Here is a 57,671-nt window from a genome sequence, read left to right as displayed (position 1 = left end):
AGGTCCGCGACCCGTCCCGGGTCGTCTGGCTCTCCCAGACCACGCTCTCGGTCGACGAGACGATGGAGACGGTCGACGCGCTGAAGGAGAAGTTCCCGCAGCTGATCTCCCCGCCGTCCGACGACATCTGCTACGCCACGCAGAACCGCCAGATCGCGATCAAGGAGCTGGCCGGCCAGGCCGAGCTCGTGATCGTCGTCGGCTCGAAGAACTCCTCGAACTCGATCCGCATGGTCGAGGTCGCCAAGCAGGCCGGCGTCCCCGCCGCGTACCTGGTCGACTTCGCGAGCGAGATCGACGAGGCCTGGCTGGAGGGCGTCTCCAGCGTCGGCCTCTCCTCCGGCGCCTCCGTCCCGGACGTCCTCGTGCAGGAGGTCCTGGAGTGGCTCTCCGAGCGCGGCTACGCGGACGTGGAGATCGTCAAGACGGCCGACGAGTCCCTCACCTTCTCGCTGCCCAAGGAGCTCCGCAACAAGGACCTGCGGGCCGTGGCGGAGAAGCTGGGCGCGGGCGCGCCCGCCCCGTCCGCCCCGTCCGTCAAGGAGTAACTCGGCGCCACAGCCCTTACCGTGGGTTCCATGAACGTCTTCGGAGTGGACATCGGCGGCTCGGGCATCAAGGGCGCCCCTGTGGACCTGGAGCGCGGAGCGCTCACCGAGGAGCGCCACAAGGTACTGACCCCGCAGCCCGCCACACCCGACGGTGTGGCAGGCTGCGTCGTGGAGGTCGTGGAGCACTTCGGCTGGACGGGACCGGTGGGGGTGACCTTCCCGGGGGTGGTGACCGGCTCGACCATCCGTACGGCGGCGAACGTCGACACGTCATGGATCGGCGTGGACGCGGGCACCCTGCTGAGCGAGCGCCTGGGCGGCCTCCCGGTGACCGTCCTGAACGACGCGGACGCGGCCGGAGTCGCGGAGATGACCTTCGGCGCGGGCCGGGGCCGCAAGGGCACCGTGATCATGCTGACCTTCGGCACGGGCATCGGCTCGGCCCTCTTCGTCGACGGCCGCCTCGTCCCGAACACGGAGCTGGGCCACCTGGAGCTCAAGGGCCACGACGCGGAGACCAGGGCGTCGACGAAGGCCAAGGAGGACGAGGGCCTCTCCTGGGAACACTGGGCGACGCGCCGCGTGCGGAAGTACCTCGCGCATGTGGAGATGCTGTTCTCGCCGGAGCTGTTCATCATCGGCGGCGGCGTGAGCCGCAAGGCGGACAAGTTCCTGCCGCTCATCGAGGGCATCAGGGCGGAGATCGTCCCGGCGGAACTCCAGAACAACGCGGGGATCGTGGGGGCGGGGATGGCGGCGGGGGCGTCGTAGAAGGCTCTACGGCCGGGGCGGCACCGGTGATCTACGCGATCTCCGAGATCCGGTGGATCCGGTGGATCCGGGGGATCCGGGAGATCCGGTGGATCGGGGAGATCGGGGAGATCTAGGCGACGGGGCGACGGCGGGCGGTACGACCCGACGAGGCCCCCCTCCCACCGGCCGCGGGCGCCTCCCCGGCCCCGGCTCCGGCGGACGGGGCTCCGGCGGACGCGGCAGCCGCAGCGGCGGCGGACCGCACGAGGTGCTGGCGCCGCCCCATCTCCCGCACCTTCCGTACGCTCGCGATGAGCCCGGCGACGAGGGTGCCGCCGTACAGCCAGCCGGCGTGCACGGCGAGGGCGGTCACGACGGCCATGGCCTGGCCCCCGAAGCCGCCCGTGCCGCCCGCGATGGGAACGACGCCGACGGCGAAGGCGATGGGGACGCCGATGGGGGCGGTGACGAGGTCGGCGGTACGGACCCAGAGCGCGGTCAGGGCGCTGACCGGCAGGAAGAGCAGTCCGTAGACGACGGGGGAGCCGTCGAGGAGCAGCAGGTCGAGGAAGCCGAGCGTCAGCATGACGGCGGAGGCGAAGAGCCCGGCGCCGAGCCCGGTGAGGCGGGGCTGGGGGAGGCGCCGCAGCGCGAGGACGACGGGCGGCACGGGCCGTCCCGTCGGCTTCCCGGCCACCGCTCCGGGTGCTCCGGCGCGCTGGACGCGGGGGCCGCCGGGGCCCCGCCGGGTCCGGCCGGTCACGCGGTACACGGCCGCGCCCTCCACGAGCGCGGCGGGCGGGGTGACAGGCGGCGTGACGGGGGTTTGCGGCCGTCGGCGGCCTTGCGGCTGACTTGTCCTGTGCTGCTCCACTCCACCAACGTAGGTCGGGAAGGGGCGGGAACCGGGTCCGGGACACGCCCTTTGGGTGACCTTGCCCCCGAGAACGACCGAAGGTCGGCGTCACTGGCCGGTTCGGCCCGCCCGTAAACTGGGGGATCGGCCCACCATCCACACTTCAGGAAGTCGCCACCGTGTCGCTCACGATCGGAATCGTCGGTCTGCCGAATGTCGGCAAGTCGACCCTGTTCAACGCCCTGACCAAGAACGACGTGCTGGCGGCCAACTACCCGTTCGCCACGATCGAGCCCAACGTCGGAGTCGTCGGTGTCCCCGACGCCCGCCTGACCAAGCTCGCGGAGATCTTCTCCTCGCAGCGGATCCTCCCGGCGACGGTCGACTTCGTCGACATCGCGGGCATCGTGCGCGGCGCGAGCGAGGGCGAGGGCCTCGGCAACAAGTTCCTGGCGAACATCCGCGAGTCGGATGCGATCTGCCAGGTCATCCGCGCCTTCAAGGACGAGAACGTCGTGCACGTCGACGGCAAGGTCTCGCCGAAGGACGACATCGAGACGATCAACACGGAGCTGATCCTCGCGGACCTCCAGACGATCGAGAAGGTCCTGCCGCGCCTCCAGAAGGAGATGCGGATCAAGAAGGACACGGCGCCGAAGGTCGCGGCCGTCGAGGCCGCCCAGGCGATCCTGGAGAAGGGCGACACCCTCTTCTCGCAGGGCATCGTGCAGGGCTCGGAGAAGGCGGAGCTCCTCCACGACCTGCACCTCCTCACCACCAAGCCGTTCCTCTACGTCTTCAACGTGGACGAGGACGAGCTGACGGACGACGCGTTCAAGGCCGAGCAGAGCGCGCTGGTCGCCCCGGCGGAGGCGATCTTCCTGAACGCGAAGCTGGAGCAGGACCTGGCGGAGCTGGACGAGGAGGACGCCATGGAGCTCCTCCAGTCGGTCGGCGCCGAGGAGCCGGGCCTGGCGACCCTCGCCCGCGTGGGCTTCGCGACCCTGGGCCTCCAGACCTACCTGACGGCCGGCCCGAAGGAATCCCGCGCCTGGACGATCAAGCAGGGCGCGACGGCCCCCGAGGCGGCCGGTGTCATCCACACCGACTTCCAGAAGGGCTTCATCAAGGCCGAGGTCATCTCCTTCGCCGACCTCGTGGAAACCGGCTCGGTCGCCGACGCCCGCTCGGCGGGCAAGGCCCGCATGGAGGGCAAGGAGTACGTCATGCAGGACGGCGACGTGGTGGAGTTCCGCTTCAACGTCTGATTACGTCCGGCGAAAGGCCGTCTGACCTGCGACGGAGCGGGTTGGGCGGCCTTTGCGGTCCGCACGGAGTCCGCGGCGTGCTGACTTCGGTCAGCGCATGGGGGAGCGGCTACGCCGCTTCTTCGACCTGCGGCCGGGTATCGGCGGACTGGTCCGCGTACGCCTCGTCGACTGCGGCCCGGGTCCGCTCCTCGGAGTCGGGCCACAGGTGGGTGTAGATGTTCAGCGTCATGGCCGCGCTGGTGTGGCCGAGGCGCTCGGAGACCGTCTTCACGGACTCGCCGTGCTTGATCAGCAGGCTGGCGTAGTGGTGCCGGAGGGCGTGGGGTCCGGTGCCCTTCGGTATGCCGGCCTTCGCGCGGGCGGGCCGCCAGGATGCGTCCATGAAGTGCGTGTAGACCACGGGCCCGCCTTGCGGCGCTGTGAAGATCCAGCCCTCGGGCCCATCGGCGGCCCTCCGAGTCGGCGTACAGGACGGGCCTCTCCTCGGCCCCGGCTTCCCCGCACAGGAAGTAGGTGCCGCCAGCGCCGCAGCCGGCTATCGGGTGCAGGGGAGGGAAGCCCGGCGGGAAGGGCAAGGTCCTCAATGGGGTCCCGGCGCTCGATGTCGAAGTCGCCAGGCCAGGCGAGCGCGGCAGCAAGGGAAGGCTCCTGCTCGATCCGAAGGAGTAGATCGTCTGGTGCGGTCATGGGCGGAACGGAACAGCTCCCTCGGACGTCTGGTGCGGCTGGCCTGCTGATCGACGCCAAGCGGTACTGTCAGTAGGGCGTGGCACAGTTCGCCCATGAGCTACGACCTGGCGGTGTGGGAAGGCAGCAAGCCCGCTGACGATGTGATCGCGGGCGAGGTCCTCACCCAGCTGTACGACCGCTACATCGACACGGAGGAAGAGTTTCCACCGTCACCGCGTATCGCGGAGTACGTTGCTGGGCTCTTGGCGCGATGGGTGGATCTCACGGAGGACGAGGAGGGCACCTCCCCTTGGTCGACGGGGCCGTTGATCGGCGAGGCGGCCGGGCCTCTACTTCCCAATGCGGTACAGCATGGCCGAGGAAGCGTCGGCCTACGCTGCGGACCTCGCGGCATCGATGGGGCTTGTCTGCTTCGATCCGCAGCTTCGGCTGCTGAGGCCGTGACTGCTTCCGCCCGTAAGCGTGTGTAGCGCCCCGGGAAGGCAGCCAGTAACCCGCTCACTCGTGCTGGCGGGCGGGACAGTACGGAATGGAATTCTGCCGTCCTCAATACCGTGCTAGAGGTTGCGAAGCACAGTGCGCAAAGCGGCAGGAAGGCTGTCTCGTTGGAGTCCGCTCTTCTCGTGCTGGCGTGCTCGCCGGCCTGTCTCGTGGCGCACCTCGACGCCGTAGCGCCCACGTGCGTCCTGTACCGCGCAGACCGAGACTGCCTTCGCCGTGTTGGTGGCGCCCCCTTCAAAGCATTGGTCGTGACCGTCGTGGGGTGTGACGCGGCGCCAAGGTCTGTGAGGGCGTACACATTGAGCGAGTTGGTTTGCGAGAGCTTGCGCGCTGCTGGGACGAGCAACTGGATCGAGAGAGAGTCCTCGCTCGACGACGCTGCCGAGGCCCTGGGAGACATGCGGGGCGACATCGCGCAGTTTGTCGAACTGGCCGTGGAGAATTCGCTCCCTGCGGGCGCTTCGTCCCAGGGTTATCGGCCCGTTCGGGTACTGCCCGGACAGGAGGTAGAACATGGTGGCAGCCAGCGAGTAGACGTCTGAGGCCACCGAGCATTTGCCTGTACTCAGTACCTCCGGAGCTACGGTGGCGTATGTTCCGTTCGCGGCGGTATAGCCGTCGGCATCCATCCGCGCGGCAAAACCAAGATCTCCCAGCAGGACGTTGTTGCCGGTGTCGACGAACGCGTTGCCTGGTTTGACGTCGCGATGCAGTAGGCCGGCGGCGTGGACGCGCTCAAGTCCGTGCCCGAGCTGCTGGCCCCAGCGCACCGCCTTGGCGATGTCGATGCCGAACGGTACTGAAGCTGTTTCAAGATCGCCGTCCATGACGGGCATCGTGATGTAGCGGATGTCGGTCCCGCTGGCGATGTCGGCGTTGTAGACGGGGAGGAGGTACTGGCTCTGCAGCTCCTTGAGCGCCTGGGCTTCGTCCCACGTGGCTGGCTGACCTGACTGCGGTTCGAAGAGCTTGAGCGCCACCTCTGCGCGCAGATGCTCGTCCTCGACCCGATAGACCTGGCCACCAGCCCCGCCCCCGAGGTGTTCCAGCACCTTGTAGCGATCACTGATGCGGTTCCCGACCTGGTGGTTGCCGACCTGGGCGATGACCGTTCCCGACATGCCTGTCACTCTATAGTGCTGTGCATGGAGGTACTTGGGATCAGTGTGGGCTTTCCAGCGGCAGGGCGAGGCCCTGTAGTTACCTGCGTTGTCCTGGGAGGATCGCAGGACGAGCCCCAGATTCAGGAGGCTTGTGAGCTTCGAACGGCGGCGTTGGAGGTCATCGACCAGGTTGAAGACCTGGGGCGCATGCTCAGTAGCAAGCTCTCGGCCTTGAATCCCAACGCCGTGGTGATCTGCGTTGCGGACGTTAGTCCCGCCGGGAACCGCAAGGCGGCACCCCGACATCGCCTCATGATCGAAGGTGCTCTCGGATACGTGTGTCGCGATCACAAGATCCAGCAGGTTGTGTACCGCAACGGCAAGGAAGTCGGCGAGGCGCTTGGCCTGAGCAAGGCGGAGGCACTGGCACGCGGTAAGACGCTGGACTCTAGGCGATCGGTGGCCGCTGCTGCGGCCCTTACGGGTTTGCCCGCTGCATCTACTACAGACCCGAATCTGTCGTAGACAAAGAGCGGGTCGGCGGTCGTTCTCCGAGGACGTCCAATGCATCTACGCCGCAGTCTGCGGCCTGTGCTGCAACCGCGGTCAGTTGATGGAGGACGACTGCGTGGATACGCCGTGCTCCGCGGCTGCGGGCGTGGCGGGCGGCCTGCGCCACCGTAGTGCCGCTGGCAAGGTTGACGTCCACGATCAGTACGTTCTGTGAGGCTGCGGCTGCCTGCGAGGACAAGCTGACCAAGTCGCTGCATGACGACAGGAGCGCGCCGACCAAGCGTTCGGCAACGGGGCTGGCGGCAAGGACCGCTTGGGCGCCGCACTGGCGAGCGACAGCGATCACTTGCTCGGTGGCGTCGCGTAGTGCACCCGGATCGGTGAGGCGCTCGATGTTGCTGTGAGCCGTGTCCACGGCGTCCAACAGATCGCTCATCGGTACACCCCCATAGGATCGCTGGCTTTCGGTATGTGCAGTCTTGATGGGCAACGGCGGCGTGCCAATACCGACGCTGATTCCGTTACCAACGACACTGCCTTCGGCTGCTGCGCGCGGCAAGCCGAACGGCTACCCATCACCCGTCCTGAGGTGTAACACGTCTCCGGGGAGAGAGTGGTACCGATTGCCGATCAAGCACGTGAGCGCAGCAGCATCCAGAAGACATCCAAGGGCAGCTACTCCAGGGAGTGGCACTCGTAGAAGGGCTCGGGCGCCATGAAGCTCAGGCCGTTCTCGTCGAGCGCGTTGAAGACGGTGACCCGGCCGTGTGGGAAGACGAACCCGATGGCCACCATCCCTTGCGCCGCATCGTGGCTCCAACGCAGGTCGAACCCAGGCCAACGGACGGGCCCGGTGATGGTCTCGCAGGACAGGAGAGGCTCCCCTGCCGCGGTGTGCGGTGAAGGGGAGCCTCGGCGAGCTGACCGTCTACCGGATCAGACCCCGTTCTCGTCGTCCTCGTTCCATGGGCGGGGTTCGGCGGGCCGGTGCGGGCTGTGCGACGGGTCCCAGAAGTGGGGAGGCGGAGTGTCGTCCTCGCTCGTCTCCCACCGATCCTGGTCCCGGTCACCGGCGTTCGCGCTGCCCTCCGCCGTCCTCGGTGTGAACGTGCTCGCACCGGGGGCCACGTCCGGGTCGGTGAACGGCGGGCCTTCGGGGGCCGGGGAGCGGGGCGGCCAGGGGCCGGTAGTGTTCCCCTCGCTCGAAGGCTCGTCCTCCGGGCCATCGCCGGGAGCCAGGCCAAAGGCCTGCCTGATCTCGGCGGCGGCCTCGTCCAGCCCCTCCGTTTTCAAGAACCTCATTACGCGGTGCGCGAGCACCGTGTACCCGTCCATGTCCGGCTTCAGGCCCGCCTCCGTCAGCAACAGGCGCAGTCGATCCGAGACCCCTACTTCCTCCTCGCGGTCGAAGACCCCTCCTCCGTGGTCGTCCCCGTCCCACAGCGGGCCCCCGACGGTCGCTTCGCTCCGTGCGCTCACGGGTGGGACGAGCAGGTGGCGGAAGAGCTCGGGCACTTCCTCGTCGTTGGCCGCCGCCGCGACCTGTGCGAGCGGGCCGATCATGTCGACCGCCTTCTCGATTTCGTTCTCGTGGCGGGCGAGCCACCACACCACCGCGCTGCCCGCGCTCTTGAGCACGTCGTCACCGAGGTAGCGCCGCTTGTTGCGCTCGTGCTGACGCTCGTACTCCCAGATCTCCTCGTCCTTGCGAAGGTCGTTCAGCTTCTGCAGGCGTTCGCGGTCGGCGGGGGCGAGGGTCAGCGTCACATCGGCCGCCATGGCCTTCACCCGTCCGCTCAGGTCGGGGAGCGGGATGCCCAGCTGCCCCTCCAAGAGATACCGTGCGAAGCTGGCCCGGCCGGGTTCCTCGTGACGGACGACCTCCAGGGCCCGGCTGACGACCGAGGACACGGCGAGGGCTGAGGAGGCACTGTCTGCCTGGCCGGCGTGGTCGGGGACCGGCCTCCACCACACGGTGGCGGAGAAGAGGAAGTCGTAGCCGTTCGTCGCGCTCGACAGCGCCGCGTCGACCACCCGTGCCTCCTGGTACGGCTGCTCCGTCGGCACCGCGGGCGGCTCGGGCTCCCCGGGCTCGTACGGGTCGGCGGACGTGTGGCCACTGCTGAGGACCGTCATCACGAGCAGCAGGGAACCGGAGGCCGTGACCATGGACATAAAGCCCCACAACCATGCCGACCAGTCCAGAAAGTGTCCGAGCACAGCCGGTGCGAGGCCGCAGAGAGCGACGAACAGCAGGCTGGGAAAACGGTGTTTCATCGTTCCTCTTCCGTGATCCGTGGTTCGGCGCCCGCACGCTCCTTACTCTCCGGGCGGGCGTACTGCGCTTGGTCGATGTGCCGCCAGAAGAGGGCGGCGACGGCTGCCCGGGACGGGTGGCGCGCAGACCGTGCCCAGCCGCAGGCGATGACGTAGAGGCGGTGGAGGGCGGCCGTGCGGCCGTGCGTCGCCCTGACCATCACGTCCAGCGCCATCTCTTGCGTGCGGTCGTCCGCCACGGCGTCCAGCCAGCTGCTCACCAGCGGGTTCCAGAGTTCCGTCGGCGGTTGCGAGAACACCGTCTTCCAGCCCAGGAACAGGTCCGGCCAGCGGGGTGGGTCCGGCGCTCGGTCGCTCCTCAACAGCTCTGCGAGCAGGTGGAGATGGGAATGTGCCCCGGGTTGTTCCGGACGTGCCCGGTCCCGCAGGCGGTCGATCAGCAGTCGGTAGAGCCGACGGTCACGGCCGGCGAGGTCGAGAAGCGCTTCCCGGGCCCCGTGCGCTGCCCCCTCCCTCCGTACGGCGAGGTGGTGGAGGCGCACCACTGCTTGATCTGGGTGCGTCGCGCCGAGGCTCTGGTGACAGGCGGTTGTCAGGACACGGGCCAGGCCGTCAGACAAGGAGCCGGACCTCGTGACGCACTCGTACATCCGCCTGCGGAACCGCCCCCCGAACTCCTCGTGCCGAAGACCGAGTTCGAGAGCTGTCGCGGCTCGCGGATCGCTGGACGCCCTGGCCGCGTCGTTCGCCCAGCGCACCACGAGGCCGAAGAGGTCGTCGGGCCGCCGGACGGCCAGAGACCGCTCGCCGAAGCGGACGACGACGTCCACCTGGTCGTCGGTGGTCAGGCCGTCCAGCTCGGCGGCAGAGCCGATCCAGTCCCTGAGGCCGTTGCGTACCCCGGGGAAGTTCGCCCAGAAGTACGTCCGCACCGCGTCGGCGTAGGCCAGCCGCTCGAAGCGGAGTCGTCCGTCCGGGGCCCGTTCGATCCCGAGCGCTTTCAACCGCTCCCCGAAGTCCGTCTGCGCGAACTCGGAGGTCACCTCCTCCTTGTGCCCCACTTCCTTCAATAGGCGTTGCCATGCCTCGTAAACGGTGTCTGCGCGAGATCCTTCGAACACTGCCGCCGCGAGTAGCAAGGCCCGCTCGGGCGCGGTGCGGACCGCGACCATCTGCTGACCCACCTCACCGGCACGGTCGGTCACCGCGTGCATCGCCTGGTCGAGCCATCCCGCGAAGTCGGATCCGAACCGGCCACTGTCGCGAGCGGCCTTCACCAGCCTCGCGAGCCGCGCCAGTTCCCGCATGGGGGAGCGGTCACACAGGTGCTGGAGGCCGGCGCTCCTCAGATCCGCAGGGTGGAAGGCCATCCGGTCCATGCGGAGGTACCGGGTGACGACAGCGACGCCCCGGGGGCGCTCCAGCTTCACCCTGTGCGGTTCGAAGTCCGGCGCATGGGCGTACTCCATGACCGACGGCAGGACGACGACCATGTGGGCCCCCGCCTCCTGGACCTTCGACCGGTGCACGGCCAGACGGCGCTGGGCCCTGGTGTACTCCTCTTCGTCGGTGATCCCGGAGAGGTCGAGAAGGAAACGGTCCCCCTCGCCGGGGGTGAGTGGCTTGTCGTTCCTGTTCTCGTCCTTGGCTGTGGCGGGAAGCTCCTCGACCCGAACCCTCTCCTCGTCGGTGTTCCTGTCATCCCCGACCCCGTGCAGCAGCATGATTGCCGCGGCACGGCGGCCGCTGCCGGGCGGTCCCTCCAGCAGCACCACCGATCCTGGTTTCTCCAAGTGGTCGGCGGCGATGCGGTAGCCCCTAGGGGGAACGAACCGGTCGGCCAGGCGCACCCGGTCCTCGAGGGCGATCCGGAGGGACTCGACCCCTTTGCGGGTCATCCAGTCCGTGGCAGCGCCGTAGAAGACGTACTGATGCCCCTCGCCGTTGTTCACCGGGCCGTGCGGATCGCTGACGGTGACGCGGTCCTGCTCGGTCATCGCCCGTCGTCCCAGCGTCGGCGCTCGCGCTCGAAGCGCTGGTGGACCGTACCGCTGTTGTCGCCGGCGGTGAACTGGACCCCGGTGTTGTCGCCCTCGAAGTGAGGCGCGTTGTACTGGTGGCCCCGGCCGGTGTTCACGGGCCCCTGCGGCTCGTTGACGAAGGTGCCGGACAGGTCTCCGTTGAGGTTTCCGATGCCGCCGCGCACGCGCTGTTCGACGTCACGCGTCCGCATCCTGATGTGCCCGGTGTCCCGGGCCGACTTCTCGTGTGACTTCGCCTCCGTCCGCTCCCTTGCCGCACGGCCGTCGCGGTCCACCCTGCTCAGCTCGGGCAGCAGCCGGGCGAGGGTGTCTCCGAGCGTCGTCAGGTCCGATTCGGCGTTGCGGTGGTCGAACCGCCTGTACTGGAAGTCCGCCAGCTCCAGCAGATCGTCCGGAAGGACGGTGCGGTCGATCCGCGTGGCCTTTCCGACGAGCACGGGGATCACCAGGATCCCGCGGTCGAGCGCGGTCTGGATCTCGCGACGGGTCCAGTCCTGTTCGGCTTCGAGCGCGGGGCGGCCGTCGGTCCCCCGTACCTCCGCCCAGCGCGGGCCGATCACGGCGAGGAGCGCCTCGCACTCCTCCACCGCCCTGACCAGTTCCGCCGGGAAACGGCGTCCGGGATCAATTGAGTTGCTGGCGAAGAAGATCCGCTCGTCGCCGAACCTCCGGGTGAGCTCCCGGGCGATCATGGTCGCGGCGGATTCCTCGTCGCCTGTGCGGTAGTTGACGAAGACGTCGGGCATGAAGGTTCCCTTCGTGAGAGAAAGACGAGTGAACGGGCACAGGGCTGTGGACCGGGGTTTCGGTTCACCCGAGCCATGGGGTCCCGACCGTGTGACGGCATGGCGCGTCCACGGGAGGGCATGCGAATGGAGGGGCACCGCCTGTGCGTCACTGGCTGCGGGCAGCCCGGAGAAGCCGGGGGGCGCGATGCGACGCGTCGGGCGGGAATCAGAGAGGCCGCGGGGGATCATGGGATCCGGAGGGCCCGAGGGGGCGGTAGTGGGGCGAGCCGGGCGGCTCGAGTCCGTGTCGGTCGTGGAGAGGCTGTCAGTCGTGCGCGGGAGCGAGTACGCGCGCCAGCGCGGGTTGTAGATCACGTACGGCGCGGCTGCTCCGAAACCGGGACAGTTCCCGTGAGAGGCGTCGGACGTCGCTGTTCACCGTCGCCGAGGGCACGGCCGGCATCACTCCCAGGAGCTCCCCGGCGATCGCGCACGCGTGCTCGACCTCCCCGGAGGCGGCATGTGCCAGGGACCTGCGGAAGCCGTACCGGGCGCGGGTACGCAGCGCGTGCGGCGGGAGGCGGCGGTACTCTCGGTCGAGTACCTCGGCAGCAGTCTTGGGGCGCCCGAGGTCGTGCAGACACCAGCCGGTCGACATCGCCGCCGGATCGCTCACGTGTGAGGTGCCGATCACGGGCTCGGCGCCGTTGAGGGCGTCATCGTCGGCGAGCAGTTCCCGCGCCCTATCGAGGCTGCGGAGGCAGTCCACTTCGTTGCCGACGAGCGCGTGCCCTTGGGCCTCTCGTTGGGCCGCGAGTCCCCTGATGCGCGGTGGGAGTTCGCTGCTCTGGGCGCGGCGGGCCAGGGCGACGGTGCCAGCGGCGTCCCCGCCGTACATTGTGACCAGGGCGCGCCGCACCAGTGCGTAGGAACCGAGGTACGGGTCACCCCCGGCGCGCGCCAATTCGACGGCCTCGCCCGTCCAGCCGAGTGCTGCGTCGCTGTCCCCGGCCTCCTGGGCCATCCAGCCGGTGAACTCCGCGAACCGTGAGGCGAGCAGGAACGCAGGGGCCCGGGAGGTGGACCGGGCGTCGGAGGCGAGCCCGGCGACCATGCGGGTCTGCGCCTCCAACAGGGGGAGCAAGATCTTGGGAGCGGTGGACTGGCCGAGCTTCCGCAGCTGGTCGAATTGCATGCGGTAGGAGCCCAGGAGGGGGTCGTCGGCGTAGGACAACGCCTGACCGCCGAGTTTCAGGCCGAGGTCGATCAGCACTCCCGTGCCCGCCGAGAGGACTGCCCGACGCCCGACTAGCCAGCGGCAGGGACCGGCGGGGGAGGCGGCGGAGCCCGAGTCCGAGTCCGCTTCGGGGCGGACGACCAGGCGCTGCAGTTCGCCGTCCGCGCCGAGAAAGGCGTCACACCGCCGGGCCAGTTCGGGGGACGCGGAACGCTCTCCGCGCTCGACCTTGCTGAGGTGCCCCTTGTCGTAGTTGAGCGCCACGGAGAACTCGGTAAGAGTTAGCCCCGCTTCCACTCGTAAACGGCGAAGTTCCGGGCCAAAACGTAAAGTCGTGCTCATCATCAACCTCCCCTTGAACAGTGACCGCGAGAGCCGTCCGCCCTCACGGGAGCCGTCATCAGACGACCACCGGTCGACGCGAAACCCGATGGTGAACACTTGCTGTAACGGTGTCGTTTCGCTTCGCGTCCGAAACTGAGTCTGGCACGACCCTCGTTTGGAGAATCGGGGTTCGACGGTGTTGCCCGTTGCCTCTTTCGTTCTTCGTTGTTCCCTGCCCGTTCCTCGGGGCGACCGGGATTGACCATGATCGGAACAAAGTGTTCGAGAGCGACAGGCCCATGGGCGGGGTCCCGTCCTTCGCGAAGACACAGCGCTCGACTACGTAGCCGCAGCTGGTCTCCGCGGGTGCCGGAACGGCATCGGTCACTTATCCGGGTACAGGTCGGTACAGTCGATCCAGGTGGGGACGACGAAGGTGTTGTCGCCGACGGGGGCTTCGGAGGCTTCCCGCAGGGACCAGGTGCGGGACTTTTCGACCAGGTGCTCCCAGGGCGCACTCCAGTCGAGTTCCCAGTCCAGGCCGGGGTCGGAGACGCCGTACGTGCGGCCGGCGTCCACCTGCCAGAACTTCACCGGTCGGCGGGGCAGGCGACAGCGGCTGGAGGTCTTCTTCGCCCTGCGTCAGCGTGGCAAGGGTGTGATGCCCACCGCCTCCACCTACGGCTACCACTTCAGGAAGGCGTGCGTGTCGGCCGGCCTGGTCGATGTGGACGGCAAGGCCAAGTACACGCCCGGCAGTCTCCGGCACTTCTTCGCCTCAACTGCGCTGGCCGCCGGCATCCCGATCCACGAGGTCTCGCGCTGGCTCGGCCACAAGTCGATCAAGACCACGGTGGACATCTACGGACACCTGGTCCCCGAGTCGTGGGATCGTTGTCGGGACATCATGCAGACGGCCTTCGCGCCTGCGGCGTGAGGCCCTTGTGCTGGGATGAACCCCCCGTGCTGGGATGGTGCTGGGATGGATGACCCAGATGAAACGTTTCCGCAGGTGGGAGGGCCTTGCTCGACGTTCCGCTTCAACGTCTGATACGTCCGGCGAAAGGCCGTCTGACCTGCGACGGAGCGGGTTGGGCGGCCTTTGCGGTCCGCACGGAGTCCGCGGCGTGCTGACTTCGGTCAGCGCATGGGGGAGCGGCTACGCCGCTTCTTCGACCTGCGGCCGGGTATCGGCGGACTGGTCCGCGTACGCCTTGTCGACTGCGGCCCGGGTCCGCTCCTCGGAGTCGGGCCACAGGTGGGTGTAGATGTTCAGCGTCATGGCCGCGTTGGTGTGGCCGAGGCGCTCGGAGACGGTCTTCACGGACTCGCCGTGCTTGATCAGCAGGCTGGCGTAGTGGTGCCGGAGGGCGTGGGGTCCGGTGCCCTTCGGTATGCCGGCCTTCGCGCGGGCGGGCCGCCAGGATGCGTCCATGAAGTGCGTGTAGACCACGGGTCCGCCTTGCGGCGCTGTGAAGATCCAGCCCTCGGGCCCATCGGCGGGGAAGTCCCGCAGGTGGGCCTTCATCGCATCCACCGCCACGCGGGGGAGCGGGACTGTGCGGTGCGAGCGAGCGGTCTTGTTTTTCCGCCAGATCCTCAACTGGCGCATCACTGCTCAACCGAACAGGCGGGCTCAAGCGGCTCGCACGCGAAGCACCGTCAGCGGTGCCTCGTCCGTGTCCGCCACACTGCACCCTCCGGCCACACCAGTGGCCAAGAGGCTCGAAGTACGCGGTCGGCACCGCTGACACAGTCAGATGCCCTCGCCACGCATCGTGGCGAGGGCATCGACTCCTCTGCTGCTGGTGAGGCGGGCCCGGGCCCGTCCTGCTGTCGTTCGGCCGTCACCCGATCCGCCGTGCGTCTGCCGATGCCAGCAGGCGGCGCAAGGCAGTCGGGGTGTGGCCGAGGTGGTGGCGGAAGGTGCGGGTGAGGTGGGCCTGGTCGGCGTAGCCGAGGTCGGCGGCGAGGGTGCTGAGGCTGGTCTCGCCGCCCTCCATACGGTCCAGGGCGCGGCCGATGCGGACACGGTGGCGGTAATGGGTCACGGAGACTCCGAGTTCGCGGGGAAAGGCGCGGCTCAGACGGTAGGGGGAGGTACCAAGGAGTTCGGCGAGGGAGAAGAGGGTGGCGGCGGCCGGGTGATCGTCGTTGATCGCTTCGCGGGCCGACGTGACGAGGGCGCGGTCGCGGGCGGCGGGCCCGCCGCCCGCGGAGGGCGTCGGTCCGGGGACCGCACGGGTGACCGCGGTCGCCAGCAGGGTCAGCAGCCCCTCGGTGGTGGCATAGTCGATGTCCCCAGAGCGGGCGGCCGCGAGCAGGCGCCGGTGGGCCAGGTCGAGGGCGGGATCGACGTAGATCGCCTCCGTCTCGACCCGGGGCCCGTCACCGGCCAGGGAGCGCCAGAGCGCGGGAGTGACGCTGATCGAGGTGCAGTGGTCGCCGCCGGAGGGGTGGGCGAAGCTTTCCTCCTCGCCGGGGGCTCCGAGGTAGGCGAGGCTCGTGTCCAGGTCGAGGGCCGATCCGGCGGCACGGCGGCGGAAGCGGCCGCGCCGCACCAGCACCACGCGGTAGGAGCCGCAGACCTCGGGGGCCGACCAGCGGGTGTGATCGCTGCGGCAGGCGACCGCGCTGATGTCGAAGTCGGGCCGTCTGGCGACGGGTTCGGCGGAGAGCATGGTCCGCACCGTACGCGGCGGGTCTGACAGCCCCGCCGCCGCAAGGATGTTCAAGACCTGGTCGGGGAGACGAGGGCAGGCTCTTCTCCGAAGCCCGTGAGGCTTTCGATCATTCACGATTCTGGGGAGTCCGCTCATGCCCGTTCTCGAACAGCTCACCACCGTGGTCGTCGACTGCGCCGACCCGGTCGCGCTCGCCGCCTTCTACCAGAAGGCAACCGGTCGGGAGCTCACATACAGCGCCGAGGACTTCGCCTCCCTCGGCGGGGACAGCACAGGGCCGGGACTGGCCTTCGTCCGTGTCGAGGGATACCAGGCGCCGCAGTGGCCTGAAGGGGACAAGCACCTGCACCTCGACTTCACCGTCCCCGATCTGGACCACGCGGTTGAGGAACTGCTCGCCCTCGGAGCGTTCCGCCCCGCCTTCCAGCCGGGCGAGGGCCAGTGGGTCGTCCTCACCGACCCCCAAGGCCACCCCTTCTGTCTGATCCCGGCCACGACCGCAACCAACTGACCCTCCAAGAGAAACGGAGAGCCACCCATGGCAACCGTTCACCGAGACGTCCTGATCGATGCCGATCCCGAAGAGGTCTGGGCGGCGATCCACGATTGGGGCCAAGTCCACCGCAGACTCGTCCCGGGCTTCGTCGTCGACACGCGTGTCGAAGGCGACGTCCGGGTGGTGACCTTCGCAGACGGCACGGTGGTGCACGAACTCATCGTGTCGCTGGACGCCGACGCCCGGCGCATCGCCTACTCGGTGGTGGGCGGATCCCTGGACGTCGTCCACCACCACGCCTCCATGCAGGTGTTCGCCGAAGCCAGCGGTCGCAGCCGCTTCGTCTGGATCACCGACGTACAGCCGCACAGCCTGGCGGAGCCCATCGCCACGATGGTCGGTCAGGGGGTACAGGTGATCCGGCGGACCCTGAGCACCGCATCCGCCCCCGCTTCCTGACTCCTTCGAGGGCCTGCGCCGGGCCGGGCGTGCCACATGGTCTGCCTCTGGTGCCGGGCCCCCGGTTCATCGACAGAGCCCCCATCGCTCGGCGCTGCCCCCCCAGCGCCCCCCAATCCACCGGTGGAAAGGAGACGGCCATGGCTGCTGCCGTTGAGCTCATCACGGCCCCCTGGAATCTCGGCCTGCGGCCGCCCAGACCGAGCTCCCCGAGGACCTGAGGAGCGTGCCCGCCCTGGAAAGCCCGGAACACGCAGACTGGCAGCAGCGGTGGGCGCAGTTCGTCACCCGCAGGATCTGAGCACGGCTGGTCGCAGGCGCTCCCGGATGTCCGGCGATCGCCGGTCGTGGTCCATCCCGGTCATTCACTGAGCCCGAGCACCGAATGCTGCCGCGGCGCCGACTTGATCGAGGTCGGCGCCGCGGTGGTTTCAGCGCAGCTTGCGGAAGAACTCCCGGACGTCGCCGACGAGCAGGTCGGGAGCCTCCATGGCGGCGAAGTGGCCGCCGCGGTCGAACTCGGACCAGTGCACGACGGTGTGTTCGAGCTCGACAGTGCGCCGGATCGACACGTCCATGGGGAACACCGCGACCCCGGTCGGCACCGTGGAACGCTCACTGGCGCCCCAGGCTCCGGCATGCGCGGTCTCGTAGTAGCTGTTGGCCGAGGACCCGGCGGTGCCGGTCAGCCAGTACAGCATCACGTTGGTGAGCAACAGATCCCGGTCCACCGCGTCCTCGGGCAGTTCGGCGGTGGGATCGGTCCACTCCTTGAACTTCTCCACGATCCAGGCCAACTGCCCGACCGGGGAGTCGTGCAGGCCGTGCGCCAGGGTCTGCGGCCGGGAGATCTGGATCATCGCGTAGCCGGACTGCTCGGTCTCCAGGTACTGCAGGTTCTCCAGCCGCGCCCGCTCGGCCTCGGTCAGCTCTCCCACCTCGTCCGGGTTGACCTCGGTGAACGCGGTGAGCCCGTTCGCGTGCACGCCGACGACCTTGTCGGGGTTGAGCCGGCCGAGTCCCGGGGAGATGACCGCGCCGGTGTCGCCGCCCTGCGCGCCGTAGCGGTCGTAGCCGAGCCGGTTCATCAGCTCGGCAAACGCCCTGGTCACCCGGTTGGTGTCCCAACCGGCCTCGCGGGTCGGCCCGGAGAACCCGCTGCCGGGGATCGACGGGATCACCAGGTGGAACGCGTCCGCCGGGTCGCCGCCATGTGCCCTCGGGTCGGTCAGCGGGCCGATGACGTTCAGGAACTCCACGATCGAGCCGGGCCAGCCGTGGATCAGGATCAGCGGCAGCGCGTCCGGTTCGGGCGAGCGCACGTGCAGGAAGTGGATGTTCTGCCCGTCGATCTCGGTGGTGAACTGCGGGTAGGAGTTCAGCTCCCGCTCGTAGACGCGCCAGTCATAGCCATCGCGCCAGTACTCGGCCAGCCCCTTGAGGTAGTTCACCGGCACCCCGCGGCTCCAGCCGGCATCGGGCAGGTCCGCGGCCCACCGGGTCCTGGCGAGCCGGTCCCTCAGGTCGTCCAGGTCGGCCTGGGGAATGTCGATGGTGAAAGGCCGGATCTCGTCGTTGTTGTCCATGCCGGCAACCCTAGGAGCCGGTTAGGACAGATCCGGTCCTAGGTTGATGGCAGGCTTCACACCATGTGGGAAACCTCGACACGACTACTGCGACTGCTCTCGCTCCTTCAGACCCGACGCGACTGGTCCGGCGGCGAACTGGCCGAGCGACTGGAGATCACTCCGCGCACCGTACGCCGCGATATCGACCGGCTGCGCGACCTCGGCTACCCCGTGCTCGCCACCGCGGGCACCGCCGGCTACCGGCTGGGTGCCGGCGCGGACCTGCCACCGCTGCTGCTCGACGACGACGAAGCCGTCGCGGTCGCGATGGGCCTGCGCACGGCCGCCGGCGGTTCGATCACCGGCATCGAGGAGACCTCGGTGCGGGCCCTGGCCAAGCTCGAACAGGTACTGCCGTCCCGGCTGCGCCACCGGATCAACGCCCTGCAGTCGGTGACGGTGCCGATGGCCAACACCGGCCCCACCGTCGACCCGAGCACCCTCACCGCCATCGCCGCCGCCTGCCGCGACTCGCTGCGCCTGCGCTTCGACTACCGCACCCACGACGGAACCACCAGCATCCGCACGACCGAGCCCCACCGCCTGGTGCACACCGGCCGGCGCTGGTACCTCATCGGGTGGGACACCGACCGCGAGGACTGGCGCACCTACCGCGTGGACCGCCTCGCCCCGCGCACACCCACCGGCCCCCGGTTCACCCCGCGCACCCCGCCAGACCCCGATCTCAGCGGCTACACCTCACGGGCGATCTCCACGTCGGCCTACCGCTACCAGGCCCGGTTCACCCTGTACGTCAGCGCCGAGACCGCGGCCGAGCGGATCTCCCCCACCACCGCAGCGCTGGAAGCGATCGACGAGCACAGCTGCACCCTGCGGGCCGGATCCAACTCGCTGGACGAGCTGGCCATCTACGTGACAACCAAAGGCTTCGACTTCCACGTGCACGAACCCCCAGAACTTGTCGAGCACATCAAGACGCTGGCGGCCCGGCTCACCAGCGCGACGGATCAGCACCACGGTCGGGTCGAGACAGCAGAGAGGGGTGGCCACGAGCAGGCCGGCGCACAGTAGGCGGCGCGCTCGATGACCGGCTTCGGCCCGAATTTCGGCCAGCTGAACAGGAAACACACTCAACGGGTAGCTTTGTCACATCGGCCCCGCAATGGCGTGGCCGGGCCGGGGTGGGGTGGTCGGTGGGGTGTCGGAATACGCCGGTCGGCTCGTGGTTGGTCAAGGAGGGTGCTGCCACGTCCGGCAGGGCCGTCGATCAAGGGGGATCCGATGTCGTACCCGGAGTATCCGGAGCAGGTCTACCACCGCGAGGAGGGCGAGGTCAGTGCGGTCTTCCGGGCGGTGGACACCCCGCCCGAGTTCGGGGTCGCGGGCAAGGACGCGATTCACTACCTGGCCACCAAGGCTTCCACGCAAGGGGAGTTCGGGCTCTACCGGGTGGAGATGAGCGCCAGGGCCGGTGGGCCCAAGACGCACTTCCACAAGACGATCTCGGAGTCGTTCTTCGTCCTCGACGGCACGGTGCGGCTGTTCGACGGCGAGGACTGGGTCGACGCCAGGAAGGGCGACTTCCTGTACGTGCCGCAGGGCGGGCTGCATGCCTTCCGCAACGACTCGGACGTACCCGCCGAGATGCTGATGATCTTCGCCCCGGGCGCCCCGCGTGAGGAGTACTTCGAGGGCCTGGCGGCGATGGCGGACGCGACGGACGAGGAGCGGGCGGAGTTCTTCGTCCGCCACGACTCCTACTTCGTGGAGTAGAGAAGGAGCGCCCGCGGCACCACCGCGTCACCGCTGCCGTAACCGGTCCGCGGTGGTGGTCGGCGGCGGGCATACTTTCAGCCGGAATCGTCGTGGTGGAGGTGCGGGGTCTTGAAGCTTGCCGAGGCGTTGGTGTTGAGGGCGGATGCCGCTCGGCGGGTCGAGCAGTTGCGGGCGCGGGTGGTCGGCAGCGCCCGGTATCAGGAGGGCGAGGAGCCTGCCGAGGACGCGGCCGCCCTGCTGGCCGAGACCGGCGAGGTCCTGACGGAGCTGGAGGAGCTGATCCGGCGGATCAACCGGACCAACGCCCAGGCCGTCGTCGAGGGCGGGGGCACGCTCACCGATGCGCTGGCGCGGCGCGATGTGCTGCGGCTGCGGCATTCCGTCGTCACGTCGGCCGCCGACGCCGCCGCCGGGCGGGACCAGCAGGGACGGGTGCGGCAGCTGCGGTCCGAGCTGAAGATGCTGTCGGCGTTTCCCGTGGCCCCGCTGCGGGCGCAGGCCGATGTGCTGGCGCGGGAGATCCGTGAGGTCGACGTGCTGATCCAGCGGTCGAACTGGGAGGTCGATCTGCTGGACTGAGCGAGTCGCTCGACGTGGAGCAGGTAGTCGTCCCGAAGGCGTGCACAAGCCGTGACCGGCGGTCGATCCGGTCATCTTGGTGCGTGGGGAGCAGCGCAGGGGTTCGATTCCCCGTTTTACACAGCCGCTCAGCACAGCGCACAGGTAACGGTGCACAGCGCACAGTTCATGACCATGTGCAGATTCGGACGATGAGGGCGGGATCGGGGATCTCCACGTCACTTTCGACCCGTCCACCCCACGTATCCTCGACTGCTGGGGAAATGGGGGAGACGGATCGCGGAGGTGTACTGGTGGAGTTCCGGCTGCTCGGCTCCGTTGCGCTGGTGACGGAGGACGGGGACGTAGCCCTGGGGCCCGCCAAACGGTCCAGCCTTCTCGCCGTCCTGCTGCTGCGGCCCAACAGCGCGGTGAACGTCGGTCAGCTGATCGACGCGCTCTGGGAGGAGGAGCCGCCCACCCACGCCAAGACCGTGCTGCAGGGGCACGTCTCGCGGCTGCGGGCGCTGCTCGCCGAGCACGGGGCGGAGGCGTACGGGGTCGAACTGGCCACGCAGGGCTCGGCGTACGTGCTGCGGATGCCGGAAACACTGGTGGACGCGCACCGCTTCGAGGAGCTCGTGGCGCTCGCCGGGGTGCAGCGGCGGCCCGCCGACGCGGTACGGATGCTGCGGGAGGCCTTGTCGTACTGGCAGGGGCCCGCGCTCACCGGGACCGTGCACAGCCGGCCCCTGGAGGCGGCGGCCGGGGGGCTCGAAGAGCTGCGGCTGGCCTCGGTGGAGGCGTTGGCGGAGGCGTACGGGGAGCTCGGCGAGCATGCCAGGGCCGCCGCCGTGCTGCGTACCGAGGCCGTCGCGCACCCGCTGCGGGAGTCCCTCGCGGCCGCGCTGATGCTGGCCCTGGGCCGTTCGGGCCGGCAGTCGGACGCGATCGACTGGTACCACCGCACCCGGCGGCTGCTCGCCGAGGAACTGGGCGTCGATCCCGGCGAGACGCTCAGCGAGGCGTACGCGACGCTGCTCCGCTCCGCCGAGCCCGTGACCGTGCCCCGGCTCGTCGCTCCCGTCGCGGTCCCGGCGCCGGAGGGGCTGCCCCGCGCCCCGCGCGGGTTCACCGGGCGCGGTCCCGAACTCGCCGCCCTCGACCGGGCGGTCCGGGGCGGCGACGGACCCGTCTGCCTGGTCACCGGGCCCGCCGGCGTCGGCAAGACGGCCTTCGCCGTGCACTGGGCGTACGAGCGTCGTGCCGACTTCCCCGACGGACGGATCTTCGCCGACCTGCGCGGCTTCAGCGACACCCCGGCCCCCGAGACCGCCGCCGTCCTCCGTGAGTTCCTGCTCGCGCTCGGCGTGCAGCCGCAGCGGATCCCGGAGGCCGTCGAGGCGCGTGGTGCCCTGTTCCGCTCCCTGACCGCCGGCCGCCGGCTGCTCGTCGTCCTCGACAACGCCCGCTCCTCCGAGCAGGTCAGGCCCCTGCTGCCCGGCGGCGACCACTGCACCACCCTGGTCACCAGCCGCGACCGGCTGGGCGGCCTCATCGCCTCCGACGCGGCCCGGCCGGTACCCCTCGGCCACCTCCCCCCGGCCGATTCGGCCGCCCTGCTCACCACCGTCCTCGGCGAGACACGCGTCGCCGCCGAACCGGCCGCCGCCGCACGGCTCGCCGGACTCTGCGACGGCCTCCCGCTCGCCCTGCGCGTGACCGCCGCCCGGCTCGCCGAGCGCCCCCAGTGGACGCTCGACGCGATGGTCGGCGAACTCGCGGACGAGCAGAGCCGGTTGATGCTCCTGGACGTCGAGGACCGGGGCGTCTCCGCCGCGCTGCACCTCACCGTGCAGCAGCTGCCCGACTCCGCGGCCCGGCTGTTCCGCGTGATCGGCCTGCACACCGGCTCCGACCTGGACCGGTTCGCGGCCGGCGCGCTCGTCGGCACGTCCCCGGGGCAGGCCTCCGCGGACCTGGACCGGCTGGCCGCCGCCCATCTGCTCACCGAGTCCGTCCCGGGCCGCTGGATGCCGCACGACCTGGTACGGCTCTACGCCCGCCACCTCGCCGAGGACGCCGACCCCGAGGGCCTGCGCCGCCTCTTCGACCACTACCTGTTCACGGGGCTCGCGGCCGACGCCGCCGCCGAGCCGGGCTCCCAGCCCTGCTACTCGCTGCCCGCCGACGCCCGCCGGCCCGCCGCGACCCGTGAGTTCGAGGACCGTACGGCGGCCCTCGACTGGTACGTGGCCGAGCGCGCCGCCCTGGAGGGCGCCGTCACCGCCGCGGCCGCCCTCGGCCTGCACGACAGGGCCTGGCGGCTCGCCCTGGTGCAGTGGCCGCTGATGCTCATGAGGATCGGGGACGGCTGGACACCGCTCCTGGAGGCCGGACTCGCCTCGGCCGAGCACGTGGGCGACTTCGACGCGCAGTCGCGGACCAGGGCGCTGCTCGGCTGGATCCTGCACGAGGAGGGCCGGGACGCCGAGGCGCTCGTCCATCTGGAGAAGGCGCCCGGCCTCGCCGCCCGGGCCGGCGACATGATCAGCGAGGCGATCGCGTACGTCAACCACGCGGCCGTCCTGGATGCCACAGGGGAGCACGAGCGGGCCGGGCTGCTCATGGTGCACGCCGTCTCGCTCGCCGACCGCACGGGTCATCCGTCCACCCAGGTGCTCACGCTCCATCACCTGGCGGGGCACTGCATGAAGGCGGGGGACTACGAGGCCGCGCTCGCGCACACCCTTCGCGCCGGGGAACTCGTCGCACCCGACGCGGTGGTCGTCCAGGCACAGCTGCAGATCGTGCGGGGTGAGGCGCTGGCCGGCATCGGTCGCCACCAAGAGGCCGCCGACCAGCTGGAACGCGCGATCGTGGCGGCCGAAGCGGCCGGTTTCACCGAGGGTTCGGCGCGGGCGGCGGCGGGCCTCTCGCGCCTGTCAGCGGATCGTTAGCGGTACGCAAGCGGGACGGCAGCGGGGGGCCGGAAGCTGGATACAGCACCGAGTACACGACGTACCCGGAGCCCTCGCGCCGGGGCAGTCGCCCCGGCGCACCCGCACCGACCGAACGCTTCACGGGGGAGAACCACCATGCGTACCCACCACAAGTCCACCGTCCTCGCCGCCGCGGCCGTCGCCGCCCTCTCGCTCGGCCTCACCGCCTGCGGTGGTGGCGACAGCGCCACCGGCGCCAAGGACGCGGGCAGCGCGAGCGCCTCGCAGCAGGGCTCCGGGAACGGCGACACCGGGACCACCGACAACGGGACCGCCGCCGCGGGCACCGCCGACCAGACCGCCGCCAAGAGCGGCTCGGGCTCCACCGGCGGATCCACGGCCACCGGCGGTACCGGAGGCACCGGCACCAAGGGCTCCACGGCCACCGGCAGCACCTCCGGCGGCAAGACCTCCGCCAAGGCGCCCGCCTGCGCCTACGGCGACATCACGGTCACGGCCGCGAAGGCCGACGAGGTCCCGACCGAGCACATCGTCCTCACCGCCACCAACACCTCCGGCAGCGCCTGCACCCTGCTGGAGTACCCGCTGATCGCCTTCGGCCCGATCCAGACCGCCAAGGACATCCCCGCCGTCGCCAAGAGCAAGCCGGCCGCTCCGGTCCTCCTGAAGCCCGGCGCGCCCGCGTACGCCAACGTGCGCGTCTCGCTCGGCGGCGTCCACGAGAACAACAAGGTCGTGAAGAGCTTCAACGTGAACCTCTTCGCCGCCGGCGGCCCGGCCGAGGGCAGCATCGTCGTCAAGGCCCCCGCGGGCGGCCTGGCCGTCGACGAGGCCGCCGCGAAGACCGGCTACTGGACGGACCAGCTCCGCAACGGCGCCGACGAGTTCTGATCGGCCTCGCCCCCGACGCCCGCCCGGCCGTTCCCGAGGATCACCGCGCCAGGCCCGTCTTCGCCCCCGCCCCGCACAGGGGCACCACGGTGAGGCCGGGCCTCGGCGCGGCGGCCCTGACCGCCGCCCAGCAGGCCACCCCGGTGGATTCGACGAAGAGGCCGCGGCCGGCCAGATCCCGCTGGGCGGTGCGGATCTGCTCCTCCGTCACCGTCAGGAACGTGCCGCCCGTCGCCCGTACCGCACGCAGGATCTGGCGGGCGCGGGGCGGCGCCGGGATCGCGATGCCCTCGGCGAGGGTGGGGCGCGCGGGGGCCGCCCCGACCAGGTCGTCCGCCCCTGCGTGGAAGGCCGCGGCCAGCGGGGAGACGGCCTCCGCCTGGACGGCGACGAGGGCGGGGCGGTTGTCCGTGAGCCCGTGGCGGTGCAGCTCGTCCAGTGCGAGGGCGGCGCCGAGAAGCAGGGTGCCGTTGCCGACGGGGACGACGATCGCGTCCGGGAGGCGGCCGCCGAGCTCCTCCCACAGCTCGTAGACATAGGTCTTGGTGCCGTGCAGGAAGTACGGGTTGTAGACGTGCGAGGCGTAGAAGGTGCCGGGCTCGTCGGCGGCCGCCCGCGCGGCGCGGGCCGTGGCCTCGCGGTCGCCGGGGACCTCGACGACCTGGGCCCCGTGCGCCCGGATCTGCTCCAGCTTCTTGGGGGAGGTGCCCTCGGGGACGTACACGAGGCAGTCGAGCCCGGCCCGCGCACCGTAGGCGGCGATCGCCGTGCCGGCGTTCCCGCTGCTGTCGGCGACGACCCGGCGGAGAGTGCCGTTCCGTGCGAGGCGGAGGGCGTGGGCGGCGAGCATCACCGCGCCGCGGTCCTTGAAGGACAGGGTCGGCATGAGGAAGTCGAGCTTGGCGGAAATCGATCCCTCCTCCCCTTCTTCGAGGGGGACGAGTGGCGTGCGTCCCTCCCCGAGCGTCACCTCCGGCGCGCACGGCATCGGCGGCAGCGCCTCCTCGTAACGCCACAACGAATTTCGTCGTGACGCGAGTGACGTGAGTGACGGGAGTGGAACCGGGCCGCCGGTGAACTCCAGGTCCCAGGGGCCGCGGCACTTCGGACAACACCAGGTGAGGGTGTCCGTGGGCGAGTGAACCCGGCAGTCGGGGCACACGTACGAGGTCATGGTGATCAGCATGTCAGCTGTGTGGCGCGGGTGTTGCGGGGTGTCGAGAACCCTTGTGGGATTCCTATGGATCAGTCAATCTTTCGCTCGGCAGCCAGATGTGCGAGACGGTGTGGAGCCACATCATTTTGTCATGTCCCTGCTAATCCCCCACAGCAACGCACCACCAATGAGGAGGACCCCTCACATGTCAGTGATGCGTGAATCACGGCGTCGAATCGCCACCGCCGCGGCCGTCGCCGTCACCGCTCTCACCCTCGGCACCCTCTCCGCCCTCCCGGCGGCCGCCTCTCCGGCCTCCCCGGAGGGCGTCATCGAGAACGCCGGAGCCGAGGGCACGATCGCGGGCAGCTACATCGTCACCCTCGACGAGTCGGCGCAGGCGGAGACCGCCAAGGGCCGGGCCGTGGCCGCCAAGTTCGGCGCGAAGATCGAGCGGACGTACACCTCGGCGATCAACGGCTACGCCGTCGCACTCTCCGAGGCACAGGCGAAGAAGCTCGCGGCCGACCCCGCCGTGACCTCCGTCGTCCAGAACCGCGTCTTCACGATCGACGGTACGCAGCCGTCCCCGCCGTCCTGGGGTCTGGACCGGATCGACCAGAAGGCCCTTCCGCTGAACCAGAGTTACACCTACCCGGACACCGCGGGCCAGGGCGTCACCGCGTACATCATCGACACCGGTGTACGCATCTCCCACAGCGACTTCGGCGGCCGGGCCTTCAACGGCTACGACGCCATCGACAACGACAACGTCGCCCAGGACGGCCACGGCCACGGCACCCATGTCGCCGGCACCGTCGCGGGCACGTCGTACGGCGTCGCCAAGAAGGCCAAGATCGTCGGCGTCCGTGTCCTCAACAACCAGGGCTCCGGCACGACCGCGCAGGTCGTCGCCGGCATCGACTGGGTCACGCAGAACGCCGTGAAGCCGGCCGTCGCCAACATGAGCCTCGGCGGTGGCATCGACTCCGCCCTCGACACGGCCGTACGCAACTCGATCGCCTCCGGCGTCACCTACGCCGTCGCCGCCGGCAACGACAACTCCAACGCCTCCAACTACTCGCCGGCGCGGGTCTCCGAGGCCATCACGGTCGGCTCCACGACCAACACCGACGCCCGCTCCAGCTTCTCCAACTACGGCACGGTCCTGGACATCTTCGCCCCGGGCTCCTCCATCACCTCGTCCTGGAACTCCAGCGACACCGCCACCAACACCATCTCCGGTACGTCCATGGCGACCCCGCACGTCGCGGGCGCCGCGGCCGTCTACCTCGCCGGCAACCCGACGGCGACCCCGGCACAGGTCTCCACGGCCCTGACGACCGCCGCCACCCCGAACGTCGTCACCAACCCGGGCTCCGGCTCCCCGAACCGGCTGCTGTACGTCGGCGGCGGCACCACCACCCCGCCCGGCCCGAAGTTCGAGAACACCGCCGACTTCGCCATCGCCGACAACGCGACCGTCGAGTCCCCGGTCACCGTCAGCGGTGTCACCGGCAACGCCCCCTCCGCCCTCCAGGTGCCGGTGAACATCGTCCACACCTACATCGGTGACCTCCAGGTCCAGCTGATCGCCCCCGACGGCTCGGCGTACACGCTGAAGGGCTTCGGCACCGGCGGCAGCTCGGACAACATCAACACCACGTACACCGTGAACGCCTCCTCGGAGGTCGCCAACGGCACGTGGAAGCTCCGGGTCACGGACAACGCGTCCATCGACACCGGCAAGATCGACTCCTGGGGTCTGCAGTTCTGACCCGACCTGACGCTGGTCACGACGGTCGTGAACAGTACGGATCGTGAACAGTACGGATCGTGAACAGTACGGATCGTGAACTACGGATCGTGAACTACGGATCGTTAACAGTACGGATCGTGAGCGGTGAGGGGCGGTCGCCTGAGGGCGGCCGCCCCTTCCGGTCGTTCACCCGTCGCTGTCGGGATCGTCGGAGTTGTCCCCCGCATGTCGCCCCCGCCGCCGGGGCGCGTACGATGCGCGACCGATCGTTTGTTCGCACCGTTCGCATCGTTCGCCCCGAACAGGAGCACCGCACCCGTGGAGCCGACCCCGCCGACCCCGCCTCCTCCGCCGCCGTCCCCTCAGGGCGGCCCGCAGCAGGGGGGTTGGCCCGCGCCGGGGCCGTACACCTCGCCGGGGATGCCGTACACGGCCGGGCCCTACGCCGGGATGCCCGGCGGGCCCGGTGCGCCCGGCGTGCCCGGGGCCGGTCCGTACGGGCAGCCGCCCCGGCGGACCACCAACGGGCTCGCCATCGGCTCCCTCGTCACCGGCGTCGTCTGCTGCCTGCCGCCCCTCGGCCTGATCCTCGGTCTCGTCGCGCTTCCGCAGATCAGGAAGCGGGACCAGGCGGGCAAGGGGCTCGCCGTCGCGGGCATTCTCCTCTCCGTCCTGAGCTGTCTGCTGCTCCTGATCGGCATCGCGACCGGCGGCATCAGCTCGTTCTGGGGCGGCTTCAAGGAGGGCATGGACGAGGCGGCCCGCACGAAGTCGCCGTTCTCGCTGCGGACCGGCCAGTGCTTCACTCCCGAAGGCAAGCTGGAGGCGTACGCGACGGACGTCACGGTCGTCGACTGCGACCGCCCGCACATCGGTGAGGTCACCGGTGGCTTCAAGGTGACCGGCTTCGACAAGTGGCCCGGCGAGGACGCGATCGACAGGATCGCGGAGAAGCGCTGCGAGACGATCAACAGCGGTTACGCGATGGACACCTGGGCCGTCCCCGCGGACGTCTGGGTGTACTACTACCTTCCCAGCAGACAGAGTTGGCGTCTCGGCGACCGTACGGTGACCTGCGCGTTCGCCAGCGAGAAGAAGCCGTTCAAGGGTTCCGTGCGGTCCGACGCCACCCAGCTCACCGACGACCAGACGGCCTTCCTGAAGGCCGTCAACCCGATCGAGACGGTGAGCTACCGGGAGCCGGATGCGGACCCGGACGAGGACTTCACCGCCAACAAGGTGTGGGCCATGGAACTCCTGGCGGCGATCAACACGGCGCACGCGGGACTGGGGCAGCGCACCTGGCCCGCCGAATCCGCCCCCTCCGTCGCGGCGCTCCGCAAGGAGCTCGCGGCGGCGTCGAAGCAGTGGCTCAAGCTGGCGACGGCGGCCGACGCGGACGCCTACTGGGAGGCGTACGACCCGGCGTGGGACGCCCTGCCCGAGGACCTGGGCGCGGACGCGCGGACCGCACTCGACCTGACGGACACTCCGCCGGTGGGCGGCGGGGCGGGCGAAGGCACCTCGGCCTGATTCCGCGCGTCTGGAGGGCGCGTACGGGACTCCGTACGGGACTCCGTACGGGACTCCGTACGGGAAACGGGGCCGGGTCTCCTTCGGGAGACCCGGCCCCGTCGTGTGCGGACCGGGCGGTGGTCCGGGGGAGCGGCGGCCCGTGACCGACCGCCGCTGCCCGTCCACCGCGAGCGGCGGGGCCGGTCCGCGGTACAGGGCCCCGGCGCCGGCCACCGTCGAACGGCGGCCGGGGCGGGGGTGTCAGCGCCCGGTCAGGCCCCGGTCGATGGCGGTGATCAGCTCGCCGTCGGGGGTGTCCCCGTCGAGGGACCAGACCATGGCGCCGCCGAGCCCGTGCTGCCGGACGTAGGACGCCTTGGTGCGCAGCACGGTCGGGTCGTCGTACGTCCACAGGTTGGTGCCGTCGAAGAGCCAGGCGTGGCCGTTGCGGTAGCCGCGGTGCAGCTTGTACGTCCCCGAATCGGCCAGCGTCTTCAGGTGCTTGTAGTCCTCGGAGCCCGCCACCCAGGTCGCGGGGGCGGGGCCGGTCGCCGGCTGTCCGAGGCCGTCGCCGCCGCCGGTGACGCCGGTCCAGCCCTGGCCGTAGAACGGCATGCCGACCACGAGCTTGTGGGCGGGGGCGCCGCGTCGCAGCCAGGCCTTGACGGTCTGGTCGACGCTGAAGTCGTTCTTGGCGAAGAGCGCGGACTGCTGGGCGGTGGTCTTCTCGCCGGAGACGTGGAAGTCGTAGCCCTGGAGGTTCACGAAGTCGAAGTCCCGCATGATCTTGGCGACTTCGAAGCCGGCGTCGATCTTCGCGGGGGCGGTGGGCACGTACGCGCTGAGCTCGTAGTGCTTGCGCTGCGGCTTCGGCAGCGAACGTCCGTAGGCGTCGAGCTGGGTGCGGAACTCCCGCACCAGCTTGGTGAAGTTGGGCTTGTCCTCGGGGCGGATCACGTTCCCGGGGGCGCCGTCCGAGCCGGGCCACTCCCAGTCCAGGTCGACGCCGTCGAAGATCCCGGCGGCGGCTCCGGCGCCGCCGCGGGCGCCGTCGACGGGCAGGTTGCCCTTGATGTACGTGTCGATGCAGGAGGCGACGAGGGTCTTGCGGCCGGCGTCGGTGCGCACCGCGTCGGAGAAGTGCGCGGAGCCGGTCCAGCCGCCCAGCGAGATCATGACCTTGAGGCCGGGGTTCTTCGCCTTCAGCTCGCGCAACTCGTTGAAGTTCCCGGCCAGTCGCTGGTCGGCGGTGTCACCGACGCCGTCCACCGAGGTGGCGGCGTCGACCGGGCGCACGTAGTCGGCCCACGGGTCGGAGCCCGGTGCGTTGCCCATGAGGCACTTGCCGTCCGAACCGATCACGCCGAAGGCGTAGTTGATGTGGCTGAGCTTGGCGGCGGTGCCGCTCGTCTCCAGGTCCTTGACCTGGAAGTTCCGTCCGTAGATGCCCCATTGGGTGAAGTAGCCGATGCGCTTCAGTTCGGGCTTGTGCCCGGACGGCTGGTGGGCGTCGGCGGTGGGGGCCAGGGTGGCGAGGAGACCGAGAGTGGCCGCGGCGGCCGCACCGAAGGTCAGCTTGGTCATGGCTCTGGGACGCATGGGCTCGTTCCTGTGCGAGGCGGGATGGCGCGTGCGGTGGAGCGTGCGGAGGGCGCGCACGGTGGAGCGTGCGCGGTGTGGAGCGTGCTGGCAGGAACGTATTGGTCTGTACCAATGCTGGTCAAGAGGGTCGACGTCGCCTATCCGGGGTGACCGTGGGTAGCAAGAGGTGTGATCTCGGTGTCATCACTTCGAGTGAAACTTTGGCCCATGCTTGCGAATCGCGACCGACGGTTGTCAGTCTGTAGCTGTAAGTCAACCTGAGGGGAGTGTCCAGTGACGTTCGGTGAGCAGCCCGCCTATCTGCGCGTGGCGAGCGATCTGCGGGAGAAGATCGCGAACGGCTCGCTGCCGCCGCATACCCGCCTCCCCTCGCAGGCGCGCATCCGCGAGGAGTACGGGGTGTCGGACACCGTCGCGCTGGAGGCCCGCAAGGTGCTCATGGCCGAGGGGCTGGTGGAGGGCCGCTCCGGCTCGGGTACCTACGTCCGTGAGCGTCCGGTGCCGCGCAGGATCGCCCGCTCCGGCTACCGCCCCGCGTCGGGCGCCAGCCCCTTCCGGCAGGAGCAGGCGGCGGAAGGCGCCCGTGGCACCTGGGAGTCGAGCAGCGAGCAGGAGCCGGCGGGCGGTGAGGTGGCCGAGCGGCTCGGCATCGAGCCGGGGGAGCGCGTGATGCGCACGCGGTACGTGTACCGGGACGGCGGCGAGCCCATGATGGTCGCCACCTCCTGGGAGCCGCTCGCCGTCACGGGCCGGACGCCGGTCATGCTGCCCGAGGAGGGCCCTCTGGGCGGCTGCGGTGTCGTCGAGCGGATGGCGGCCATCGACGTGGTCGTGGACAACGTGGTGGAGGAGGTCGGTGCCCGACCGGGCCTCGCCGAGGAACTCCTGGCGCTCGGCGGGGTGCCGGGCCATGTCGTGATGGTCGTGGAGCGCACGTACTACGCGTCGGGCCGGGCCGTCGAGACGGCCGACGTCGTGGTCCCGGCCGACCGCTACCGCCTCTCGTACCACCTGCCGGTGCGGTGACCGTTCAGCGGACCCCGCCGTCCGGGCGGGTTTACCGCGAGTTGACGCGACCTCAAGTCGCGTAACCCCGGCGCAACCGCGCGCCGCCGCCGTCCGTCACGACCGGCTCCTACCTTCCTCGTCCGTACCCGCGAGCCGGTCGGACGACAGGAACCCTCATGACGGACACGGTCACCACCCCCACCCCGGAGCCGGGTGGGGACACCTCCCAGGCCCCTGAGGCACGGGGGGAGGCAGCGCCGCCACCCGCCCGCCCCCGCCGCAGCTACGCCAAACTGGCCGCCGACGAGAGCCGCGAGGACTACTCGCTGCGCTACGCCCCGCACTCGTTCCGGCGCTGGTCGCCCGGGACCGTGGCGGGGACCGCCCTCGGCGGCATCGCCTATCTCGCCGACTTCGCGATCGGCGCCTCGATCGTCTTCACCTACGGCTTCGGCAGCGGTCTCGCCTCGATCCTCACCGCGGCCACGCTCATCTTCCTCACCGGCATCCCCATCGCCCGGGCCTGTGCGACGTACGGCCTGGACATGGACCTCATCACCCGCGGCGCCGGCTTCGGCTACTTCGGCTCGACGCTCACCTCGCTCATCTACGCCTCCTTCACCTTCATCTTCTTCGCCCTCGAAGGCTCGATCATGGCCCAGGCCATGCATCAGGCCGTCGGCCTGCCGGTCGAGATCGGCTACCTGATCACCACCCTCATCGTCATCCCGATCGTCTTCCGCGGCATGGGCGCCCTGGCCAAGGTGCAGGCCTGGACCCAGCCGGTCTGGATCATCGGCATGGTGCTGCCCTTCGTCGTCCTGGCCTTCGAAGCCCCCGAGGCCTGGGGCGCCTTCTCCTCCTTCGGTGGTACGGAGGGGGCCGGTGCCGGCTTCTCGTGGATCGGCTTCGGCCTCGGCACGGGCGTCGCGCTCTCCCTGATCGCCCAGATCGGCGAACAGGCCGACTATCTGCGCTTCATGCCGGCCAGGACGGAGGCCACCAAGCGCCGCTGGAACCTCGCCGTACTCGCCGCCGGCCCCGGCTGGGTCGTCATCGGCGCGGCCAAGCAGCTCGGCGGCGCCTTCCTCGCGTTCGTCGCCCTGGAGGCCGTCGGCAAGACCCATGCCCTGGAGCCGATCGCCCCTCAGATCGAGGCGCTCAAGCCCTGGCTCGGGACGTTCGCCCTGCCCGCCGCCGCGCTCTTCGTGATCGTCTCCCAGATCAAGATCAACGTCACCAACGCCTACAGCGGCTCACTGTCCTGGTCGAACTTCTTCTCCCGCGTCACCCACCGGCACCCGGGCCGCGTCTGGTACATCTTCCTCAACCTCGCCATCGCGCTGACGCTGATGGAGATGAACATGTTCGCGGCCCTGAACAAGCTGCTCGGGTTCTACTCCAACGTCGGCATCGCCTGGATCACGGCCGTCGCCGCCGACCTCGTCATCAACAAGCGGGCCGGCTGGAGCCCTCCGTACATCGAGTTCAAGCGCGCCTATCTGTACGCCGTGAACCCGGCCGGCTTCGGTGCCATGGTCATCGCCTCCGTCGTCTCGATCCTCGCCTTCTTCGGTGCCTTCGGTACCTACGCCCAGGCCTTCTCCACCTTCATCGCCGCCGGCCTCGCCCTGGTCCTCTGCCCGCTGATCGCCTGGGCCACCAAGGGCCGCTACTACCTGGCCCGCCCCAACACGGTGAACGGTCCGGCCGCCGGAGTCGTCGACGAGCGGGCCACCCATATCTGCGCGGAGTGCGAGACCGCCTATGAACTGCCCGACATCGCCGACTGCCCGGTGCGGTCCGGCCCGGTCTGCTCCCTCTGCTGCTCGCTCGACGCCACATGCGGCGACGTCTGCCGCAAGGACCCCGAGGGCGCCGGCGGTCCCGTCCTGATGCCCGTACCGACCGTGCCCGGGGCGGCCCCTGGGGCGTGACTTCGGCCTCCCTCCGTCGGTTCCCGGCCGATCCGTATCTCTTTGTGCAATTGCGTATCCGCTGTGTGAAGGTCAGGCGTAAGCTCCGGCATATGCGCATTGCGGTTTCATGGAGATCCTCAACGGCGCCCGAACCGGCGGAGGGAGAAGCCTGATGGCCGAGAGCGGCCCTGTCCTCACCTGGCTCGTCATTCGGCAGGACGACAACGGCAACCGCTACCGGGTGGGGCGGTACGCGACCGAGGACGAAGCGCAGAAGGTCGCGGACAGCCTCGACGATCGCGGCCACAAGCAGCTCTACTGGGTCGAGCGCATCGGCACCCCCGCGCTCTGAGCCCGACGGGCGCCGGCGGGGCCGGGCTAGGCTCGCGCCCATGACCGAACGCCCCACCGACCCCGCCGCGCCCCACCGACCCGTCGTGGTCGTCGTCGCGGGCGCCCTGTACGACCAGGGGCGGCTGCTCGCCGCACGCCGCAGCGCCCCCGTCGAGCTCGCCGGCCGCTGGGAACTGCCCGGCGGCAAGCTCGAACCGGGCGAGAGCCCCGAGGAGGCCCTGGTCCGCGAGCTGCGCGAAGAGCTCGGCGTCGAGGTCGAACCCGGTGAGCGGATCCCCGGCGAGTGGCCGCTGAAGCCCGGATACGTCCTCCGGGTCTGGACCGCCCGACTGCTCTCGGGCGAACCGCGCCCCCTGGAGGACCACGACGCCCTGCGCTGGCTCGCCCGGTCCGAGCTGGACTCCGTCGACTGGCTCGACCAGGACCGCCCCGCCGTCGCCGAGGCAGCCCGGAGGCTCCCGGCGGCGCCCGACACCGGAGCGCACGGCTGACTTTCTACGCCGTTCGTGCCACCGTGCGCCCGCTGCTGCGCCCAGCGCGATATCTCGCCCCATATTTCGGGTATGTCCTGATTGACCCGTTGAAAGAGGACGTGGGCCTTCCTGCTGACGCACGGCTGGGGAAGTGATCGGGTGTGATCGACACCGACGGCGACCGCGCCGAGTGGCACTTCCCGGCGGAGGCCAATGCCGTGCGCACGGCTCGCCATGCCGTGCGCGAGACGCTGCGTGCCTGGGACCTCGACTCGGCCCTCGGTGATGTGACCGTCCTGCTGGTCAGCGAGCTGGTGACCAACTCCCTGCGGTACGCCTCCGGACCGATCGGAGTCCGGCTCGTCCGCCCCCGACCCGACGGCACCGACCTCGCGCCCCCGACCGCGCTGCTCGTGGAGGTTTCCGATCCGCTTCCGGATCCCCCCACCGAGCGTGCCCCCGGACCCGAGGACGAAGGGGGACGCGGACTCGGTCTGGTGGCCTGTTCCGCACGCCGCTGGGGCACTCGTAAAGGAAGGACCGGCAAAACCGTATGGTTCGAGCTGGCTCTCCCTGGTGAGTAAACAGGGTGGGACAACGATCACCGGTACTCGGCGCGAAGCGAACGAGACCACCCTGTGATCGTGAACGTCGTGCCGTCGGGGCCTGCCGTATTGAATACTGCGGGCATGGCCGGTCCGGTGCGGTGAGCTGGAGGGGACGGTCGCGTGAGCGAGATACCTGAGAAGGCGAGTGGCGGCGTCGTGTGGCAGAGCAGCCCGCCCGGCTCCATCTATGACTACATACGGGTGGCGTCCTTCTCCATCGGGCCCGACGGACTCGTCGAGCAGTGGAGCCGACGGGCCGTGGACCTCTTCGGGGTCAGCGCGGAGGAGGCCAGGGGCAAGGACCCCGTCGAGGCCTTCATGCCCGCCGACCTGCGCGAGCGCGGCCACCGGCGGGTCCGGGAGATCCTCGACGGCAAGGAGTGGACAGGCCTCGTCCCCTTCCGGATCCCCGGCGAGGACCGACCCCACGGCATCGCCGAGATGTACGTCATGCCGAGCGAGACCCAGTCCGGGGAGCGGGCCGCGCTGTGCATCGTCGTCGACGTCCGCGCCCTGCGCCGCATCGAGACGGACCTCGCCGCCTCCCAGGCGATATTCGGCCAATCCCCCTTCGGCTTTCTCCTCTTCGGCACCGACCTCACCGTGAAGCGGGCCAACCGGCGCTTCGCCACCGTCTTCGGCGGCTCCGCCGACGACCACCGCGGCCGCACCGTCCACGACTACCTCAACCTGACCGAGGCCGACCGGATGACCGCGGCCCTCCGCAGCGTCCTGGAGACCGGGGAGTCCGTCACCGACTTCGAGATCGTCGGCGCCGCACCCGGCTCCCGGGACCGCCGCCACTGGTCCATCAACCTCTACCGCGTCCACAGCGGATCCGGCCGCCCGATCGGCGTCGCCGGCCTCGGCATCGACGTCACCCGCCGCCACAACGCCGCCAGGGAAGCCGCCAACGCCCGCCGCAACCTCGCCCTCCTCAACGAGGCCGGCGCCCGCATCGGCAACTCCCTCGACCTGGAGGCCACCGCCCGCGAACTGCTCGACGTCGCCGTCCCCGGCTTCTGCGACCTCGCCTCCGTCGACCTCTACCAGGGCCTGCTCACCGGCGACGAGGCACCGCCCGGCCGATGGGGCAGCTCCCACGACGTCGGCTACGGAGCCGGCAGCGCCGAACTCCGCAGGGTCGCCTTCGCCAGCGCCGTCTCCGACACCCCCCTGAGAACCGACGAGAGCCACGGACCGGGCAGCGGCTGTTGCGGCCCCGAACCGATCGAGGTCGGCGCCGTCCACCGCTACCCCTTCAACTCGCCGTGCGCCGGGGCCCTGCGCACCGGCCGCCTCCGCACCGTTCCCGGCGCCGACGGCGAACTCGTCCAGACCACCCTGGTCGTCCCGATGGTCGCCCACGACACCGTCGTCGGACTCGTCCAGTTCTCCCGCACCAAGGGCAGCGAGCCCTTCGGGGAGCGCGACCGCGCCCTCGCCGTCGAACTCGCCGCCCGCGCCGCCGTCTGCATCGACAACGCCCGCCTCTACCGCCGCGAGCACGAGCGGGCCCTGATCCTCCAGCGCAGCCTGCTCCCGCCCGGCGACCCCGAGGCGGCCGGGCTCGACATCGCCTGCCGCTACCTCCCCGGCACCGCCGCCACCGAGGTCGGCGGCGACTGGTTCGACGTCATCGAACTCCCCGGCCACCGCACCGCCCTCGTCATCGGGGACGTCATGGGCCGGGGCCTGCGCGCCGCCGTCGCCATGGGCGAACTGCGCACCGCCGTCCGCACCCTCGCCCAGCTCGACCTGGAGCCGGCCGAGGTCCTCTCCCACCTCGACGAGATCGCCCGCGGCCTCGGCGCCCCCATCGGCGCCCAGCAGTCCCGCGGGCACAAGTCCCGCGGCCCCGAACTCTCCGAGGTCTACCTCGCGACCTGCGTCTACGCCGTCTACGACCCGGTCACCCGCCGCTGCACCTTCGCCAACGCCGGACACCTCCCGCCGGTGCTCGTCGAACCCGGTGAAGAGGCCCTGCTGCTCGACGTACCCCCCGGGATGCCGCTCGGGGTCGGCGGCGAACCCTTCGAGGAGGTCGAGGTCGAACTCCCGGAAGGCGCCCTCCTCGCCCTCTACACCGACGGGCTCGTCGAATCCCGCGACCATCCCCTCGACGAGGGCCTGAGCGCCTTCCGGCGGGCCCTCACCGACCCCGCCCGCCCCTTGGAGGACGTCTGCGACCGGGTCCTGACCAGCCTGGACACCGGACACGGCGAGGACGACATCGCCCTCCTCATGGCCAGGATCCAGGGACTGCCCAGCGAGGCGGTCGGCGACTGGCGGCTGCCCAGGGAACCCCGCTCGGTCGGCCGGGCCCGTGAACTCGCCCGTACCCAGCTCAAGGCCTGGGGCCTCGAACCGCTCGTCGACACCGTCGAACTCCTCGTCAGCGAACTCGTCACCAACGCGCTGCGGTACGGCGAGGGGGAGATCCGGCTGCGGCTGCTCCGCGACCGCACCCTCGTCTGCGAGGTCTGGGACGCTGGCCTGGTCCAGCCCCGCCGCCGCCGCGCCAAGGACACCGACGAGGGCGGCCGGGGCCTCCAGCTGGTCGGGCTGCTCAGCTCCTCCTGGGGCTCGCGCCGCACCCCGCGCGGCAAGACCGTCTGGTTCGAACTGGCCCTGCCGGACGGCGAGGGGGCGGCGGAACCCACGGTGGAACAGCTCCTCAGCATGTTCTGACGCACGCCGGAGCCGCGCCCCGATCCCGGCCAGACGGGCGATCAGCCCTTGAGCGCCGCCAGCCGGGCCTCGATCTCGGCGCTGTCGCCCAGCCCGTCCAACTGCTCGAACTGGGCGTCCAGGGAGGACGCGGCGAGCTCCTGCTTGCCCATCGCCCGCGCCTCCTCCCGGCGCACCTTGTCCTCGAACCGGCTCAGCTCGCTGGTCGGGTCGAGCACGTCGATGGTCTTCACGGCGTCCATCATCGTGTTCTGCGCCTGGGCCGACCTGGCGCGGGCCACCAGCTCGTCGCGCTTGGCCTGCAACTCGCCGAGCTTGGCCTTCATCTGGTCGAGGCCCGTCCTGAGCTTCGACACCACCTCGGTCTGCGCGGCGATCGTCGGCTCCGCCGTCCGCGCCTCCTTCTCCGACTGGAGCTGACGGCCGAGCGCCACCTTCGCCAGATTGTCGAAGCGGTCCGCCTCCGACGTCCGCCCACCGCCGCGCAGCTCGTCGCCCTTCCGGCTGGCGGCCAGCGCCTTGCCGCCCCACTCCTTCGCCGCCTCCACGTCCTCCTGGTGGTCCTGCTCCATCAGCCGGAGGTTGCCGATGGTCGCGGCCACCGCCTCCTCCGCCTCCGTGATGTTGTTCGAGTAGTCGCGGATCAGCTGGTCCAGCATCTTCTGCGGATCCTCCGCCTGGTCCAGCAGCGCGTTGATGTTGGCCTTCGCCAGCTGGGTGACCCGGCCGAGGACGGTCTGCTTGCTCATGACTCTTCTCCTTGAGAGGGACAGAAAGGGGGAGGACGCGCATCGCGCCGCCCTCAGAAACGGCCTCCGCCGCCCAGCCGGCCGCGCGTGCCGCTGCCGCCGAAGCTGCCGGGCCCGCCGCCGAAACCTCCGCCCCCGAAACCCCCGCCCGAACCTCCACCGAACCCCCCATGTCCGCCTCCCCTTCCCCCGCCGAACAGTCCGCCGAGGATGATGCCGCCGAGCACCGCACCGCCGAGCCCGCCGCCACCGCCCCCTCCTACCCCTGATACACCGCCCAGGCCGTTCGGGTTCCCATACGTCCGGACGTCCCGCTCGGCGAGGTCCTGGGCCCGTCGGGCGAGGGCATCCGCCTGCCGGGCCTCCGCGAGGGCGGCCTGAGGGTCGTCGGCCTCGGCGAGCCCCCGCGCCTTCTCCCAGCGCCGCTGGGCCTCGGCAAGACGCGTACGGGCCTCACTGCCCACGGCGCCCCGATGGGTGGTGACGTAGTCCGAGGCCGCCCCGATCGCCGAGCGGGCCGTCAGCATCGCCTGGTCGAGGAGCGCGCGGGCGCGCCGGCTGCCCGACTCGCGCTCCCGCGCGCCTTCCAGCGCCTCGTCGAGCACCGCGTCGGCCTCCTCCACCCGGCGCAGGGAGTCGAGCGGGTCGTACCGTCCGGTGTCCATGACCCGCCGCACCTCGGCGAGCACCGATTCGGCGCGGGCGACCCGGCCCTGGAGATCGGCCGTCGACACTCCTTCGGCGGTCCCCCGCAGCAGCCCCCGGGCCTCCGCCAGGTCGGCGTCCGTCTCCGACAGGGCGCCCGGCAGCTTGCCGACCGCCTCGGCCAGTTCCTGCGCCCGCCGGTCCACCGCCTCGACCAGCCGGGCCGCCTGGTCCACGGCGCCCTCGGCCGCCCGGATGTGGACGGCGGCCCCGCCGTTGTCACCGGTGTCGATCCGCTGGCGGGCCTCGTTGATGTGGGTCGTCGCGAAGACGAGCCGGTCCTTGGCCTGCTCGACGTCGCCGGCGACGGGCGCGGCGGCCGTCTCGGCGTACCGCTCGCGCATCGCCGTCAGGGCCGCCTCGGCCATGCCCATGCTCCCGGTCCGGTCCCGGAAGGCGGCCTCGACGGTGGCCAGCGCCTCGGGCGCGGTCCGCTCCAGGGCCCGCAACCGGTCGAAGTCCTCGCTCTCGGCATCGAGACGGGCGTTCGCCTCCGCGCAGCGGCGCAGGATCTCGTCGAGCATGGACCGCCGGGTCGAGTCGTCCTCGGCGAAGGCGTCGTCGAGTTTCTGCCGCAGCCGGAACGAGGCCGTCAGCTGCTCCTTGGCGAAGGCGACCGCCTCGGTGAAGGGCCGTACAGCCTCGTCGCCGAACTGGGCGGACGCGAAGCCGAGTTCCTCCTGGCTGGTGCGGACGGCGTCGTCGGTGGCGACCAGCGTCTGCCGGGCCTGCCCGTCGAGCTCGTCGAGGGACGGCGGGGCGGGTTCCTTCGGGGCGCCCCAGCCCTGTCCGCCCTGCGGCGTGGTGCGGGTCTCGGTCCGCCGGCGCCGCTTGGTGAACGCGTAGGCCGCCACGGCCCCCGCGCCGCCGACCAGGACCACGGGCAGCACCAGATCGGTCGCCGAGGCGCCGTCGTCGACCGCCCCGCCCGGATCGGCGGGACCGGGGGTGATGGCCGGTGTGGGGACGGGCCGCCCGGCGAGGGCGGCGGAGTAGCCGTCGGCCGCGCCGATCGCGGCGCCCGCCCAGTCGTTCTGCCGCAGCGCCGGTTCGATCGCGGTCCGGGCCACGTCGTCGAGCTGCCCCTGGGTGAGGCGCGCGTCCGGGTCGGCGGAGTAGCCGTACTGGCGGTCGTGGGTGGCGACGGCGAGCAGCACGTCGTCGACCCCGAGGCCGTTGCGCTCGGCCGTGGCATCGGACCAGGCCTGGCCCGTACGGCCGGAGAAGTCCCGCACGTAGACGACGAAGAGCTGGATCCGCCGGTCGTCGTAGAGCCGGTCGAGGGCCTGGACCACGGAGGCACGACGGTCGCCCAGGGCGTCCACCCGGTCGGTGATCTGCCCGTCACGGGACAGGACGACGGGGTCGTCGGCATGGGCACCGTGAACGGCGGGCACGAGGAGCCACCACGCCGCCACCAGTACCGCGAGAAGGGCTCGGGTGGCTATTCGCGTCACAATGGGGAGGTTATGTCCGTGTATGCCGCCCCGCGACCGGACGATCGTGCCCCACGGAAACCATTCTCCACAGCCCCGCGTCACTGTCGGTAGCCACCGCTACGGTGAGAAGCGGTGGGAGACGTGACACCACGGCACGAACGACGGCACGAGGGGGCTCGGGTGAGTGGACGACTGAGGAGAGTGTGGCGACGGGGGCGCTGGTTCCTGCTCGGCCTTGTCCTCGTCCTCGTGGTGCCCCCGCTGTTCGGCGCGCTCGCCCTGCGTGTCAACTACGCGGGCGACCTCAGGGACGACGCGAAGACCCGGGACAAGGACGCCATCTGGCTCGGCCACGCCTGGGTCGACGGGCGGAAGAAGGACGCCGACCTCGCCGCGTTCGCCGCGAGGATCAAGGACACGGGCATACGCGACCTGTACGTCCACGCCGGGCCCCTGGAGCACGACGGCACCCTGCCCGCCGCCAAGTACCCGCGCGCGAAGTGGTTCATCGACGCCGTGCACCGCACGATGCCCGGGATACGGGTGCAGGCCTGGCTCGGTGACGTCCTGGCCAACGACGGACCCGACGGACTGCACCTCGACAAGGCGGAGTCCCGCGCGGCCGTGGTGACCTCGGCCCGGCAGATCCTGGACGTCGGCTTCGACGGGGTCCACTTCGACCTGGAGCCGCTGCTCTCCGACGACACCGACTACCTCTCCCTCCTCGACGACCTCGGAGAGGTCACCCGGCCGCGGAAGGCGCAGCTCTCCATCGCCGCCCACCAGATCGACCCCTTCCCCGGCCTGCACTCGGCCAACAGCCTGGTCACGGGCAAGGAGAAGTGGTGGTCGCAGGAGTTCTTCGGACAGGTCGCCCGGCGCGTCGACCAGATCGCCGTCATGTCGTACGACACGTGGATGCCCCTGGAGAGCCTGTACGGCGGGTACGTCGCCCAGCAGACCAGCCTCGCCCTCGAAGTGACCCCCGAGTCGACCGACCTCCTGATGGGGCTCCCCTTCTTCCACGAGGACGACCTGGGTCACCACGAGAACGCGGAGACCGTCGAGGCCGCCGTCCGGGGCGTCAGACTCGGCCTGGGGCGCACCGACCCCGACCGCGCACCGTTCGGCGTGGCACTGTACGTCGACTTCGCCGCGGAGGAGGGCGACTGGGCGGCCTACCGCGCCAACTGGCACTGAGCTGCGCGGGCACCACCCGCGCACCTGGAAGCGACCCCGCGTACCGGGGGCGGCCGGGCCGGAGGAGGATGGGGCCATCGGCGCGAACCGTCGCCGCGCACGGGGGAGCCCACCATGACGAGCCGTCTCTTGATGCCCTTCCGGACCGCCGGCGCGGGTTCCGCACCGGACGCGGAGACCGCCGGGTCGACCCGGCCCACGCAGATCCTGGACCTGGCGCACCCCCGGGTCGCCGCGCTCGTGACCAGGGTGCGGCGTGTGGCGGACGAGCGGGGCGCGACGACCGACCGCGACCGGCTGCGGACCGCCCACGGCATCATCGCCGCCTCCGTGCGGCCGGTGTACTCCGTGGAGGACCTGCGCCGGGTGTCGCGGACACTGCGGCTCGGGCGCGGCTCGTGCAGTCAGCGCATGGCGGTCCTGGAGGCGGTGGCCCGGTCCCTCGACGTGCCCACCCGGGTCCGGGGCCTGCTCGTCGACGGCGTCTTCTGGTACCCGCGCTTCCCGAAGCTGCGCCCGTTCGTGCCCGAGGAGGTGCTGCTCGCCTGGCCCGAGTTCCTGCTGGACGACACCTGGGTGCCGGTCGCGGAACTCTTCGCGGGTCAGATCACCGGCCCCGCCCCCGCGGACGCCTTCACCAACGACGGTGCGGAGACCCTCTTCGAGGCCGTGGCCCGGACCACCGTCGACTGGGACGCCCCGGCCGCCTGCGCCGGATCGGCCCCTTGCGACCTCTCCGCCCACCTGCGGACCGACCTGGGCCGCTTCACCTCCCGCGACGAGTTGTTCGCCCGGCACGGTCAGACCCTCTGCCTCCCCGCCCGCACCCTCGCCGAGCCGCTCCTCGGCCGCTGGAGCGCGGGCGCGGGGGCAGGGGCAGGGGCAGGGGCAGGGGCAGGCACAAGTCCTACGTCTTCCGCCGCCTGATCGTGTTCCCGAGCCACACCAGCGGGTCGTACTTCCGGTCCACGACCCGCTCCTTCATCGGGATCAGGGCGTTGTCGGTGATGTGGATGGACTCGGGGCACACCTCCGTACAGCACTTGGTGATGTTGCAGTAGCCGAGTCCGTGCTCCTCCTGCGCGGTCCGCTGCCGGTCGAGCCCCGCCTCCTCCGCCGCGTCCAGCGGGTGCATGTCGAGCTCCGCGACCCGCATGAGGAACCGGGGCCCGGCGAAGGACTCCTTGTTCTCCTCGTGGTCGCGCACCACATGGCAGGTGTCCTGGCACAGGAAGCACTCGATGCACTTCCTGAACTCCTGCGAGCGCTCCACGTCCTCCTGCCGCATCCGGTACTCGCCGGGACCCACCCCGGCGGGCGGCACGAAGGCCGGGATCTCCCGGGCCTTCGCATAGTTGAAGGACACGTCCGTGACCAGGTCGCGTACGACCGGGAAGGCCCGCAACGGGGTCACGGTGATCACCTCGTCCCGGGCGAAGACCGACATCCGGGTCATGCAGAGCAGCCGCGGCCTGCCGTTGATCTCGGCCGAGCACGAACCGCACTTGCCCGCCTTGCAGTTCCACCGCACCGCGAGATCCGGCGTCTGGGTGGCCTGCAGGCGGTGCACCACGTCGAGGACGACCTCGCCGTCGTGGACCTCCACCGTGTAGTCGGTCAGTTCGCCGCCGTCGGCGTCTCCCCGCCACACCCGGAACCGCGCGTCGTACGTGCTCATGCGCCCTGCTCCCCTTCCAGGCTTACCAGCTCGTCCTCGGCGAGGTACTTCGCCAGCTCCTCCTGCTCGAACAACGCGAGCAGGTCGGGCCGTACGGGCTCCGTGCGGGTCCTTTCGAGGGCGATCCCGTCGCCGTCCAGATGGCACAGCAGGTTCACCGGGCGCCAGGCGCGGTCCATCGCCGGGTAGTCCTCGCGGGTGTGTCCGCCGCGGGACTCGGTGCGTTCCAGGGCGGCGCGGGCCACGCACTCGCCGACGAGCAGCATGTTCCGCAGGTCGAGGGCGAGGTGCCAGCCGGGGTTGAACTGCCGGTGGCCCTCGACCGCGACCCGCCGGGCCCGGGCGCGCAGGGCGGCGATCCGGTCCAGGGCCTCGGCCATCTCGCCCTCCCGCCGGATGATCCCGACGAGGTCGTTCATCGTCTGCTGGAGTTCCTGGTGGAGGGTGTACGGATTCTCCGGAGGGCCCGCGTCTTCCTCGGGCCCGCGGGCGCCGTCGCTTCCGCCGGACGCCGACCCGAACGGAGCCAGCGCCTCCGCCGCCGCGGCCTCGACGTCCGCCGCCACGATCCGGCCCCCGGCCCCCGACAGCGCGTACTGCGCCGCGTACAGACCCGCCCGCCGGCCGAAGACCAGCAGGTCGGAGAGGGAGTTCCCGCCGAGCCGGTTGGAGCCGTGCATGCCGCCGGCCACCTCACCGGCCGCGAACAGTCCGGGAACGCCGACCGTCGCCGCCGTCTCGGAGTCGACGTTGACGCCGCCCATCACGTAGTGGCAGGTGGGGCCCACCTCCATGGCCTCCGCCGTGATGTCGACATCGGCCAGCTCCTTGAACTGGTGGTACATCGAGGGCAGCCGACGCTTGATCGTCTCGGCCGGCATCCGGGTCGACACGTCCAGGAACACCCCGCCGTGCGGGGACCCGCGGCCCGCCTTCACCTCGGAGTTGATGGCCCGCGCCACCTCGTCGCGCGGCAGCAGCTCGGGCGGGCGGCGGTTGTGGTCGGGATCCTCGTACCAGCGGTCGCCCTCCTCCTCCGTCTCCGCGTACTTCTCCTTGAAGACGTCGGGGACGTAGTCGAACATGAAGCGCCGGCCCTCGGAGTTCCGCAGCACCCCGCCGTCCCCGCGGACGGACTCGGTGACGAGGATGCCCTTCACCGACGGCGGCCAGACCATGCCGGTCGGATGGAACTGCACGAACTCCATGTTCACCAGGGGCGCGCCCGCGAGCAGGGCGAGGGCGTGCCCGTCTCCGGTGTACTCCCAGGAGTTCGAGGTCACCTTGAAGGACTTGCCGATGCCGCCGGTCGCGAGGACGACGGCGGGCGCCTCCAGGACGAGGAAGCGCCCGCTCTCCCGCTCGTAACAGAAGACCCCGGAGACCCGCCCGTCACCGTCCTTGAGGATCCGGGTGACGGTGAACTCCTGGAAGACCTTCAGCCGGCCCTCGTGGTCGCCGGTCTCGCGGTGGTCCTCCTGCTGGAGTCCGACGGACTTCTGCTGGAGGGTGCGGAGCAGTTCGAGGCCGGTGCGGTCGCCGACGTGCGCGAGCCGCGGGTACTCGTGGCCGCCGAAGTTGCGCTGCGAGATCCGGCCGTCCGGGGTGCGGTCGAAGAGCGCGCCCCAGGTCTCCAGCTCCCAGACCCGCTCGGGGGCCTCCTGGGCGTGCAGCTCGGCCATCCGCCACTGGTTGAGGAACTTCCCGCCGCGCATGGTGTCGCGGAAGTGCGTCTTCCAGTCGTCCTGCGGGTGCACATTGGCCATGGAGGCGGCGATTCCGCCCTCGGCCATCACGGTGTGGGCCTTGCCGAAGAGGGATTTGCAGATGACCGCCGTACGGGCTCCGGCCCGGCGCGCCTCGATCGCGGCCCGCAGCCCGGCGCCGCCCGCGCCGACCACGACCACGTCCCACTGCTCTCGCTCGACGTGCGTCATCTCAGAAGAACCTCGGGTCGTCGAAGGTGCCGGTGGCGAGCAGGTACACGTACAGGTCGCAGAGGGCGACGCTGATCAGGGAGGACCAGGCGAGCAGCATGTGGCGGGCGTTCAGCCGGCCGACCCAGGTCCACAGCCGGTAGCGGACCGGATGCTTCGAGAAGTGCTTGAGCCGGCCGCCGACGATGTGCCGGCAGGAGTGGCAGGAGAGGGTGTACGCCCAGATAAGGGCGATGTTGATGAGGAAGATGAGCGTCCCGAGACCGGCGTGGCCCCAGGCGTAGTCGGCGTTCCGGAAGGTGAGCACCGTGTCGTACGTGAGGATTCCGGCCACCGGCAGCGCGGCGTAGAAGAAGTACCGGTGGAGGTTCTGCAGGAGCAGCGGGAAGCGGGTCTCGCCGGTGTACGACCCGTGGGGTTCGGCGACCGCGCAGGCCGGGGGAGACGCCCAGAAGCCCCGGTAGTACGCCTTCCGGTAGTAGTAGCAGGTCAGCCGGAACCCCAGCGGGAAGACCAGGATCAGCAGCGCGGGTGAGAGGCCCCACCAACTGCCGAAGATCTCCCAGTTCGGTCCGTCCTTCATCGGGACGCAGTTCTCCGCCAGACAGGGCGAGTAGAACGGCGAGACGTAGGGGGCGGCGTAGTAGTCGGCGTTGGCGAAGGCCCGCCAGGTCGAGTACGCGACGAAGGCGAGCAGTCCGGCGGCCGTCGCCGCGGGGGAGAGCCACCAGCGGTCGGTGCGCAGATGTCGGGCGGCGATGGCGGCGCGCCCCGGGGAGCGCACCCCCGTGGCGGTTCCGGGCGGTTCCGTACCTGTGGCCAACAGGCCCTCCTACGGTCGGTTGCCGGTACGTCCCGCGGCGCGTGGCGTCTTGCCCCGCGTGGCGTCTGACCCCGCGTGGCGTCCTACGGCGCGTGGCGGTCGCGTGCTCCCAGTCCCTCGTCGTCCGTATCCGTCCACAGCCCGCTGTCGTACGGGGCGTCGGGGATGGTCACCAGGCTTTCGGCGCGTCCCTCCTGCGGCGCGGCGGGTGCGCCCCGCTCGGCCGTGACGGAGCGCTCGAGCTGTCCGACGGTGCGGACCAGGTCTTCGAGGCAGCGCTTGACGGCTGCCAGATCGTCCTGAACGGACATGGTTGCCCTCACTTCCGCGAGCGGCTTCGGCAGGAGTGTCGCGCGTCACATTCCCGCTTGGGAAGCCATGTGCACGGGATTCCACTCGTCCGGAGCGCTCCTTCTCCGGCGATTGGGCCGCACGAGTGGGGTTTCCCGGACGTGCCGCCGTGTCGCCGTGGCCGGATCCGCTCCGTCCTTTTCAGTGTATGAGCAATAGGTGTGATCATCTCCAAATGGAATGAATCTGGACGAAGGGGTACAAGTCATGTCCCAGATCGGCGCCCCTCGCGGGAGGACATGCTCCAGGAGCCCCCGCTCCCGCACGCTCCGCTCCGTCGCCACCCTCACCAGCGCCGTCCTCGCCGTCGCCGTCCTCGCCGGGTGCAGTTCCACCGACGAGGCCGACGAGAGCCGGGCCGCGGTCCAGGACAACGCGCCCGCAGCCCGCGACAAGGTCGCCGACGGAGGCACTCTGCGCTGGGCCGTCGACGCGCTCCCCACCACCCTCAACACCTTCCAGGCCGACGCCGACGGCACCACCTCCCGGATCGCCGGGGCCGTGCTCCCCGCCCTCTACACACTCGACGAGCGGGGCAGACCACAGCGGAACCCCGACTACCTGGAGTCCGCGCAGGTCGTCGAGACGGAGCCCAAGCAGGTCGTCCTCTACAAGCTCAACCAGCAGGCGGAGTGGAGCGACGGACGCGAGATCGGGGCACCCGACTTCGTGGCCCAGTGGCGGGCGCTGAGCGGCCGCGACACCGCGTACTGGACCGCGCGGAACTCCGGCTACGAGCGGATCGAGAAGATCGAGCGGGGCAAGAACGACCTGGAGGTACGGGTCACCTTCTCCAAGCCCTACGCCGACTGGCAGTCCCTCTTCACCCCGCTCTACCCGAAGCAGGTGATGGGCTCCCCGAACTCCTTCAACGACGGGGCCCGCACCACCCTCAAGGCCACCGCAGGACCGTTCCTGCTGAAGACGATCGACCGCAAGAACGGCGATGTCACCCTCGCCCGCAACCCCCGCTGGTGGGGACAGCCGGCCAAGCTCGACAGCATGGTCCTCAAGGCCGTCGCCCGCGCCGACCGGGCGGAGGCCCTCGCCGAGGGCACCCTCGATCTGGCCGAGATCGACCGGTCCACCGCCGAGCGCATCTCCCTCGCCCTCCGCGACGCCCGCGCCGGGCGCAGCGGCGCCCAGGCCGCCCTCGCCCACGGCCCCGGCTCCTCGATCACGCCCTCCAAGGCCCTGAAGTCCTGGGCGCTGGCCCACGGCTCCGACGAGGAGAAGGCGGAGGAGGTCCAGGCCGCCCGCGAGAAGAACCAGAAGGCCATCGCCGCGTACGCGAGCGCCCAGGACATCCTGGCGAAGTACGTCGTCCGCAAGTCCCTGGAGCCCGCCTACACCCAGCTCTCGCTGAACGGCGAGTCCGGGCCGCTCGCCGACGAGCGGGTACGGCGAGCGGTGGCCCGCGCGATCAACCGCCGGGAACTGGCCGAATCCGTACTCAAGCCGCTCGGCCTCCCGGCGGATCCCCCCGGCAGCCATCTGGCCCTCGCGGGCCAGGCCGCGTACGCGGACAGCAGCGACGCCCTCGGCAACCAGGACACCAAGGAGGCGCGGGCCCTCCTGGCCGACGCGGGCTGGGTCCCCGGCGGCGCGGCCAGGAAGCCCGCGGGCGCGGGCACCAAGGCGGGCAGCGAGGCCGAGAAGAAGGCCGAGGACGCGAAGAAGGAGGGCGCCGAGAAGGAGGGCGCGAAGAAGGAGGGCGCCGAGAAGAAGGGCGCCGAGAAGCAAGGCGCCGAGAAGGCGGGCGAGAAGAAGGACGCCGCAGGCTCCACCGACGCCAAGAAGCAGGCCGCCGACACCGCCTCCGACGAGGGCCTCTACATCGTCGGCGACGACAAGCCGGGCGAGCGCCGGGCCGCCCCCGCCCCCGTCATCGGCGCCGCCGGCCCCGAGAACGGCACCAACATCCTCGCCCCGGCCCCCGCGGCCGCACGCCAGAGCGCCGCGCTCCTCGCCCGCGCCGAGGCACTCGACACCGGTACGGGCGCCGGCGCGCACGCCGCCCAGACGATCGCGCGTACGGACAAGGGCGTCGCCGGCGCCTACGCCCCGCGCGGCACCGCAGCCCCCGTGACGGCGCCCGAGGCGAGCAAGGCCCTCGGCAAGGACGGCAAGGCGCTCAGCCTCCGCTTCGTCCTGCCGTCCGGCCCCGGCTCCGAGTCGCTGCGGGCCGTCGGCGACCGGATCGTCCGGATGCTCGACGCCGTCGGCATCCGCACCGAGGTCACCAAGGTCTCCGACGACAGCTTCTTCAAGGACCACGTGGCCTCGGGCGACTACGACCTGGCGCTCTACTCCTGGCCCGCCTCCGCCTTCCCGGCGACCGACGCCCGGCCGATCTTCGCCAAGCCCGAGCCCGCCTCGGACGGCTCACTCCTGGTCGAGCAGAACTACTCGCGGGTCGGCACCGACCGGATCGACCAGCTGTTCGACCAGGCGGCGGGGACGCTCGACGAGGAGGAGGCCCGGGAGCTGGTGCGCCAGGCCGACGCCCGGATCTGGGCCGCCGCCGGCTCCATTCCCCTCTACCAGCGCCCGCAGCTCGTCGCCGCCAAGGCGGATCTGGTGAACGCCGGCGCCTGGGGCCTGGCCGCTCCGCGCTACCAGGACATCGGCTTCAAGAAGGCCGAGACGTCCAAGGGCGCCGAGCTCAACCCCTGACCACGCCGAGCTCAGCCCCTGACCCACCGAGCTCAGCCCCTGACCCACCGAGCTCAGCCCCTGACCCACCGAGCTCAAGCCTGACCGCACCGAGCAGGCTCCGGCGGGGGCACCGAACCCCCCGAAAGCCCTGAAACCGCAGGTCACAACCTCAGAAGCAGCTCAATTTCCTTGCCCGCCGGTGATCCCGGCGGGCAGGATCGCGTCGGCCCTTTGACCCGGTCGCACGACCTCCCCCACACCCTTGCTCACTCGCAGGTGAACTTCTCGGATCTTGGCCGGGGAAGCCCCTTGCGCGGCAGCCCCGTACCATAGGACATAGCCGTGGCGCGTCCGCCCGGCGGGCGTACGAGGAACTGACGCCGCATCCCACGATCCGAGAGAAGCGCAAGCACCCATGCCCACGCGCCACGACATCCGTAACGTCGCCATCGTCGCCCACGTCGACCATGGCAAGACGACCATCGTCGACGCCATGCTCAAGCAGGCCGGTGCCTTCGCCGCCCACCAGCAGCTCGACGACCGCATGATGGACTCGAACGACCTGGAGCGTGAGAAGGGCATCACGATCCTCGCCAAGAACACGGCGGTGAAGTATCACCCCAAGGACGGCGGGGCCCCGATCACGATCAACATCATCGACACCCCCGGTCACGCCGACTTCGGTGGCGAGGTCGAGCGCGGTCTGTCGATGGTGGACGCGGTCGTCCTCCTCGTGGACGCCTCCGAGGGTCCCCTCCCGCAGACCCGCTTCGTGCTGCGCAAGGCCCTCCAGCAGCGCAAGCCCGTCATCCTCTGCATCAACAAGACGGACCGCCCGGACTCCCGGATCGACGAGGTCGTCAACGAGACCTACGACCTCTTCCTCGACCTGGACGCGGACGAGGACCAGATCGAGTTCCCGATCGTCTACGCCTGTGGCCGTGACGGCATCGCCTCGCTGACCAAGCCGGAGAACGGCACGGTGCCGGCCGACAGCGACAGCCTGGAGCCGTTCTTCTCCGCCATCCTGGAGCACGTCCCGGCCCCGGTGTACGACGAGGAGGCCCCGCTCCAGGCCCACGTCACCAACCTCGACGCCGACAACTTCCTCGGCCGCATCGCGCTGCTCCGCGTCGAGCAGGGCGAGCTGCGCAAGGGCCAGACGGTCGCGTGGATCAAGCGGGACGGCACGATCTCCAACGTCCGCATCACCGAGCTGATGATGACCGAGGCGCTCACCCGCAAGCCGGCCGAGGTCGCCGGCCCCGGTGACATCTGCGCCGTCGCCGGTATCCCCGACATCATGATCGGCGAGACCCTGGCCGACCCGGAGAACCCGATCGCGCTGCCGCTGATCACGGTCGACCAGCCGGCGATCTCCATGACCATCGGTACGAACACCTCGCCGCTCGTCGGCCGCGGTGGCACGGGCAAGGGCGCGGACGCCAAGTCCGCGGTCAAGCAGCGCAAGGTCACCGCCCGCCAGGTGAAGGACCGTCTGGACCGCGAGCTCATCGGTAACGTCTCGCTCCGCGTCCTCGACACCGAGCGTCCCGACGCCTGGGAGGTCCAGGGCCGTGGTGAGCTCGCGCTCGCCATCCTGGTCGAGCAGATGCGCCGCGAGGGCTTCGAGCTGACCATCGGCAAGCCGCAGGTCGTCACCAAGGAGGTCGACGGCAAGGTCCACGAGCCCGTCGAGCGCCTCACGGTCGACGTGCCCGAGGAGCACATGGGCGCGGTCACGCAGCTCATGGGTGTCCGCAAGGGCCGCATGGACAACATGTCGAACCACGGCTCCGGCTGGGTCCGCATGGAGTTCGTCGTTCCGTCCCGTGGCCTCATCGGCTTCCGTACGGAGTTCCTCACCAACACCCGCGGCACGGGCATCGCCCACTCGATCCACGAGGGCCACGAGCCGTGGTTCGGCACGCTGACGACCCGTAACAACGGTTCGCTGGTCGCCGACCGCGCCGGCGCCGTCACCGCCTTCGCGATGACGAACCTCCAGGAGCGCGGTGTCCTGTTCACCGACCCCGGCACCGAGGTGTACGAGGGCATGATCGTCGGCGAGAACTCGCGCTCCGACGACATGGACGTGAACATCACCAAGGAGAAGAAGCTCACCAACATGCGCTCCGCCTCGGCCGACTCCTTCGAGGCGATCGTCCCGCCGCGCAAGCTGTCGCTGGAGCAGTCCCTGGAGTTCTGCCGCGACGACGAGTGCGTCGAGGTCACCCCGGAGGCCGTGCGCATCCGCAAGGTCATCCTGGACCAGAACGCGCGTGGCCGCGCGTCCTCCCGCGCCAAGAACGGCTGATCTCCGGCCTGACCAAGTCGACTGGACCTCGGCGGATTCGCCGGGGTCCAGTCGCATGGGGGCGGCTGCCGCCACTCCCCGACTCCACACCCAGTACCGCTGCGACCGGGGCATCCCGGTGACCGGAGGCCCGGTACCCCTCGCGGGGTGCCGGGCCTCCGGCTGTGCGGGAGGAGTGGACGGACGGCAGGTGGGCAGGGAGGAACCAGTGCCTCCCACTTCGGCGTCAAGTCCAATTCCATGACGGACCGTCCGCATTCCGGTCATCGCTCTCCGGTACGTGTGTTAACAGTCCGTTTCGAGTGTGTCTGTCTGTGCTCGCTTTGTCCGTATTTCGATCCCTAGGGTCTAAGTGATGTTGTCAAAACGAGACCGCTTAACTGTGGTTTACGGCCCGGACGTGCTCAATAGTTGGCTCAGTTGAGCTCGGGTCAATGGGTCAAGCACTGTGGGGAGTGACGACTCACGAGCACACTCGGGGCACTTGGAGTCCTGGGCCGTCAGGGGTGTCGGCTGTCTCCAGGGCCCTCTTCGTAGTGACTAGTGGACTCATGAGGAGGAACCCATGCGCGGTGCCAAGAGCGCCAAGTGGGTAGCGGGCGCGATCGTCGTCGCCCTGGCAGCAACCGCCTGTGGCGGGAACGACAAGGGCACGGAAGGCAAGGACGGCAAGGCCAAGGCCGGCGGCTCGGTGAGCGTCGGTATCTCCGAGCCGAAGCGCCTTGTGCCGCAGACCACGACCGAGTCCGAGGGCTCGCAGGTGCTGGACGCGCTGTTCCGTCCGCTCGTCAGCTACGACGACAAGAACCAGCCGGTCGAGGACGCCGCCCAGTCGATCACGACGACGGACAACTCGCTCTGGACCGTGAAGATCAAGCCGGGCCAGAAGTTCCACGACGGCACTCCGGTGACCGCCAAGAGCTACGTCCAGGGCTGGAACTGGGGCGCCTACGGCCCGAACGCGGCCGACGGCAACTACTTCTTCGCCACCATCGAGGGCTACGACGCCCTCAACCCGGCGGACCCGGACGGCGAGGAGGGCCCGAAGAAGGCCCCCGCGCCGAGCGCCAAGGAGATGTCGGGCCTCAAGGTCGTCGACGACACCACCTTCACGGTCAAGCTGGCGAAGCCCTTCGCCGACTACAAGACCGTCCTCGGCTACACGGTGTTCTACCCGCTGCCGGACTCCGCCATCGCCAACATCAAGGCGTACGAGCAGGCTCCGATCGGCCAGGGCGCCTTCAAGATCGAGGGCAAGTGGGACCACAACAAGTCGATCAAGGTCGTCAAGAACCCTGACTACACGGGCACGAACAAGCCCAACGTGGACTCGGTGACGTACAAGATCTACCAGAAGCAGGAGACGATGTATAAGGACGTCGTCGCCGGCGCCCTGGACGTCATCCCGCAGGTCCCGAGCTCGGAGCTGGCCAACGCCCCGAAGCAGTTCGGTGAGCGCTTCAAGTCCTCCCCGGCCTCGACCTTCCAGTTCGTGTCGTTCCCGACGTACGACAAGAAGTACTCGAAGCCCGAGGTCCGCAAGGCGATCTCCATGGCGATCGACCGGGAAGAGATCACCAAGGTGATCCTCAACGACTCGCAGTCCCCGGCCCGTTCGTTCGTCTCCCCGGTCGTCGGCGGCTACCGCGACAACACCTGTGGCGACGCCTGCAAGTTCGACCCGACCGCTGCCAAGAAGCTGCTCGACAGCGTCGGCGGCATCGAGGGCAACAAGATCAACATCGGCTACAACGGCGATGGTGGTCACAAGGAGTGGGTCGACGCCACCTGCAACCAGGTGAAGAAGAACCTCGGCGTCGACTGCGTCGGCCAGGCCGTCCCGCAGTTCGCCGAGCTGCTGACCCAGGTCGAGCAGAAGAAGTTCTCCGGCATGTTCCGCATGGGCTGGATCATGGACTACCCGTCCATGGAGAACTACCTCGGCCCGCTGTTCACCACCGGTGGTTCCTCGAACTACTACGGCTACAGCAACAAGAAGTTCGACAAGCTCGTCGAGGACGGCCGCGCCGCGAAGACGCCGGCCGAGGCCATCAAGCTCTGGCAGCAGGCCGAGGACGTCCTCGTCCAGGACATGCCGGTGATCCCGCTGCGCTTCGGCAAGAACGTGTTCGCGCACAGCAAGAACGTGTCGAACGTCGAGATGGACCTCTTCAACCGGGTCGACGTCACCAAGATCTCCAAGGCCTAACAGCCTCAGGCATCTGACCCACTTTTAAGAGTCGAGAACGGCGGCGGGGGCGGGCAACACCAGCCCCCGCCGCTTCTCGCGAGGAGGATCCATGGGCCGGTTCGTCATCCGACGAATCCTTCAGATGGTGCCCGTCTTCATCGGCACCACGTTGATCGTCTATTTTCTCGTCACGCAGATGGGTGGCGACCCCATCCAGAACCTGTACGGCGAGAAGCCCGTACCTGACAACATCAGAGCGACGCTCACCGCGCAGTACCACCTCGACGACCCGTTCTTCGTGAGGTACTGGTACTACTTCAGCGGCCTGCTCCAGGGCGACTTCGGTGAGTCCATCAACCAGGGCCGGCCCATCGTCGAGCTTCTCGCCGAGGCCTGGCCCGAGACGCTGAAGGTCGCCGGTGTGGCCTTCACCTTCGAGCTCGTCATCGGCGTCGTCGCCGGCGTGCTCGCGGGCATGCGCCGCGGCAGCTTCATGGACAACCTGGTGCTCGTCTCCACCCTGACCGTCATCGCCGTCCCGATCTTCGTGCTCGGCAATGTCACGCAGACCTTCTTCGGCATGGAATGGGGACTGTTCCCCGTCTCCGGTACCGACGACGGTTTCTCCAGCTATCTGCTGCCGGGTATGGTGCTCGGCTCGGTGTCGCTCGCCTACATCGCGCGTCTCGCACGGGCGTCGGTCGCGGAGAACCTCCGTGCCGACTACATCCGCACCGCGAAGGCCAAGGGCCTGCCGAAGAGCCGGGTCATCGGCATCCACGTGCTGCGCAACTCGCTGATCCCGGTCGTCACCTACCTGGGCGCCGACCTCGGCTCCCTCATGGGCGGCGCCATCGTCACCGAGGGCATCTTCAACATCCCCGGCGTGGGCTACCAGCTGTTCACCTCGCTGAACGTGGAGGACGGACCGGCGGTCGTCGGATTCGTCAGCCTGCTGGTGCTCGTCTATCTGATCTCTGCGCTGGTCGTGGACATGCTGTACGCCGTGCTTGACCCGAGGATTCGCTATGAGTGACACGACCCAGAAGACCGACACGGCCGTCGGCGACCCCGCCGGCCCCACCGCGCCCGCTCAGGCCCCGGCCAAGCAGGAGAAGACCCGCAGTCTCGCGCAGGACGCCTTCCGGGACCTGGTCCGCAACCCGATGTTCATCGTCTCGGCGGTCCTCATCGTCGGGATCCTGTCCATCGCCGCCTTCCCGAGCCTCTTCACCAGTGTCGACCCGCTCGCGTGCGACCTGAAGCACTCGATGGAGGGCCCCAGCGGCAGCGCCTGGTTCGGCTACAACTTCCAGGGCTGCGACGTCTATTCGCAGACCATCCACGGCACCCGCAACTCGATCATCGTGGGTGTGCTGACGACCGCCTTCTCCCTGGTCATCGGCGGCCTCGTGGGTGTCCTCGGCGGTTTCTTCGGCAAGTGGACGGACGCCCTCCTCTCGTTCGTCACCAACGTCTTCTTCGGACTGCCGCTGCTGCTCGCCGCGATCGTCATCCTGAACAACTTCCGTGACGAGAAGGGCATGCGCAACGCCGGCGTGATGGCCGTGGTCCTCACGCTGACCGCGGTCGGCTGGATGTCCATGGCCCGCGTCATGCGCGGCGCCGTGATGCAGGTCAAGCAGGCCGACTACGTGGCCGCCGCCCGCTCGCTCGGTGCCTCCACCTCGCGGATGATGTTCCGTCACGTCCTGCCGAACTCCGTCACCCCGCTGATCGTGGTCGCCACGATCTCGCTCGGTGCGGTCATCGGCGCGGAAGCGACCCTGAGCTTCCTGGGTATCGGCATCAGGCCCCCGGCCATCTCCTGGGGCGTGATGATCTCCGAGGCGCAGGACCGCATCTCGTCGGGTCTGCACCCGCTGCTGTTCCCGTCCGGAATGCTCACTATCACGGTGCTCGCCTTCATCATGCTCGGCGACGCGGTCCGTGACGCCTTCGACCCGAAGCTGCGCTGAGAGTAAGGACGAACGCAGTGACCACCATCGACAAGACCGCGAGCGTTCCGGCGCCTCGCGACGGCGAGACCCACGACGGTCCGCTGCTCGACGTACGCGACCTCCACGTCGAGTTCCGTACCCGTGAGGGCGTCGCCAAGGCCGTGAACGGTGTCTCGTACTCCGTGAACGCCGGCGAGACCCTCGCCGTCCTCGGCGAGTCCGGTTCCGGCAAGTCCGTGACCGCGCAGGCCATCATGGGCATCCTCGACACCCCGCCCGGGTTCGTGACCAAGGGAGAGATCCTCTTCCGCGGTCAGGACATGCTCAAGATGTCCGAGGAAGAGCACCGCAAGGTGCGCGGCAGCAAGATCGCGATGATCTTCCAGGACGCGCTGTCCTCGCTCAACCCCGTGCTCAGCGTCGGCTACCAGCTCGGCGAGATGTTCCGGGTGCACCAGGGCCTCTCCAAGAAGGAGGCCAATGCCAAGGCGATCGAGCTGATGGACCGGGTGAAGATCCCGGCCGCCGCGGCTCGCGTCAACGACTACCCGCACCAGTTCTCCGGCGGTATGCGCCAGCGCATCATGATCGCGATGGCGCTCGCCCTGGAGCCGGACCTGATCATCGCGGACGAGCCCACCACGGCGCTCGACGTGACGGTCCAGGCCCAGGTGATGGACCTCCTCGCGGAGCTCCAGCGCGAGTACAACATGGGTCTGATCCTCATCACCCACGACCTCGGCGTGGTCGCCGACGTCGCGGACAAGATCGCCGTGATGTACGCGGGACGGATCGTCGAGCAGGCGCCGGTGCACGAGATCTACAAGCGCCCGGCCCACCCCTACACCAAGGGCCTCCTCGCCTCGATCCCGCGCCTGGACCAGAAGGGCCAGGAGCTGTACGCGATCAAGGGTCTGCCGCCCAACCTGCTCAGGATCCCGACCGGCTGCGCCTTCAACCCGCGCTGCCCGAAGGCCGACGACGTCTGCCGTACGGACGTCCCGGCCCTCGTGCCGGTCACCGAGCAGGACGGCGCGGACCTCCCGGGCCGCGGCAGCGCCTGCCACTTCTGGAAGGAGACGATCCATGGCTGACCTCAGCAAGAACGACGAGGCCGTGGCCGCGTCCGAGGCGGAGGCCGTAGCCGCCATCGAGGCTCCGGTCCAGCGCGGCGAGCCGATCCTCCAGGTGCGCGACCTGAAGAAGCACTTCCCGCTGACGCAGGGCATCCTCTTCAAGCGGCAGGTCGGCGCGGTCAAGGCCGTGGACGGGGTCTCCTTCGACCTCTACCAGGGCGAGACCCTCGGCATCGTCGGCGAGTCCGGCTGTGGCAAGTCCACGGTCGCCAAGCTGCTGATGAACCTGGAGAAGGCGACCGCGGGCGAGGTCTTCTACAAGGGCCAGGACATCACCAAGCTGTCCGGGCGCGCGCTGAAGGCCGTCCGCCGCAACATCCAGATGGTGTTCCAGGACCCGTACACCTCGCTCAACCCGCGGATGACGGTCGGCGACATCATCGGGGAGCCCTTCGACATCCACCCCGAGGTGGCCCCGAAGGGTGACCGGCGCCGCAAGGTGCAGGAGCTGCTCGATGTCGTCGGTCTGAACCCCGAGTACATCAACCGGTACCCGCACCAGTTCTCCGGCGGTCAGCGCCAGCGCATCGGCATCGCCCGAGGCCTCGCGCTCAACCCGGAGATCATCATCTGCGACGAGCCGGTCTCGGCCCTGGACGTCTCCGTCCAGGCGCAGGTCATCAACCTGATGGAGAAGCTCCAGGACGAGTACAACCTGTCCTACGTCTTCATCGCGCACGACCTGTCGATCGTCCGGCACATCTCGGACCGCGTCGGCGTCATGTACCTCGGCAAGATGGCCGAGATCGGTACGGACGAGCAGATCTACGAGCACCCGACGCACCCGTACACCCAGGCGCTGCTCTCCGCGGTGCCGGTGCCGGACCCGGAGGCCCGCGCGCACCGCGAGCGGATCATCCTGACCGGTGACGTCCCCTCGCCGGCGAACCCGCCGTCGGGCTGCAGCTTCCGCACCCGTTGCTGGAAGGCGCAGGAGAAGTGCTCGCAGGAGACGCCGCTCCTGGCGATCCCGCAGCGCTTCGACGGCCAGGACACCCCGGCCGCCCACCTCTCGGCGTGCCACTTCGCCGAGGAGAAGCAGGTCGTGCCGGTGCACTGACGCACCGACCGGCAGACATGACGAAGGGCGCCCCGTTCCGTACGTACGGAACGGGGCGCCCTTCGTCATGTCCTCCCGGCTCTTCGGGGGTACCGTCCGGCGGCCGTAAAGGTGCAGCT

50 protein-coding genes (1 of these 50 running past the window's edge) are annotated in these 57,671 nt (G+C 70.0%); 30 read left to right on the top strand and 20 right to left on the bottom strand.

Going from position 1 to position 57,671, the window contains the following annotated elements; all coding sequences use genetic code 11:
- On the top strand, positions 1-548 hold the 3' portion of the coding sequence (locus tag N5875_RS13955) for a 4-hydroxy-3-methylbut-2-enyl diphosphate reductase (RefSeq protein WP_338494011.1). 505 nt of this gene lie to the left of the window's left edge; only the last 548 of its 1,053 coding nucleotides appear in the window; its start codon lies beyond the left edge, outside the window; it ends in the stop codon at positions 546-548.
- Between the two features lie 30 nt (positions 549-578).
- Positions 579-1,322: an ROK family protein gene (locus tag N5875_RS13950; protein ID WP_318209005.1), complete on the top strand. Its 744-nt coding sequence runs from the start codon at positions 579-581 to the stop codon at positions 1,320-1,322.
- Positions 1,323-1,434: 112 nt separating this feature from the next.
- Here the strand turns inward: N5875_RS13950 and N5875_RS13945 are convergent, their stop codons facing one another.
- Entirely contained in the window at positions 1,435-2,001 is a 567-nt protein-coding gene (locus N5875_RS13945) for a DUF6542 domain-containing protein (protein ID WP_338499168.1), read from the bottom strand.
- 338 nt (positions 2,002-2,339) lie between these two features.
- On the opposite strand from N5875_RS13945, the gene ychF reads away from it, so the two are divergent.
- Positions 2,340-3,428 (top strand): redox-regulated ATPase YchF, encoded by a 1,089-nt coding sequence (gene ychF / locus N5875_RS13940; protein WP_318209007.1) that lies wholly within the window; start codon positions 2,340-2,342, stop codon positions 3,426-3,428.
- Between the two features lie 109 nt (positions 3,429-3,537).
- On the opposite strand, the gene N5875_RS13935 is transcribed toward ychF, so the two are convergent.
- Positions 3,538-3,954: a tyrosine-type recombinase/integrase gene (locus tag N5875_RS13935; protein WP_338499167.1), complete on the bottom strand. Its 417-nt coding sequence runs from the start codon at positions 3,952-3,954 to the stop codon at positions 3,538-3,540.
- A 259-nt stretch (positions 3,955-4,213) separates the two neighbouring features.
- Here N5875_RS13935 and N5875_RS13930 point away from each other — a divergent pair, with 259 nt between their 5' ends.
- A complete protein-coding gene (locus N5875_RS13930; protein ID WP_338494007.1) occupies positions 4,214-4,591 on the top strand; it encodes a hypothetical protein in 378 nt (125 codons plus the stop codon).
- Positions 4,592-4,678: 87 nt separating this feature from the next.
- On the opposite strand, the gene N5875_RS13925 is transcribed toward N5875_RS13930, so the two are convergent.
- Positions 4,679-5,743 carry a serine/threonine-protein kinase gene (locus N5875_RS13925; RefSeq protein WP_318197186.1) on the bottom strand — a complete coding sequence of 355 codons (1,065 nt, stop codon included), beginning with the start codon at positions 5,741-5,743 and terminating at the stop codon, positions 4,679-4,681.
- A gap of 153 nt (positions 5,744-5,896) precedes the next feature.
- Here N5875_RS13925 and N5875_RS13920 point away from each other — a divergent pair, with 153 nt between their 5' ends.
- On the top strand, positions 5,897-6,250 hold the full coding sequence (locus N5875_RS13920) for a hypothetical protein (protein ID WP_338494000.1): 354 nt from the start codon (positions 5,897-5,899) through the stop codon (positions 6,248-6,250).
- Here N5875_RS13920 and N5875_RS13915 read toward each other — a convergent pair.
- From N5875_RS13915 to N5875_RS13890, 6 genes are all read right to left on the bottom strand, one after another.
- Positions 6,228-6,674, bottom strand: a complete 447-nt coding sequence (locus N5875_RS13915; protein WP_055418051.1) for a phosphoribosyltransferase — start codon at positions 6,672-6,674, stop codon at positions 6,228-6,230. The two genes, N5875_RS13920 and N5875_RS13915, sit on opposite strands and share 23 nt — an antisense overlap.
- A gap of 500 nt (positions 6,675-7,174) precedes the next feature.
- On the bottom strand, positions 7,175-8,413 hold the full coding sequence (locus tag N5875_RS13910) for a hypothetical protein (protein ID WP_338493997.1): 1,239 nt from the start codon (positions 8,411-8,413) through the stop codon (positions 7,175-7,177).
- 98 nt (positions 8,414-8,511) lie between these two features.
- A complete protein-coding gene (locus tag N5875_RS13905) occupies positions 8,512-10,512 on the bottom strand; it encodes a hypothetical protein (protein ID WP_338493995.1) in 2,001 nt (666 codons plus the stop codon).
- Positions 10,509-11,303 carry a toll/interleukin-1 receptor domain-containing protein gene (locus tag N5875_RS13900; protein ID WP_055418048.1) on the bottom strand — a complete coding sequence of 265 codons (795 nt, stop codon included), beginning with the start codon at positions 11,301-11,303 and terminating at the stop codon, positions 10,509-10,511. The genes N5875_RS13905 and N5875_RS13900 overlap by 4 nt, the downstream gene beginning before the upstream one ends.
- 307 nt (positions 11,304-11,610) lie before the next feature.
- Positions 11,611-12,864, bottom strand: a complete 1,254-nt coding sequence (locus N5875_RS13895; protein WP_338499165.1) for a helix-turn-helix transcriptional regulator — start codon at positions 12,862-12,864, stop codon at positions 11,611-11,613.
- A 366-nt stretch (positions 12,865-13,230) separates the two neighbouring features.
- Positions 13,231-13,440, bottom strand: coding sequence for a hypothetical protein (locus tag N5875_RS13890; RefSeq protein WP_338499391.1), 210 nt, complete (start codon positions 13,438-13,440; stop codon positions 13,231-13,233).
- A 25-nt stretch (positions 13,441-13,465) separates the two neighbouring features.
- Between N5875_RS13890 and N5875_RS13885 the strand changes: the two genes are divergently transcribed.
- On the top strand, positions 13,466-13,783 hold the full coding sequence (locus N5875_RS13885) for a tyrosine-type recombinase/integrase (RefSeq protein ID WP_338499164.1): 318 nt from the start codon (positions 13,466-13,468) through the stop codon (positions 13,781-13,783).
- Between the two features lie 222 nt (positions 13,784-14,005).
- On the opposite strand, the gene N5875_RS13880 is transcribed toward N5875_RS13885, so the two are convergent.
- Both N5875_RS13880 and N5875_RS13875 read right to left on the bottom strand, forming a co-directional pair.
- Complete coding sequence (locus N5875_RS13880; protein ID WP_338493989.1) at positions 14,006-14,389, bottom strand: tyrosine-type recombinase/integrase; 384 nt, start codon at positions 14,387-14,389, stop codon at positions 14,006-14,008.
- Between the two features lie 304 nt (positions 14,390-14,693).
- A complete protein-coding gene (locus N5875_RS13875; protein WP_318209009.1) occupies positions 14,694-15,527 on the bottom strand; it encodes an AraC family transcriptional regulator in 834 nt (277 codons plus the stop codon).
- Between the two features lie 136 nt (positions 15,528-15,663).
- On the opposite strand from N5875_RS13875, the gene N5875_RS13870 reads away from it, so the two are divergent.
- Together N5875_RS13870 and N5875_RS13865 are read left to right on the top strand one after the other, a co-directional pair.
- On the top strand, positions 15,664-16,041 hold the full coding sequence (locus N5875_RS13870) for a VOC family protein (protein ID WP_338493986.1): 378 nt from the start codon (positions 15,664-15,666) through the stop codon (positions 16,039-16,041).
- Between the two features lie 27 nt (positions 16,042-16,068).
- Complete coding sequence (locus N5875_RS13865) at positions 16,069-16,485, top strand: SRPBCC family protein (protein ID WP_338493983.1); 417 nt, start codon at positions 16,069-16,071, stop codon at positions 16,483-16,485.
- Positions 16,486-16,916: 431 nt separating this feature from the next.
- Here N5875_RS13865 and N5875_RS13860 read toward each other — a convergent pair whose 3' ends face one another.
- Positions 16,917-18,071, bottom strand: a complete 1,155-nt coding sequence (locus tag N5875_RS13860) for an epoxide hydrolase family protein (RefSeq protein WP_338493981.1) — start codon at positions 18,069-18,071, stop codon at positions 16,917-16,919.
- A 63-nt stretch (positions 18,072-18,134) separates the two neighbouring features.
- Between N5875_RS13860 and N5875_RS13855 the strand changes: the two genes are divergently transcribed.
- The 5 genes from N5875_RS13855 (at position 18,135) to N5875_RS13835 (ending at position 24,262) form a co-directional block, all read left to right on the top strand.
- Positions 18,135-19,145: a WYL domain-containing protein gene (locus N5875_RS13855; protein WP_338493978.1), complete on the top strand. Its 1,011-nt coding sequence runs from the start codon at positions 18,135-18,137 to the stop codon at positions 19,143-19,145.
- Between the two features lie 210 nt (positions 19,146-19,355).
- Entirely contained in the window at positions 19,356-19,847 is a 492-nt protein-coding gene (locus tag N5875_RS13850; protein WP_338493976.1) for a cupin domain-containing protein, read from the top strand.
- 111 nt (positions 19,848-19,958) lie between these two features.
- Positions 19,959-20,429 (top strand): DIP1984 family protein, encoded by a 471-nt coding sequence (locus N5875_RS13845; protein ID WP_318209015.1) that lies wholly within the window; start codon positions 19,959-19,961, stop codon positions 20,427-20,429.
- Positions 20,430-20,722: 293 nt separating this feature from the next.
- Complete coding sequence (locus N5875_RS13840; protein WP_318209016.1) at positions 20,723-23,368, top strand: BTAD domain-containing putative transcriptional regulator; 2,646 nt, start codon at positions 20,723-20,725, stop codon at positions 23,366-23,368.
- A 138-nt stretch (positions 23,369-23,506) separates the two neighbouring features.
- Positions 23,507-24,262 carry a DUF4232 domain-containing protein gene (locus N5875_RS13835; protein ID WP_338493974.1) on the top strand — a complete coding sequence of 252 codons (756 nt, stop codon included), beginning with the start codon at positions 23,507-23,509 and terminating at the stop codon, positions 24,260-24,262.
- Positions 24,263-24,302: 40 nt separating this feature from the next.
- Here N5875_RS13835 and N5875_RS13830 read toward each other — a convergent pair whose 3' ends face one another.
- A complete protein-coding gene (locus N5875_RS13830) occupies positions 24,303-25,448 on the bottom strand; it encodes a threonine synthase (protein WP_338493972.1) in 1,146 nt (381 codons plus the stop codon).
- A 175-nt stretch (positions 25,449-25,623) separates the two neighbouring features.
- On the opposite strand from N5875_RS13830, the gene N5875_RS13825 reads away from it, so the two are divergent.
- Together N5875_RS13825 and N5875_RS13820 are read left to right on the top strand one after the other, a co-directional pair.
- Positions 25,624-27,195, top strand: a complete 1,572-nt coding sequence (locus N5875_RS13825; protein ID WP_318209019.1) for a S8 family peptidase — start codon at positions 25,624-25,626, stop codon at positions 27,193-27,195.
- A 402-nt stretch (positions 27,196-27,597) separates the two neighbouring features.
- On the top strand, positions 27,598-28,710 hold the full coding sequence (locus N5875_RS13820) for a DUF4190 domain-containing protein (RefSeq protein ID WP_318209020.1): 1,113 nt from the start codon (positions 27,598-27,600) through the stop codon (positions 28,708-28,710).
- A gap of 243 nt (positions 28,711-28,953) precedes the next feature.
- On the opposite strand, the gene N5875_RS13815 is transcribed toward N5875_RS13820, so the two are convergent.
- Positions 28,954-30,291, bottom strand: a complete 1,338-nt coding sequence (locus N5875_RS13815; RefSeq protein ID WP_338493969.1) for a glycoside hydrolase family 18 protein — start codon at positions 30,289-30,291, stop codon at positions 28,954-28,956.
- A gap of 276 nt (positions 30,292-30,567) precedes the next feature.
- Here N5875_RS13815 and N5875_RS13810 point away from each other — a divergent pair, with 276 nt between their 5' ends.
- The 6 genes from N5875_RS13810 (at position 30,568) to N5875_RS13785 (ending at position 37,347) form a co-directional block, all read left to right on the top strand.
- Positions 30,568-31,320, top strand: coding sequence for a GntR family transcriptional regulator (locus N5875_RS13810; protein ID WP_209496631.1), 753 nt, complete (start codon positions 30,568-30,570; stop codon positions 31,318-31,320).
- 158 nt (positions 31,321-31,478) lie between these two features.
- Positions 31,479-33,239, top strand: a complete 1,761-nt coding sequence (locus tag N5875_RS13805; RefSeq protein WP_338493966.1) for a hypothetical protein — start codon at positions 31,479-31,481, stop codon at positions 33,237-33,239.
- Between the two features lie 154 nt (positions 33,240-33,393).
- Positions 33,394-33,573 (top strand): SPOR domain-containing protein, encoded by a 180-nt coding sequence (locus N5875_RS13800; protein ID WP_318209023.1) that lies wholly within the window; start codon positions 33,394-33,396, stop codon positions 33,571-33,573.
- A 40-nt stretch (positions 33,574-33,613) separates the two neighbouring features.
- Positions 33,614-34,066, top strand: coding sequence for a (deoxy)nucleoside triphosphate pyrophosphohydrolase (locus N5875_RS13795; protein ID WP_318209024.1), 453 nt, complete (start codon positions 33,614-33,616; stop codon positions 34,064-34,066).
- Positions 34,067-34,209: 143 nt separating this feature from the next.
- Positions 34,210-34,632, top strand: a complete 423-nt coding sequence (locus N5875_RS13790; protein ID WP_318209025.1) for an ATP-binding protein — start codon at positions 34,210-34,212, stop codon at positions 34,630-34,632.
- Positions 34,633-34,776: 144 nt separating this feature from the next.
- Complete coding sequence (locus N5875_RS13785; RefSeq protein WP_318209026.1) at positions 34,777-37,347, top strand: SpoIIE family protein phosphatase; 2,571 nt, start codon at positions 34,777-34,779, stop codon at positions 37,345-37,347.
- Between the two features lie 41 nt (positions 37,348-37,388).
- Here the strand turns inward: N5875_RS13785 and N5875_RS13780 are convergent, their stop codons facing one another.
- Together N5875_RS13780 and N5875_RS13775 are read right to left on the bottom strand one after the other, a co-directional pair.
- Entirely contained in the window at positions 37,389-38,096 is a 708-nt protein-coding gene (locus N5875_RS13780) for a PspA/IM30 family protein (protein ID WP_318209027.1), read from the bottom strand.
- A 53-nt stretch (positions 38,097-38,149) separates the two neighbouring features.
- On the bottom strand, positions 38,150-40,258 hold the full coding sequence (locus tag N5875_RS13775; protein WP_338493961.1) for a TPM domain-containing protein: 2,109 nt from the start codon (positions 40,256-40,258) through the stop codon (positions 38,150-38,152).
- 162 nt (positions 40,259-40,420) lie between these two features.
- Here N5875_RS13775 and N5875_RS13770 point away from each other — a divergent pair, with 162 nt between their 5' ends.
- Positions 40,421-41,440 carry a hypothetical protein gene (locus N5875_RS13770; RefSeq protein WP_338493958.1) on the top strand — a complete coding sequence of 340 codons (1,020 nt, stop codon included), beginning with the start codon at positions 40,421-40,423 and terminating at the stop codon, positions 41,438-41,440.
- Between the two features lie 114 nt (positions 41,441-41,554).
- Complete coding sequence (locus tag N5875_RS13765) at positions 41,555-42,367, top strand: transglutaminase domain-containing protein (protein WP_338493955.1); 813 nt, start codon at positions 41,555-41,557, stop codon at positions 42,365-42,367.
- On the opposite strand, the gene N5875_RS13760 is transcribed toward N5875_RS13765, so the two are convergent.
- From N5875_RS13760 to N5875_RS13745, 4 genes are all read right to left on the bottom strand, one after another.
- A complete protein-coding gene (locus N5875_RS13760) occupies positions 42,348-43,118 on the bottom strand; it encodes a succinate dehydrogenase/fumarate reductase iron-sulfur subunit (RefSeq protein WP_318209031.1) in 771 nt (256 codons plus the stop codon). The genes N5875_RS13765 and N5875_RS13760 overlap by 20 nt on opposite strands.
- On the bottom strand, positions 43,115-45,055 hold the full coding sequence (locus N5875_RS13755) for a fumarate reductase/succinate dehydrogenase flavoprotein subunit (protein WP_338493952.1): 1,941 nt from the start codon (positions 45,053-45,055) through the stop codon (positions 43,115-43,117). Before N5875_RS13755 ends, N5875_RS13760 begins: the two co-directional genes overlap by 4 nt.
- A 1-nt stretch (position 45,056) precedes the next feature.
- Positions 45,057-45,878: a hypothetical protein gene (locus N5875_RS13750; RefSeq protein ID WP_318209033.1), complete on the bottom strand. Its 822-nt coding sequence runs from the start codon at positions 45,876-45,878 to the stop codon at positions 45,057-45,059.
- Between the two features lie 83 nt (positions 45,879-45,961).
- Positions 45,962-46,189 carry a hypothetical protein gene (locus tag N5875_RS13745; protein ID WP_318209034.1) on the bottom strand — a complete coding sequence of 76 codons (228 nt, stop codon included), beginning with the start codon at positions 46,187-46,189 and terminating at the stop codon, positions 45,962-45,964.
- A gap of 247 nt (positions 46,190-46,436) precedes the next feature.
- Here N5875_RS13745 and N5875_RS13740 point away from each other — a divergent pair, with 247 nt between their 5' ends.
- From N5875_RS13740 to N5875_RS13710, 7 genes are all read left to right on the top strand, one after another.
- Positions 46,437-48,905, top strand: coding sequence for an ABC transporter substrate-binding protein (locus tag N5875_RS13740; RefSeq protein ID WP_338493949.1), 2,469 nt, complete (start codon positions 46,437-46,439; stop codon positions 48,903-48,905).
- 397 nt (positions 48,906-49,302) lie between these two features.
- A complete protein-coding gene (typA, locus tag N5875_RS13735) occupies positions 49,303-51,204 on the top strand; it encodes a translational GTPase TypA (RefSeq protein WP_318209036.1) in 1,902 nt (633 codons plus the stop codon).
- A 565-nt stretch (positions 51,205-51,769) separates the two neighbouring features.
- Positions 51,770-53,413: an ABC transporter substrate-binding protein gene (locus N5875_RS13730; RefSeq protein ID WP_338493945.1), complete on the top strand. Its 1,644-nt coding sequence runs from the start codon at positions 51,770-51,772 to the stop codon at positions 53,411-53,413.
- Between the two features lie 91 nt (positions 53,414-53,504).
- A complete protein-coding gene (locus N5875_RS13725; protein WP_338493943.1) occupies positions 53,505-54,431 on the top strand; it encodes an ABC transporter permease in 927 nt (308 codons plus the stop codon).
- Positions 54,424-55,374 carry an ABC transporter permease gene (locus tag N5875_RS13720; RefSeq protein WP_338493941.1) on the top strand — a complete coding sequence of 317 codons (951 nt, stop codon included), beginning with the start codon at positions 54,424-54,426 and terminating at the stop codon, positions 55,372-55,374. The genes N5875_RS13725 and N5875_RS13720 overlap by 8 nt, the downstream gene beginning before the upstream one ends.
- Positions 55,375-55,391: 17 nt before the next feature.
- The gene (locus N5875_RS13715; RefSeq protein ID WP_338493938.1) at positions 55,392-56,450 is read left to right on the top strand and encodes an ABC transporter ATP-binding protein; all 1,059 of its coding nucleotides are present in this window, start codon (positions 55,392-55,394) and stop codon (positions 56,448-56,450) included.
- Positions 56,443-57,552, top strand: a complete 1,110-nt coding sequence (locus N5875_RS13710) for a dipeptide ABC transporter ATP-binding protein (RefSeq protein WP_318209041.1) — start codon at positions 56,443-56,445, stop codon at positions 57,550-57,552. Before N5875_RS13715 ends, N5875_RS13710 begins: the two co-directional genes overlap by 8 nt.
- The last annotated feature ends 119 nt before the right edge of the window (positions 57,553-57,671 follow it).

Source organism: Streptomyces sp. SJL17-4 (assembly GCF_036826855.1).
GTDB lineage: Bacteria > Actinomycetota > Actinomycetes > Streptomycetales > Streptomycetaceae > Streptomyces.
This window is presented reverse-complemented; position numbering and strand designations above follow the sequence as displayed.

Excerpts from the sequence above, each read along its gene's own strand:
- N5875_RS13820 (WP_318209020.1), top strand. The coding sequence starts at position 27,598 with ATGCCGTACACGGCCGGGCCCTACGCCGGGATGCCCGGCGGGCCCGGT.
- N5875_RS13835 (WP_338493974.1), top strand. The coding sequence starts at position 23,507 with ATGCGTACCCACCACAAGTCCACCGTCCTCGCCGCCGCGGCCGTCGCC.
- typA (WP_318209036.1), top strand. The coding sequence starts at position 49,303 with ATGCCCACGCGCCACGACATCCGTAACGTCGCCATCGTCGCCCACGTC.
- N5875_RS13745 (WP_318209034.1), bottom strand. The coding sequence starts at position 46,189 with ATGTCCGTTCAGGACGATCTGGCAGCCGTCAAGCGCTGCCTCGAAGAC.
- N5875_RS13875 (WP_318209009.1), bottom strand. The coding sequence starts at position 15,527 with ATGCTCTCCGCCGAACCCGTCGCCAGACGGCCCGACTTCGACATCAGC.
- N5875_RS13760 (WP_318209031.1), bottom strand. The coding sequence starts at position 43,118 with ATGAGCACGTACGACGCGCGGTTCCGGGTGTGGCGGGGAGACGCCGAC.
- N5875_RS13740 (WP_338493949.1), top strand. The coding sequence starts at position 46,437 with ATGTCCCAGATCGGCGCCCCTCGCGGGAGGACATGCTCCAGGAGCCCC.
- N5875_RS13710 (WP_318209041.1), top strand. The coding sequence starts at position 56,443 with ATGGCTGACCTCAGCAAGAACGACGAGGCCGTGGCCGCGTCCGAGGCG.
- N5875_RS13865 (WP_338493983.1), top strand. The coding sequence starts at position 16,069 with ATGGCAACCGTTCACCGAGACGTCCTGATCGATGCCGATCCCGAAGAG.
- N5875_RS13730 (WP_338493945.1), top strand. The coding sequence starts at position 51,770 with ATGCGCGGTGCCAAGAGCGCCAAGTGGGTAGCGGGCGCGATCGTCGTC.
- N5875_RS13950 (WP_318209005.1), top strand. The coding sequence starts at position 579 with ATGAACGTCTTCGGAGTGGACATCGGCGGCTCGGGCATCAAGGGCGCC.
- N5875_RS13910 (WP_338493997.1), bottom strand. The coding sequence starts at position 8,413 with ATGTCCATGGTCACGGCCTCCGGTTCCCTGCTGCTCGTGATGACGGTC.
- N5875_RS13900 (WP_055418048.1), bottom strand. The coding sequence starts at position 11,303 with ATGCCCGACGTCTTCGTCAACTACCGCACAGGCGACGAGGAATCCGCC.
- N5875_RS13720 (WP_338493941.1), top strand. The coding sequence starts at position 54,424 with ATGAGTGACACGACCCAGAAGACCGACACGGCCGTCGGCGACCCCGCC.
- N5875_RS13905 (WP_338493995.1), bottom strand. The coding sequence starts at position 10,512 with ATGACCGAGCAGGACCGCGTCACCGTCAGCGATCCGCACGGCCCGGTG.
- N5875_RS13830 (WP_338493972.1), bottom strand. The coding sequence starts at position 25,448 with ATGCTGATCACCATGACCTCGTACGTGTGCCCCGACTGCCGGGTTCAC.
- N5875_RS13825 (WP_318209019.1), top strand. The coding sequence starts at position 25,624 with ATGTCAGTGATGCGTGAATCACGGCGTCGAATCGCCACCGCCGCGGCC.
- N5875_RS13925 (WP_318197186.1), bottom strand. The coding sequence starts at position 5,743 with ATGTCGGGAACGGTCATCGCCCAGGTCGGCAACCACCAGGTCGGGAAC.
- N5875_RS13930 (WP_338494007.1), top strand. The coding sequence starts at position 4,214 with ATGAGCTACGACCTGGCGGTGTGGGAAGGCAGCAAGCCCGCTGACGAT.
- N5875_RS13860 (WP_338493981.1), bottom strand. The coding sequence starts at position 18,071 with ATGGACAACAACGACGAGATCCGGCCTTTCACCATCGACATTCCCCAG.
- N5875_RS13780 (WP_318209027.1), bottom strand. The coding sequence starts at position 38,096 with ATGAGCAAGCAGACCGTCCTCGGCCGGGTCACCCAGCTGGCGAAGGCC.
- N5875_RS13755 (WP_338493952.1), bottom strand. The coding sequence starts at position 45,055 with ATGACGCACGTCGAGCGAGAGCAGTGGGACGTGGTCGTGGTCGGCGCG.
- N5875_RS13765 (WP_338493955.1), top strand. The coding sequence starts at position 41,555 with ATGACGAGCCGTCTCTTGATGCCCTTCCGGACCGCCGGCGCGGGTTCC.
- N5875_RS13850 (WP_338493976.1), top strand. The coding sequence starts at position 19,356 with ATGTCGTACCCGGAGTATCCGGAGCAGGTCTACCACCGCGAGGAGGGC.
- N5875_RS13805 (WP_338493966.1), top strand. The coding sequence starts at position 31,479 with ATGACGGACACGGTCACCACCCCCACCCCGGAGCCGGGTGGGGACACC.
- N5875_RS13725 (WP_338493943.1), top strand. The coding sequence starts at position 53,505 with ATGGGCCGGTTCGTCATCCGACGAATCCTTCAGATGGTGCCCGTCTTC.
- N5875_RS13815 (WP_338493969.1), bottom strand. The coding sequence starts at position 30,291 with ATGCGTCCCAGAGCCATGACCAAGCTGACCTTCGGTGCGGCCGCCGCG.
- N5875_RS13800 (WP_318209023.1), top strand. The coding sequence starts at position 33,394 with ATGGCCGAGAGCGGCCCTGTCCTCACCTGGCTCGTCATTCGGCAGGAC.
- N5875_RS13915 (WP_055418051.1), bottom strand. The coding sequence starts at position 6,674 with ATGAGCGATCTGTTGGACGCCGTGGACACGGCTCACAGCAACATCGAG.
- N5875_RS13795 (WP_318209024.1), top strand. The coding sequence starts at position 33,614 with ATGACCGAACGCCCCACCGACCCCGCCGCGCCCCACCGACCCGTCGTG.
- N5875_RS13870 (WP_338493986.1), top strand. The coding sequence starts at position 15,664 with ATGCCCGTTCTCGAACAGCTCACCACCGTGGTCGTCGACTGCGCCGAC.
- N5875_RS13895 (WP_338499165.1), bottom strand. The coding sequence starts at position 12,864 with ATGAGCACGACTTTACGTTTTGGCCCGGAACTTCGCCGTTTACGAGTG.
- N5875_RS13855 (WP_338493978.1), top strand. The coding sequence starts at position 18,135 with ATGTGGGAAACCTCGACACGACTACTGCGACTGCTCTCGCTCCTTCAG.